The 57,671-nt window shown below is 71.2% G+C and carries 43 protein-coding genes (2 of these 43 running past the window's edge); 29 read left to right on the forward strand and 14 right to left on the reverse strand.

Annotation, left to right across the window (positions count from 1 at the left end):
• Nucleotides 1–243, forward strand: partial view of a rhamnogalacturonan acetylesterase gene (locus tag Q9S36_RS16675; RefSeq protein ID WP_311286088.1) — the end only. Its footprint begins 510 nt before the window's first position; 243 of the gene's 753 nt are visible here — the last part of the coding sequence; its start codon lies off the left edge, out of view; the stop codon is at nt 241–243.
• On the opposite strand, the gene Q9S36_RS16680 is transcribed toward Q9S36_RS16675, so the two are convergent.
• The gene (locus Q9S36_RS16680) at nt 244–1,257 is read right to left on the reverse strand and encodes a LacI family DNA-binding transcriptional regulator (protein ID WP_311286089.1); all 1,014 of its coding nucleotides are present in this window, start codon (nt 1,255–1,257) and stop codon (nt 244–246) included. It abuts the gene before it with no gap.
• 452 nt (nt 1,258–1,709) lie between these two features.
• On the opposite strand from Q9S36_RS16680, the gene Q9S36_RS16685 reads away from it, so the two are divergent.
• The gene (locus tag Q9S36_RS16685; RefSeq protein ID WP_311286090.1) at nt 1,710–7,742 is read left to right on the forward strand and encodes a fibronectin type III domain-containing protein; all 6,033 of its coding nucleotides are present in this window, start codon (nt 1,710–1,712) and stop codon (nt 7,740–7,742) included.
• A gap of 93 nt (nt 7,743–7,835) precedes the next feature.
• Here the strand turns inward: Q9S36_RS16685 and Q9S36_RS16690 are convergent, their stop codons facing one another.
• Nucleotides 7,836–9,803, reverse strand: a complete 1,968-nt coding sequence (locus Q9S36_RS16690) for an MGH1-like glycoside hydrolase domain-containing protein (protein ID WP_311286092.1) — start codon at nt 9,801–9,803, stop codon at nt 7,836–7,838.
• A gap of 144 nt (nt 9,804–9,947) precedes the next feature.
• Between Q9S36_RS16690 and Q9S36_RS16695 the strand changes: the two genes are divergently transcribed.
• The 4 genes from Q9S36_RS16695 to Q9S36_RS16710 all read left to right on the forward strand — a co-directional run bounded on the left by Q9S36_RS16695 (nt 9,948) and on the right by Q9S36_RS16710 (nt 14,284).
• On the forward strand, nt 9,948–11,027 hold the full coding sequence (locus tag Q9S36_RS16695; protein ID WP_311286093.1) for a LacI family DNA-binding transcriptional regulator: 1,080 nt from the start codon (nt 9,948–9,950) through the stop codon (nt 11,025–11,027).
• 122 nt (nt 11,028–11,149) lie between these two features.
• Complete coding sequence (locus Q9S36_RS16700; RefSeq protein ID WP_311286094.1) at nt 11,150–12,262, forward strand: extracellular solute-binding protein; 1,113 nt, start codon at nt 11,150–11,152, stop codon at nt 12,260–12,262.
• 4 nt (nt 12,263–12,266) lie between these two features.
• Nucleotides 12,267–13,388, forward strand: a complete 1,122-nt coding sequence (locus Q9S36_RS16705) for a sugar ABC transporter permease (protein WP_311286095.1) — start codon at nt 12,267–12,269, stop codon at nt 13,386–13,388.
• A complete protein-coding gene (locus tag Q9S36_RS16710; protein WP_251451989.1) occupies nt 13,385–14,284 on the forward strand; it encodes a carbohydrate ABC transporter permease in 900 nt (299 codons plus the stop codon). Before Q9S36_RS16705 ends, Q9S36_RS16710 begins: the two co-directional genes overlap by 4 nt.
• A 7-nt stretch (nt 14,285–14,291) precedes the next feature.
• Here the strand turns inward: Q9S36_RS16710 and Q9S36_RS16715 are convergent, their stop codons facing one another.
• A complete protein-coding gene (locus Q9S36_RS16715; RefSeq protein WP_311286096.1) occupies nt 14,292–15,314 on the reverse strand; it encodes a LacI family DNA-binding transcriptional regulator in 1,023 nt (340 codons plus the stop codon).
• 157 nt (nt 15,315–15,471) lie between these two features.
• Between Q9S36_RS16715 and Q9S36_RS16720 the strand changes: the two genes are divergently transcribed.
• Genes Q9S36_RS16720 through Q9S36_RS16735 form a run of 4 tightly spaced genes read left to right on the forward strand, consistent with a single transcriptional unit; the run spans nt 15,472 to nt 20,753 of the window.
• Nucleotides 15,472–17,529 carry a beta-galactosidase gene (locus Q9S36_RS16720; protein WP_311286178.1) on the forward strand — a complete coding sequence of 686 codons (2,058 nt, stop codon included), beginning with the start codon at nt 15,472–15,474 and terminating at the stop codon, nt 17,527–17,529.
• Nucleotides 17,519–18,445, forward strand: coding sequence for a sugar ABC transporter permease (locus tag Q9S36_RS16725; RefSeq protein WP_311286097.1), 927 nt, complete (start codon nt 17,519–17,521; stop codon nt 18,443–18,445). Before Q9S36_RS16720 ends, Q9S36_RS16725 begins: the two co-directional genes overlap by 11 nt.
• A complete protein-coding gene (locus tag Q9S36_RS16730; protein ID WP_396653790.1) occupies nt 18,439–19,365 on the forward strand; it encodes a carbohydrate ABC transporter permease in 927 nt (308 codons plus the stop codon). Before Q9S36_RS16725 ends, Q9S36_RS16730 begins: the two co-directional genes overlap by 7 nt.
• 47 nt (nt 19,366–19,412) lie before the next feature.
• A complete protein-coding gene (locus tag Q9S36_RS16735; protein WP_311286098.1) occupies nt 19,413–20,753 on the forward strand; it encodes an extracellular solute-binding protein in 1,341 nt (446 codons plus the stop codon).
• A 25-nt stretch (nt 20,754–20,778) separates the two neighbouring features.
• Here the strand turns inward: Q9S36_RS16735 and Q9S36_RS16740 are convergent, their stop codons facing one another.
• The 3 genes from Q9S36_RS16740 to Q9S36_RS16750 are packed head-to-tail and all read right to left on the reverse strand — an operon-like array spanning nt 20,779 to nt 23,556.
• Nucleotides 20,779–21,516 (reverse strand): cupin domain-containing protein, encoded by a 738-nt coding sequence (locus Q9S36_RS16740; RefSeq protein ID WP_311286099.1) that lies wholly within the window; start codon nt 21,514–21,516, stop codon nt 20,779–20,781.
• Nucleotides 21,513–22,442, reverse strand: a complete 930-nt coding sequence (locus Q9S36_RS16745; protein WP_311286100.1) for a PmoA family protein — start codon at nt 22,440–22,442, stop codon at nt 21,513–21,515. The genes Q9S36_RS16740 and Q9S36_RS16745 overlap by 4 nt, the downstream gene beginning before the upstream one ends.
• The gene (locus Q9S36_RS16750; protein ID WP_311286101.1) at nt 22,435–23,556 is read right to left on the reverse strand and encodes a Gfo/Idh/MocA family oxidoreductase; all 1,122 of its coding nucleotides are present in this window, start codon (nt 23,554–23,556) and stop codon (nt 22,435–22,437) included. The genes Q9S36_RS16745 and Q9S36_RS16750 overlap by 8 nt, the downstream gene beginning before the upstream one ends.
• A gap of 99 nt (nt 23,557–23,655) precedes the next feature.
• Here Q9S36_RS16750 and Q9S36_RS16755 point away from each other — a divergent pair, with 99 nt between their 5' ends.
• Nucleotides 23,656–24,756, forward strand: a complete 1,101-nt coding sequence (locus Q9S36_RS16755) for a LacI family DNA-binding transcriptional regulator (RefSeq protein ID WP_311286102.1) — start codon at nt 23,656–23,658, stop codon at nt 24,754–24,756.
• A 47-nt stretch (nt 24,757–24,803) separates the two neighbouring features.
• On the opposite strand, the gene pgm is transcribed toward Q9S36_RS16755, so the two are convergent.
• A complete protein-coding gene (gene pgm, locus Q9S36_RS16760) occupies nt 24,804–26,447 on the reverse strand; it encodes a phosphoglucomutase (alpha-D-glucose-1,6-bisphosphate-dependent) (protein ID WP_311286103.1) in 1,644 nt (547 codons plus the stop codon).
• A gap of 49 nt (nt 26,448–26,496) precedes the next feature.
• Between pgm and pheA the strand changes: the two genes are divergently transcribed.
• A complete protein-coding gene (gene pheA, locus Q9S36_RS16765) occupies nt 26,497–27,489 on the forward strand; it encodes a prephenate dehydratase (RefSeq protein ID WP_396653786.1) in 993 nt (330 codons plus the stop codon).
• Between the two features lie 150 nt (nt 27,490–27,639).
• Here pheA and Q9S36_RS16770 read toward each other — a convergent pair whose 3' ends face one another.
• The 4 genes from Q9S36_RS16770 to Q9S36_RS16785 all read right to left on the reverse strand — a co-directional run bounded on the left by Q9S36_RS16770 (nt 27,640) and on the right by Q9S36_RS16785 (nt 32,476).
• Complete coding sequence (locus tag Q9S36_RS16770; RefSeq protein WP_311286105.1) at nt 27,640–28,698, reverse strand: LLM class flavin-dependent oxidoreductase; 1,059 nt, start codon at nt 28,696–28,698, stop codon at nt 27,640–27,642.
• Nucleotides 28,699–29,002: 304 nt separating this feature from the next.
• The gene (locus Q9S36_RS16775) at nt 29,003–30,364 is read right to left on the reverse strand and encodes a deoxyribodipyrimidine photo-lyase (protein WP_311286106.1); all 1,362 of its coding nucleotides are present in this window, start codon (nt 30,362–30,364) and stop codon (nt 29,003–29,005) included.
• A 106-nt stretch (nt 30,365–30,470) separates the two neighbouring features.
• Nucleotides 30,471–31,475 (reverse strand): LacI family DNA-binding transcriptional regulator, encoded by a 1,005-nt coding sequence (locus Q9S36_RS16780; RefSeq protein ID WP_311286107.1) that lies wholly within the window; start codon nt 31,473–31,475, stop codon nt 30,471–30,473.
• Nucleotides 31,472–32,476, reverse strand: a complete 1,005-nt coding sequence (locus Q9S36_RS16785; protein WP_311286108.1) for an acetylxylan esterase — start codon at nt 32,474–32,476, stop codon at nt 31,472–31,474. Before Q9S36_RS16785 ends, Q9S36_RS16780 begins: the two co-directional genes overlap by 4 nt.
• Before the next feature lie 182 nt (nt 32,477–32,658).
• Here Q9S36_RS16785 and Q9S36_RS16790 point away from each other — a divergent pair, with 182 nt between their 5' ends.
• From Q9S36_RS16790 to Q9S36_RS16810, 5 genes are all read left to right on the forward strand, one after another.
• Entirely contained in the window at nt 32,659–33,669 is a 1,011-nt protein-coding gene (locus tag Q9S36_RS16790) for a sugar ABC transporter permease (protein ID WP_251451950.1), read from the forward strand.
• A 41-nt stretch (nt 33,670–33,710) separates the two neighbouring features.
• The gene (locus Q9S36_RS16795) at nt 33,711–34,622 is read left to right on the forward strand and encodes a carbohydrate ABC transporter permease (RefSeq protein ID WP_311286179.1); all 912 of its coding nucleotides are present in this window, start codon (nt 33,711–33,713) and stop codon (nt 34,620–34,622) included.
• Nucleotides 34,623–34,674: 52 nt separating this feature from the next.
• Nucleotides 34,675–36,360: an extracellular solute-binding protein gene (locus tag Q9S36_RS16800; protein WP_311286109.1), complete on the forward strand. Its 1,686-nt coding sequence runs from the start codon at nt 34,675–34,677 to the stop codon at nt 36,358–36,360.
• Nucleotides 36,361–36,476: 116 nt separating this feature from the next.
• Nucleotides 36,477–38,504, forward strand: coding sequence for a beta-galactosidase (locus tag Q9S36_RS16805; protein ID WP_311286110.1), 2,028 nt, complete (start codon nt 36,477–36,479; stop codon nt 38,502–38,504).
• 85 nt (nt 38,505–38,589) lie between these two features.
• Nucleotides 38,590–39,285 carry a DUF624 domain-containing protein gene (locus Q9S36_RS16810; protein ID WP_311286111.1) on the forward strand — a complete coding sequence of 232 codons (696 nt, stop codon included), beginning with the start codon at nt 38,590–38,592 and terminating at the stop codon, nt 39,283–39,285.
• Here Q9S36_RS16810 and Q9S36_RS16815 read toward each other — a convergent pair.
• Both Q9S36_RS16815 and manD read right to left on the reverse strand, forming a co-directional pair.
• Nucleotides 39,279–41,252 (reverse strand): alpha-glucuronidase, encoded by a 1,974-nt coding sequence (locus Q9S36_RS16815; protein ID WP_311286112.1) that lies wholly within the window; start codon nt 41,250–41,252, stop codon nt 39,279–39,281. The two genes, Q9S36_RS16810 and Q9S36_RS16815, sit on opposite strands and share 7 nt — an antisense overlap.
• Before the next feature lie 14 nt (nt 41,253–41,266).
• Nucleotides 41,267–42,499 (reverse strand): D-mannonate dehydratase ManD, encoded by a 1,233-nt coding sequence (manD, locus tag Q9S36_RS16820; RefSeq protein WP_311286113.1) that lies wholly within the window; start codon nt 42,497–42,499, stop codon nt 41,267–41,269.
• A 104-nt stretch (nt 42,500–42,603) separates the two neighbouring features.
• On the opposite strand from manD, the gene Q9S36_RS16825 reads away from it, so the two are divergent.
• The 8 genes from Q9S36_RS16825 (at nt 42,604) to Q9S36_RS16860 (ending at nt 52,414) form a co-directional block, all read left to right on the forward strand.
• The gene (locus tag Q9S36_RS16825; RefSeq protein ID WP_311286114.1) at nt 42,604–43,608 is read left to right on the forward strand and encodes a LacI family DNA-binding transcriptional regulator; all 1,005 of its coding nucleotides are present in this window, start codon (nt 42,604–42,606) and stop codon (nt 43,606–43,608) included.
• Between the two features lie 142 nt (nt 43,609–43,750).
• Complete coding sequence (locus Q9S36_RS16830) at nt 43,751–46,105, forward strand: glycoside hydrolase family 3 N-terminal domain-containing protein (RefSeq protein WP_311286115.1); 2,355 nt, start codon at nt 43,751–43,753, stop codon at nt 46,103–46,105.
• A 76-nt stretch (nt 46,106–46,181) separates the two neighbouring features.
• Nucleotides 46,182–47,378 carry a xylose isomerase gene (xylA, locus tag Q9S36_RS16835; protein ID WP_311286116.1) on the forward strand — a complete coding sequence of 399 codons (1,197 nt, stop codon included), beginning with the start codon at nt 46,182–46,184 and terminating at the stop codon, nt 47,376–47,378.
• Nucleotides 47,379–47,501: 123 nt separating this feature from the next.
• Nucleotides 47,502–48,806 (forward strand): xylulokinase, encoded by a 1,305-nt coding sequence (gene xylB / locus Q9S36_RS16840; RefSeq protein WP_311286117.1) that lies wholly within the window; start codon nt 47,502–47,504, stop codon nt 48,804–48,806.
• Nucleotides 48,807–49,009: 203 nt separating this feature from the next.
• The gene (locus Q9S36_RS16845; protein ID WP_311286118.1) at nt 49,010–49,891 is read left to right on the forward strand and encodes a transposase; all 882 of its coding nucleotides are present in this window, start codon (nt 49,010–49,012) and stop codon (nt 49,889–49,891) included.
• 45 nt (nt 49,892–49,936) lie between these two features.
• A complete protein-coding gene (locus Q9S36_RS16850) occupies nt 49,937–50,647 on the forward strand; it encodes a GTP pyrophosphokinase family protein (RefSeq protein ID WP_311286119.1) in 711 nt (236 codons plus the stop codon).
• 311 nt (nt 50,648–50,958) lie between these two features.
• Nucleotides 50,959–51,450 (forward strand): glutaminase, encoded by a 492-nt coding sequence (locus Q9S36_RS16855; RefSeq protein ID WP_311286120.1) that lies wholly within the window; start codon nt 50,959–50,961, stop codon nt 51,448–51,450.
• A gap of 118 nt (nt 51,451–51,568) precedes the next feature.
• A complete protein-coding gene (locus Q9S36_RS16860) occupies nt 51,569–52,414 on the forward strand; it encodes a TspO/MBR family protein (RefSeq protein ID WP_311286121.1) in 846 nt (281 codons plus the stop codon).
• On the opposite strand, the gene Q9S36_RS16865 is transcribed toward Q9S36_RS16860, so the two are convergent.
• The gene (locus Q9S36_RS16865) at nt 52,341–53,102 is read right to left on the reverse strand and encodes a GMP synthase (protein ID WP_311286122.1); all 762 of its coding nucleotides are present in this window, start codon (nt 53,100–53,102) and stop codon (nt 52,341–52,343) included. The two genes, Q9S36_RS16860 and Q9S36_RS16865, sit on opposite strands and share 74 nt — an antisense overlap.
• Nucleotides 53,103–53,241: 139 nt before the next feature.
• Between Q9S36_RS16865 and Q9S36_RS16870 the strand changes: the two genes are divergently transcribed.
• The 4 genes in view from Q9S36_RS16870 to Q9S36_RS16885 are tightly spaced (at most 34 nt apart) and all read left to right on the forward strand, a layout consistent with a single transcriptional unit that may run on beyond the window.
• The gene (locus tag Q9S36_RS16870) at nt 53,242–53,859 is read left to right on the forward strand and encodes a sigma-70 family RNA polymerase sigma factor (protein ID WP_311286123.1); all 618 of its coding nucleotides are present in this window, start codon (nt 53,242–53,244) and stop codon (nt 53,857–53,859) included.
• Nucleotides 53,849–54,319: a hypothetical protein gene (locus Q9S36_RS16875; protein WP_311286124.1), complete on the forward strand. Its 471-nt coding sequence runs from the start codon at nt 53,849–53,851 to the stop codon at nt 54,317–54,319. Before Q9S36_RS16870 ends, Q9S36_RS16875 begins: the two co-directional genes overlap by 11 nt.
• Before the next feature lie 34 nt (nt 54,320–54,353).
• Nucleotides 54,354–55,799, forward strand: a complete 1,446-nt coding sequence (locus Q9S36_RS16880; protein WP_311286125.1) for a S8/S53 family peptidase — start codon at nt 54,354–54,356, stop codon at nt 55,797–55,799.
• Nucleotides 55,800–55,820: 21 nt separating this feature from the next.
• On the forward strand, nt 55,821–57,671 hold the 5' portion of the coding sequence (locus Q9S36_RS16885; protein ID WP_311286126.1) for a CHAT domain-containing protein. Its footprint extends 615 nt past the window's final position; 1,851 of the gene's 2,466 nt are visible here — the first part of the coding sequence; it begins with the start codon at nt 55,821–55,823; its stop codon lies beyond the right edge, outside the window.

Here is a 57,671-nt window from a genome sequence, read left to right on the forward strand (position 1 = left end):
CTCATCGATCTCACCGTCTTCACGACGTGGCTGTACGAGGATCTCGGGCCCGCGGCATCCCGGGATCTGCTCACGCACTTCGCGCCGGGCGAGCACCCGGCCTGGCCCGACGGCGTCGCCGACGACACCCACTTCCACGAGCGGGGTGCGCGACGCATCGCCGCGTTCGTCGCCCGCTCGCTGCGGGCCATCGAGCGCCGCGACGGCGACCGCCCGGCGAAGGGCTCGCAGCTGGTCAGCTGATCAGGCGTGCCCGCCGGTCGAGGCGCGCACGATGAGCTCGGGCTGGTAGACGACGCTTTCGAGCTGTTCGTGGTCGTCGCCGTTCACGCGGGCCAGGAGCATCTCCGCCGCGGTGCGGCCCATCTCTCGCGCGGGCTGGCGGACCGAGGTGAGCGGGACGGCGGCGATCGCTGCGAACTCGATGTCGTCGTATCCCACGACCGCGATGTCCTCGGGCACGCGCACGCCGCGGGTGACCAGACCGTGCAGCAGGCCGATCGCGAGATGGTCGTTGGAGGTCACGATGCCGTCGGGTCGGTCGCCGGGGGAGCGGTCGGCGATCTGCTCGCCGAAGGCGCGGCCGAGCTCCGACGTGGTCCGCCGGGTCCAGATCGGCTCGATCGTCGCGCCGGGATGCGCGGCGACCGCCGCGCGGGCGCCGGCGAGCCGCTCCCGCACCTGCCGCACCTCTTCCCGGGCGCCGACGAACGCGAGGCGCCGGCGTCCGGTCGACAGCAGATGCTCGGCGGCGAGCCGGCCGCCGGCGACATCGTCGAACGACACCGACGGCGATTGCCCGGTGTCGTCGACGGCGTCGACGAGGACGACGGGGATGCCGCGACGGCGGAGTCTGTCCAGCCACGGCCGGGTCTGCCCGAACGGGCTGACCAGCGCGCCCTCGACCTGCACGCGCTCGAACAGCTCGAGGTGGTCCCGCTCCTTGCCGGCGTCGTCGCTGCTGTTGCCGACGAGCACCCGCATGCCGGCGGCCGAGGCCGCGTCTTCGGCGCCGGCGACCATCTCGGCGAAGAACGGGTTGGCGATGTTGATGACGGTCATGCCGAGGAGGCCGCTGCGCCCGGCCCGCAGCTGCTGCGCCGCCTGGAGCGGGACGTAGCCGAGCTGGTCCGCAGCCGATCGCACGCGGGTCGCGAGCTGCTCGCTGACGGTTCCGGGGCGGTTGAGCGCGTTCGAGACGGTGCTGATCGAGACCCCCGCGTGCTCGGCGACGTCACGGATGCCGACTCGCTTCATCGCCTCGCCCTCGCTTCGTCGCTCTCTCACCCGGCTGCGGGTGCCTTCATCGTACGGTGGCCGCTCGCGGCGCACCGCGGAACGGCCGGTGCCGGCGGCCCGGGCCGCCGCCCGCGCGGACGCGGGTCGTCCCCTGCCGGCGAGGTCCGTAATCACGCCGGCGTGGACACAGAAACGTTTCGCGGCTGAGGTTAGGCCACGCGTCCACGCCTGCGCAACCCGGCGGCCGCCGCGGGGAAAACGTTTCGGGAAAGCCCTTGCCAATCCCGACCCGTCCATGCGAGACTTCTGAGCGTTCGCTGGGAATGCGTTTTCCGGCGAGTCGCTCCCGCCGGGCCGCCGGCGGGGACGACATCCAGGGCTCGAGTCCGTACGCGCCCGGTTCACCGCGAGAGACGCCGCACCGCAGCGACGTCGTCGCTCCTTTGCCGATGCAGACACAAGGAGGAACCGTGCCCTATCCGTCCGAGCGGCCGAAAGCCGTCAGACACGAGCACGTGGCGTTCGCGCCGCCCCGCCGCACGACCGTCCAGGGTCGGCGGATCGCCGCCACCGCCACCGCCGCCGCTGTCGTCGGCGCCCTGCTGGCCGCCGTGCCCGCGGGTGCGGCGACCGCCCTCGAGCCCGACGAGAACGGGGCGTACCTGTTCGACTTCGGAACAGGGACCAGCCCCGTCGCCGACGGCTGGAACGAGGTCGATCCGACCACCCTCTACACCGACGAGGCCGGCTACGGCATCGTCGAAGAGACAGGCAACGGGCTGTTCTCGCGCGACCGCACCGGCAGCAACCCCGACCCGATGCTCGGCGACTTCCTCGCCTCCACCGCGTGGAAGTTCGCCGTCGACGTGCCCGCCGACGTCTACGACGTCACCGTCACCATCGGCGACGCCCTCCCCGGGACCTCGACCACCAACGCCACGGTCGCCCTCGAAGACGGCGACGGGACGCGCTTCACCAGCCCCGGGGGTGGCAACGCCGAGCGCACCTTCCGGGCAGAGGTCACCGACGGCCGGCTCGACATCACCCTGACGGGCACGGGCCTGGGGACCTACATCAACGGCATCGAAGTGGAGCCCGTCGTCCCCGACGCGCCGACCGGCGCCGCCATCACGACCGTCGCCTGGAACGCCGTCGCCCTGACGTGGGACGACGTGGCCGACGCCGCGACGTACACCGTGCTGCGCGCCGACGTCACCGGCGAGACGGTGGGCGAGTTCGCCCCGATCGCCGAGGGCGTCGCGGACGCCGCGCACACCGACACCACCGTGGCGGTCGGCGGCTCGTACGCCTACGCCGTGGTCGCCGTCACGGCGTACGACCGCGCGTCGGCGCAGAGCTCGAGCGTGCTCAGCGGTGAGATCCCTGAACTGGCCAGGCCCGAGGCCCCTGCCGACCTCGCCGTGGGCGCGGTCACCACCGACACCGTGTCGCTCACATGGTCCGCGGTGGCCAACGCCGAGTCCTACGCCGTCGCGCGCGCCGCCGCCGGCACCGCCGACTTCACGCCGCTGGCGACGCTCGACGTGCCCGGTTACACCGACAGCGGCGTCGACACCGACCAGGCGTGGACCTACCGCGTGACGGCGAGCAACGCCGCCGGGTCCGCCGCGGCGACCGTCGACTCGCCGGTCTACGTCGCGCCCGACCCGCTGCCCGAGGGCGACACGGTCACCTTCGACTTCGGTCCGGGCGCTGTGGCCGACGGCGCGCTGCCCGTGACCGCCGCCACCGGCTACCTCGACGAGTGGGGATACGGATTCACCACCGCCCCCGCCGAGGGAGCCGATGTCGACCGCGGCACCGAGGACCCCCTGCGCGCCGACTTCGTCGCGGTGGCGGGGTCCACGTTCGAGGTCGACCTGGGAGCGGGCGACTACTCGGTCCAGCTCGTCGCGGGCGACGAGCTCAGCCCCACCACGACCACGGTCACGGCGGAGTCGATCGCCAAGGTGCAGGCCAACCCGCAGGCTGCGGGCTCGTACCTCGAGATGTCGTTCCCGATCGCGCTGGTGGACGGCCGTCTCACGCTGCAGTTCGGCGGAGACGCAGCATCCCTCAACGCCCTGACGATCACCCGGATGCCGCAGCGGCTGGCCGGAGCGATCCCGACGGTGTACATCTCGGGCGACTCGACGGTGCAGACCTACGACCCGATCGCGTACGCCCCGCAGGCGGGCTGGGGTCAGATGATCGACCGGTTCTTCGCCGACGACATCGCCTTCGCCAACCACGCGATCGGCGGGCGGTCGTCGAAGAACTTCATCACGCAGGGCCGGCTCGACGAGATCCTGCGCGCGATCCGCCCGGGTGACTACCAGTTCATCCAGTTCGGCCACAACGACGCCACTCAGGGGGTCGACGATCGCTACGCCAGCCCGGAGGACTACAAGGAGTACCTGCGGGTCTACGTCGAGGGCACCCGCCAGCGCGGCGGCACCCCTGTGCTGGTCACCCCGGTCTCACGTCGCAGCTTCGACCCCGAGACGGGTCAGTTCAACGTCAGCTTCCCGGAGTACGTGGCGAAGATGACCGAGCTCGCCGTCGAGGAGGACGTCCTCCTGGTCGACCTGTCGGCCTCGTCCCGTGCGTACCTGAACGAGATCGGTCCCGAGGCGGCCAAGGCGGTCTTCCTGCACGTGGATCCGGGCGTGTTCCCGAACCGTCCCGCGGGCACCGTCGACGACACGCACTTCCAGGAGTACGGCGCCATCCAGATGGCCCGCCTCATCGCGCAGGACGTCGCCGACCTGGCCGACCCGCTCGCCGAGGACGTCGTCGACATCGAACCGCCCGCCGAGGTGCCCCCGGCACCCGAGAACCTCGTCGCCGGCGCGATCAGCAACGGCGGCGCCACCCTGCGGTGGGATGCCGCGCCCACGGCGGACATCTACAAGATCTACCGTCAGGCCGTCGCCGACCCCGACCCCGCCTGGGCGCTCGTGGGCATGGTCACCCAGACGAGCTCCATCGTGCAGGGACTGGCCGAGGGCACCGGCTACCGGTATCAGGTGGTGGCCGTCAACGGCCGGGGCGACTCCGAGCCCAGCAACGTGGTCACCTTCACCACGAAGCAGGCGCTGTACAAGTTCGACCTCCAGCTGACCGGCAACCCGCTGATGCCCGGCTACACCGAGGTCACCGACCAGATGGTGTACTCGGCCGAGCGCGGCTACGGCGTCGACCGCGCCGGATGGGGCGGTCGTGACCGCGGCGATGCCGGGGGAGCGGCGAACGACCTCGTGCGCGACTTCCTGCTGCCGGGCGACAGCGGCACGTTCAGCCTGGATGTGCCCAACGGCACGTACTCGGTGAAGACGTACTCCGGAGACTGGATCGGCAGCAGCCGCACCAGCTTCCGGATCGAGGGCAAGGAGGCGGGCTCCGGCAACGCCGGCCGCGGCAGCGTCAACGAGACCCTCCGCGGACCGTTCCTCGTCACCGACGGGCAGCTCAACGTCGAGGCGTACGGCGCCGCGTCGGGCACGCGCTTCAACGGCCTCGAGGTCACGCCGATCCTCCTCGGCCCGACCGGGCTCGAGGCGGTGTCGGTGGACACCGACCCGGCGGCGCCGAGCGTGTCGCTGGCGTGGGATGCCGAACCCGACCTGTCGTGGAACGTCTACCGCCAGTCGCCGTTCGACGCCGACCCGGTGAAGGTCGCATCGACGACCGAGCCGGAGTACGCCGACACCACGGCACGCGTCGGACTCGACTACACCTACTACGTCACCGCGGTCGACCAGACCGACCTCGAGTCGGTGCCGTCGCCCGAGGTGGAGGTGTCGTTCGTCGACCCCGACGTCGAAGCCCCCACCGCACCGACCAACCTGGGCGTGGAGCGCATCGAGGAGCGCGAGATCGAGATCTCGTGGGCGGAGCCGGTCTCGGCCCTGTCCTACCTGGTGTTCCGCTCCGAGGTGGAAGGCGAGCAGGGCGACCTGGTCGGCATCGCCGAGACCAACCGGTTCGTCGACGCCGCCGGTGTGCTCACCACGATCCCGTACTACTACACGGTGATCGCGGTCAACGCGGGCGGCACAGGACCGGCATCCGATCAGCTGGCCACCGAGGCGGTCACCGTCCTGCAGCGGCAGGCGGAGTACCTCGACCGCGCGGGTCACGCGATGGCCACCGATGAGGGCAACCTCGTCACCTGGCGACTGCTGGGAACCGACCCGGCATCCGTGGCCTTCCACGTCTACCGCGACGGCGACCGGATCACCGACGAGCCCATCACGGACTCGACGAACCTGCGGGACGCCGACGGCGATGCGGACTCGACCTACTTCATCACGAAGGTGCTGAACGACGTCGAGACCACCGAGACCGACGCGTTCGGCGTGCAGTCCTCGGCCTACCTGTCGCTTCCGCTTCAGAAGCCCGCGGACGCGTACACGAAGGACGGCCAGCCCTACTCGTACTCGGCGAACGACGTCAGCGTCGGCGACGTGGACGGCGACGGGACGTACGAGTACATCGTGAAGTGGTACCCGTCCAACGCGAAGGACAACTCGCAGGCGGGCTACACCGGCAACGTGTACCTCGACGCGTACCGCCTCGACGGCACGCGGCTGTGGCGGGTCGATCTGGGCGTGAACATCCGCGCCGGAGCGCACTACACGCACCACATGGTGTACGACTTCGACGGCGACGGGTCCAGCGAGATGATCGTGAAGACCGGCGACGGCACGATCGACGGCGTCGGTCAGCCGATCGGCAACGCCAGCGCCGACCACCGCAACAGCTCGGGATACGTCCTCACCGGCCCGGAGTACCTCACCGTCTTCGACGGCGAGACCGGAGCGGCCCTCGACACGATCGACTACACCCCCGCGCGGGGCGACGTCGGCTCGTGGGGCGACACCTACGGCAACCGGGTTGACCGGTTCCTCGCGGGCGTGGCCTACCTCGACGGCGAGAAGCCGAGCGCGATCTTCAGCCGCGGGTACTACACCCGCGCGGTGGTGGCCGCGTACGACTTCGACGGCCGGCAGCTCAGCGAGCGCTGGGTCGCCGACTCGAACGACGAGGGAATGGAGGGGCTGTACGGCGAGGGGTACCACTCGCTGTCGGTCGCGGATGTCGACGGCGACAGCAAGGACGAGGTGGTCTTCGGATCCGCCACGATCGACGACGACGGCGAACTGCTCTACGCCACCGGCCTCGGCCACGGCGACGCGCAGCACGTCTCGGATCTCGATCCGTCCCGCCCGGGCCTGGAGATCTTCTCCGCGCACGAGAACATGACCGCGTCCGGCAACCGCGGCGCCACCATGCGCGACGCGCGCACCGGTGAGATCCTGTGGGACATCCCCGCCGACCGCGACACGGGCCGCGCCGCCGCAGGCGACATCGACCCGCGTCACGCCGGCGCCGAGGGATGGGCCGTCGGCGGCGACGCCGCCTGGAACACCCGGGAGGGCTACCTGATGTCGGCCTCGGGCGAGCGGATCGGCAGCAGCATCCCTGCCGCCAACTTCCTCGCCTGGTTCGACGGCGACCCGCTCCGCGAGATCGTCGATCACAGCTTCGACGAGGCCGCCTACCAGGGGTATCCCACGATCTCGAAGTGGAACTGGGAGACCGGGACGGAAGAGGTGATCCTGGCCGACGAGGGAGCGCGCTCCAACAACGGCACGAAGGGCACTCCGAACGTCCAGGGCGACCTGTTCGGCGACTGGCGCGAAGAGATCGCGTGGCGCTCGGCGGATTCGTCGGAGCTGCGGATCTACTCCACCACCGCCGAAACCGGCATCCGGATCCCCACGCTCATGCACGACCTGCAGTACCGGGTCGCCGTGGCGTGGCAGAACACCGGCTATAACCAGCCGCCGCACCCGAGCTTCTTCATCGGGGAGGGGATGGATGCGGCCCCGCTGCCGTCCATCGCCGTCACCGGCGCTCCGGCCGGCGGTTCGGACGACACCGCTCCGGTGATCTCGGGGATGCCCGCCGACGGAACCCTGCTCGCCGACAGCGCGTCGCTCACCGTGGCGGCCGTCGCCGAGGACCCGGAGTCCGGCATCCGCAACCTCGACATCGCGTTCGACGGCGAACCCGTCGCGCCCGGTGACGTGATCGACCTGGCCGGACTCGCCGGCACGCACACCTACACGGTGCGGGCGGTCAACCACGACGGCCTCGTCGCCACCCGGACGGTGCAGCTGCTGGTGTACGAGGACGAGGGCGCCGACCAGGCCCCGGCGCGCGGCGTCCTCACCATCCACGACGGCCGCAAGGACGGGTTCTACACCGTCTCGATGGACGTGCACCGCGGCACCAACGCGTCGGTGTTCCGTCTGTACGAGAACGGCGAGCTCATCTCGACGCAGCTGCTCTCGCCGGACTCGCCGAACGCGCAGGTCGCGACCGTCGAGATCGCCGGACGCGACAACGGCACCTACGTCTACACGGGCGAACTGGTCAACGCCGCGGGAACCTCCGCGACGACCACCGCCCAGGTGAAGGTCAAGGTGAAGTGAGCGGCGCCGTGACATAGGACGTCCCGCGAGACCGTGAGGCCCGGCATCCCCATCGGATGCCGGGCCTCACGTACTCCGCGTGGGACTGCGGCGTCAGCGCTCCGTGCGCGGCAGCCCCGTCACCCGGATGCCCTCGAAGCCGGGCATGGGGTCGGTGCGCACGCCGTCGGCCCCGGGCCGAAGCCCGGTGACCGCGGCGAGCACCTCGACGGCGGCCGCCGCCGACCAGGCCTGCGGGCGGCAGGCGGCGGGATAGGGGACGGGTGTCGCGGTGTCGTCCACGCCGTCCCCGGAGTGCAGCTCCGGCATCCGGAAATCGAAGGCTGTCGCCGCCCGCAGCAGGCCCTGCACGAGCGGTGCGGCGGCCGCCGCGCGCCCCTCGCGCACCATGCCGTGGATCACGATCGCCGTGTCGTGGGTCCACACCGATCCGCCGTGGTAGCTCAGCGGCCAGTAGCGCGCCGAGGCGGTCGACATGGTGCGCAGACCGTAGCCGCTGTCCATCGTCGGGTCGGTGAGTCGCGCGACGACCTCGTCCACCTGTGCGTCGTCGAGCAGTCCCGTGCCCAGCAGGTGCCCGATGTTGGACGTGACGGTGTCGACGGGACGCTTGCCGCCGTCGAGGGCGATCGCCGGGTAGGCGCCGTGCTCGTCCTCCACCCAGAAAGACTCGTGGAAGCGTCCGCGCAGAGCCTCCGCCCACGCGCGCCAGGTCTCGGCCTCGGCGGGGTCGTCACCGAACGCGTCGAGCAGCCGCGCGCCGGCCATCGCAGCCTCGTACGCGTAGCCCTGCACCTCGGCGAGGGCGACCGGTCCCTCGGCGAGGGTGCCGTCCTTCCACTGGATGGAGTCGCCGGAATCCTTCCACCCCTGGTTGGCCAGGCCCGTGCCGGCGCGGTCGATGTACTCGAGCAGGCCGTCGCCGTCGGCGTCGCCGTGGTCGCGCATCCACGCCAGGGTGCCGCGGAGGGTCGGCACCAACGCGCGCACGTCGTCGTCGGCCATGCCCCACTCCCACGCGTCGTGCAGCAGCAGGATCCACAGCGGCGTCGCGTCGACGGTCCCGTAGTACAGCGGGGGCAGCTCGGCCCCGTCCTCGTCGAGCGAGACGCCCGCGCGGCGCAGTTCGTGCATGATCTTGCCCGGCTCCTGCGCGGTCAGGTCGTCCATGCGTGTGCCCTGCAGGCCCGCGAGAACCCGCAGCGTGTCGCGCGCGAGATCGGTGCCCAGGGGCAGCAGGAAGCGGGCGGTCCAGAGCGAATCGCGGCCGAAGAGGGTGAAGAACCACGGGGCGCCCGCGGCGATGAACTGGTCGGTGCCGCCGCGCGCCGTCATCCGCAGCGCATCGAGGTCGTCGAGCGCGCGCGAGACCCAGCGGGCGAGCCGGTCGTCGGGACCGTCGACGACCGGGAGCGCCCAGGGGGCGACTCCCGTCGCGGGCCCGACGACGGGAGCGCGATCGACCACGTCGAGCCGCCAGCCCAGCGTGATCGACGCGTCCGCGGGGACGGCGACGTCGGCGCGCAGGACGATGTCACCGCCGTCGAGCGCGATCTCGAGCCCGGTCGCCGACAGCGCGGCGTCGAGGTCGGGGGACAACCACGTCGCTGCGTCGCCGTCCATGCGCGCGGATGCCGCAACCCCGCGCCGGCCGAGCTTGACCACGTCCATGGGCGTCTGCTCGGGGGTCATCCGCACCACCACCGTCGTGGTCAGGGCGACCGGGCGGCGGTTGTCGAGGACGAGGCTCTCGCCCCATCCCGTGCCGTCGACCTCGCGATGCACCACCAGGCGCACGCCGGGGTCGGGGGTGGCGTCGTCGAGATCTCGCAGCAGGTGGTCGAAGCGCGCGCGATCGCTGCGCGGAAGACCGGTGGCGATGTGCTCGGGGGTGCGTCCGCCGACCTCGATGCGGGCCGCGCGGACCAGACGGCAGTCGCCGGCGTAGACGCCGTCGATGGCGCCGTCGCCGAGGGTGCCGGTGCGATCCGACCAGACCTGGACGGGGGCTCGCAGCACGACGACCGCGTCGTGCAGCAGGGGTTGGAGCGGGGTGGTCACGATTCTCGCCTTCCGGATTCCACGGCCGCGGTCTTGACAGCCACGAGGATGTGTGGGCACTATTACCTCAGATTTGATCGATCAAATCAAGATCTTCCTGGATCAGCGAACCCGTCGCCGCAGACGGGCAACGAGGAGTCGACGATGAGCCGGATGCCGACGGTCGAAGACGTGGCGCGTCTCGCCGGCGTCTCGCGTCAGACCGTCTCGAACGTGCTCAACACGCCGGCCATCGTGCGCGAGGCGACGAGGCACCGCGTCGAGGTCGCGATCCGCGACCTGGGCTATCGGCCCCACGCCTCGGCGCGGCGGCTGCGTACGCGCAAGGCGGGCACGATCGGCATGCGCATCGACCCGTGGCGGGACGGCATCTCGGGTGCGGTGCTCGACCGCCTGCTCCACAAGCTCACCGAGCGTGCCGAGAGCCGAGGGATGCGCGTGATGGTCTTCTCCGCCGAAGATCACGCTCACGAGGTCGAGGTGATCCGGCGCCTGCGCGAAGGCTCCGATGTCGACGCCTTCATGCTCACCGCCACCACCCACGACGATCCCCGCATCGGCGCCCTGTCGCAGATGGGCGTTCCGTTCGTCGCGTTCGGACGCCCGTGGGGCGCCCCGGCCGAGCGCACCCCGCACCGGTGGATCGACGTCGACGGCCGCAGGGGCGTCGCCGAAGCGGTGCGGCGCCTGCGCGAGGCCGGCGCAGCCCGGATCGCGTGGATCGGGTGGCCCGCGGGCTCCGGGACGGGCGACGAGCGCGCGGCCGGCTGGCGGTCCGCCAGCGGACTGGACGATCGCGAGGCGCAGCTGCTCTCGCGCTCCGCCGAGGACGGGGTCGCCGCGGGCACGCGCTGCGCCGCCGAGCTGCTCCGCCTGGCGGATCCGCCCGACGCGATCGTGTGCGCCAGCGACTCGCTCGCCCTCGGGGCGCTGATCGCGGTGCAGGGCACGGCCCACCCCGACACCCGCGTGGTCGGTTTCGACGACACGCCCGTCGCCGCCGCAGTGGGCCTGTCGAGCATCGAGCAGCCGCTGGACGGCGTGGTCGCCGCGGCACTGGAACTTCTGTTCGGGCCCGAGGGAGACGACGTTCTTCCGAACCCGGACAGCAACGAGGAGCCGACGCATCGGCTCCTCGTGCCCCAACTCGTCGAACGGACGCCGGGACAGCTGACGTTCGACGCGACACCGGCGGTGGACGCCGGCAATCACATGAAGGGATGAACATCGTGAGGACATCACAATGGATCGCGGTCGTTGCAGCGACCGGTCTCGCGGTCACTCTATCGGCTTGCTCCGGCGGCGGAGGAGACGGCGGCGGCGAGACGTCCGGTCAGGAGCTGACCATGCTCATCGGGTCGTCCGGCGACGCCGAGACGACGGCGGTGCAGACCGCGGTGGACGCGTGGGGCGAAGAGACGGGCAACTCCGTCGAGGTCATCGCCGCCAATGACCTGGTGCAGCAGCTGGGACAGGGATTCTCGGGCAACAACCCGCCCGACATCTTCTACATGCCGTGGGATCAGTTCCAGACCTATGCCGCCCAGGGCTTCATCGAGCCGTACGCCGAGGATCTCGCCAACACCGGCGAGTTCCTCCCCGCGCTGCAGGAGCAGTTCAGCTACGACGGCTCCTTCTACTGCGCGCCGAAGGACTTCTCGACCCTCGGTCTGCAGATCGACACGCAGGCGTGGGAGGCCGCCGGGCTCACCGACGCCGACGTCCCCACCGACTGGGACTCGCTCGCGGCGGCGGCCGAGGCGCTCACCGACGACGACACCGTCGGGCTGTCCTTCGGGCGGGAGTACGCCCGGCTCGGCGTCTTCATGGCGCAGGCCGGCGGCTCGCTCGTGGACGGCGACCAGGCCGTGGCCGATTCGCCCGAGAACGCCGAGGCCCTGGAGTTCGTGCAGGGCATGATCGACGCGGGCACCCTGAAGTTCCCGCAGGATCTCGAAGCCGGCTGGGCGGGCGAGGCCTTCGGCCTCGGCAAGGCGGCGATGGTGATCGAGGGACCGTGGATCAACGGCGCTCTCGAGAACGACTACCCCGACCGCGAGTACATCACGGTCGAGCTGCCGGCGGGCCCCGCGGGCGAGGCGACCTTCGCCTTCAGCAACTGCTGGGGGATGCCGGTGGGATCCGAGACGCGGGACGCCACGATCGACCTGATCGAGTTCCTCACCTCGGACGAGCAGCAGATCGCGTTCGCCGAGGCGTTCGGGGTCATCCCGTCCACCGAATCGGGATCGGCCGCCTACGCCGAGCAGTTCCCCGACAACGCCGCGTTCGTCGCCGGTGTGGAGTACGCGCAGAGCCCGGTGGCCATCGAGGGCGGCGCGCCCGCGATCACCGACTTCAACGCGTCGCTCGAGACCTCGGGACTGTCCGACCCCTCCGCCGTGCTCGGCCCGCTGCAGCAGAACCTGCAGGCCGCGCTCGACGAGGCGGGCGATTGAGCCGATGAGTACGGCACTGTCCAGGCCTCGCCGTGGCGGCATCCGCCGCGGCGAGGCCCGGGCGGGCTGGCTCTTCGTCCTGCCCGCCGTCCTCATCACCAGCGTCTTCCTGGTCGTCCCGATCGGACTGGCGCTGTGGGTGAGCGTGAGCGACTGGAACGGATTCCAGTCGCCTTTGAACCCGCGCGTGAACTTCGTCGGGCTCGACAACTACGCCGCGATCACGACCGAACCGGGGCTCGACCAGAGCTCGTTCGGCACGGCCGTGCGCAACAACCTCTACTACGTGATCTTCGTGGTGCCGCTGCAGACGGCGATCGCGCTGCTGCTGGCCGTGCAGGTCAACCGCGCGGTGCTGCGCGGACGCGGGTTCTTCCGCACGGCGTTCTACTTCCCGTCGGTGACCTCGACGGTGGCGATCGTGATCGTCTTCCAGTTCCTGTTCACCGCGTCGGGCGCGGTCAACGCGGTGCTGGGCTTCTTCGGCATCAACGGGCCCAACTGGTTCAACGATCCGCGCGGCGTCTTCCATATCGCGGCGGGCGCGCTCGGGATCGGCGCCCCGGCGGGGATGACCGATCCGGCGCTCCTCGGCGTCAGCTGGTGGGACTGGCTCGCCGGGCCGTCGGTGGCGATGACCTCGCTGATCACGCTGGCCGTGTTCACCACGTCGGGCACGTTCATGCTGCTCTTCCTCGCCGCCCTGCAGAACATCGGCGCCGAGATCGACGAAGCCGCCCTCATGGACGGGGCGGGTGCGACGCGCAAGTTCTTCTCGATCACCCTGCCGATGCTCCGCCCGACGCTGTTCACCGTCCTGACCCTCGGACTCATCGGATCGTGGCAGGTGTTCGACCAGATCTACGTCCTCGGCGGCTCGAGCGCGGGCGGCACGATCGCGACCCCGGCGTTCCTGGCGTACTCGACGTCGTTCAACGAGCTGCAGTGGGGACAGGGCGCGGCGATCGCCTTCATCCTGTTCGCCTTCATCATCCTGCTGACCCTGCTGCAGCGCTGGGCGCTCAAGGAGCGCGAACCGCGCGCTTTCAAGGCACCCTCCACCAAGGGTGGCGCCGAGAAGCCCGCCGTTACGGCCTCGGCCACGACGAAGGGAGGCGCGTCATGAGCGTCGACGTCCGGGCTCCCCGAGCCGAGGCGCAGGCCGCGATCCCGCGGCGACGCCGCCGCGCGCCGCTGAAGGTCAGGAGCGGGCTGTGGCTGAGCTATCTCATCCTCATCGGCCTCGCCCTGATCTACATCTACCCGTTCATCGTCTCGATCTCGGCATCGTTGAAGACCGACGCCGAAGCGACACGGAACCCCCTCGGGCTCGTCCCCGAGACGGTCACGTTCGCCGCATACGAACGCCTGTTCACCGACGTGCCGTTCACGATGTGGGCGGGCAACACCCTGCTCATCACGGTGTGCGTGACGATCGGCCGCGTGCTGTTCGACTCGATGGCCGGCTACGCGCTGTCCCGCCTCCAGTTCCGCGGGCGCACCGTCGTCTTCGTCGCGTTCATCGGCGTGCTGGCCGTCCCCGGTGTCGTGCTCCTCATCCCGAGGTTCCTCATCCTGCAGCAGCTCGGGATGTACGACTCCTACGCGGGCATGATCGTGCCGCTGCTGTCGACGGCGGCAGGCGTGTTCATCATGAAGCAGTTCTTCGATTCGCTGCCCGGCAGCGTCGAGGAGGCGGCGCGGATCGACGGCGCGGGCACGTTCCGGACCTTCTGGAGCGTCGTGCTCCCGATGGCCCGGCCGGCGCTCGTGACGATCTTCATCCTGAGCTTCCAGGGGTCGTGGAACGAGCTCGGCCACTTCATCGTGTCGCGGCAGAGTCCCGAGCTGAACACGCTGACGACGGGCGTGGCATCGCTCGTGTCGGGCCAGCTGGGCTCGGGCAACCAATTCCCGCTGCAGCTGGCGGCCGCCGTGCTCATGACCATCCCCGTCGCCGTGCTGTTCTTCATCTTCCAGCGGAGGATCATGAACACCACGGCCGGGGCCGAGAAGGGCTGACGGCCGGTCAGGCGGAGTCGCGCCAGACGATCTCGCACGCGAGCTCGACCGTCTCGGGCGCGGCGTCCGCCTGCACCCGGTCGAGGACGAGCTGCGCCGCCCGCGCGCCCAGCCGGCGCGCGGGCTGGCGCACCGTGGACAGCTCCGGCACCGTGCGCCGCGCCCACGCGCTGTCGTCGAACCCCACGACCGACACGTCCTCGGGCACACGGCGCCCGGCCGCACGCAGCGATTCCAGCGCGCCGGCGGCGACGGCATCCGAGGCGGCGAAGAGCCCGTCGAGGTCCGGCGCGCGCTCGAGAAGAAGCCGCGTGGCGTCGCGACCCGCCGAGTAGGAGTACAGCGGGATGGGCTCGATGAGGTCGGGGTCGAACAGGGCGCCGGCCGCGTCGCGGAAACCCGCGAGCCGGTCGGCCCCGGAGTCGCGGTCCAGCGCTGCGGCGATCATGCCGATTCGGCGGCGCCCGACGGCGACGAGCCGCTCGGTGATCGCCTGGGCGGCGCTGCGGTTGTCGATGACGACGAAGGATGCCGAGGCCGGCGCTCCTGCAGGATGCCCGACGTACGCGGCGGGCAGCTCGAGCCGGTCGATGACGCGCGAGATCGGGTCGGCGGCGCGGGCCGACACCACCACGACCCCCTCGACGAACCCGCCGGAGAGATAGCGGGCGACGCGGTCGGTGTCGCGCTCGGAGTCGACGATGAGGACGGCCATCTGGTGATCTGCGGCGGAGAGGGTCTCGTTCGCACCGAGGAGGATCTCGCCGATGTTCGGATCCTCGATGAACAGCGAGCTCGGCTCGTGGACGATGAGGCCGACCGATTGGCTGCGCTGCATGACCAGGTTCCGGGCAGCGGTGTTCGGCACGTAGCCGACCTCGCGGATGGCCTGCTCGATCGCCTCGCGCGCGGAGGAGGACACATAGCGCTCGCCGTTGATGTAGCGGCTCACCGTGCCGCGGGACACCCCTGCGACGCTCGCGACATCGTGGACGGTCGCGCGCTTCTTCCGCTTGGGCGGTGTGTGCACGCACCCACCATATCGGCCGAGTCGTTGACAGATCAGCGCGGACGTGTCACTCTGTGTACGTTCACAGAAAGTTCGAGCCCATCTTGTCGGCTCAAAACTGTGCACGTGCACACAGCGACTGATCACCGTCGATCGAAGGAGAATCGTGAGCCGACCGATGACGCAGGCGTTCGCGGCCCCGGCCGTTGCCCGCGACACCGCCTCCGCACGCTTCGTGCATCGCGGCCTGGCCTTCGGATGCGACTACAACCCCGAGCAGTGGTCGCCCGAGACCTGGCGCGAAGACGTCGCGCTCATGCGCGAGACCGGCGTGGACCTCGTCGCGATCAACATCTTCGGCTGGGCCGATGTGCAGCGTCCCGACGGCGGATTCCGCTTCGACGCGCTCGATGAGGTCATCGGCCTGCTGCACGACGCGGGGATCCGCATCAACCTCGGCACCGGCACGTCCTCGCCCCCGCCGTGGCTCACCACGCGGCACCCCGAGATCCTGCCGGTCGTCGCCGACGGCACGACCCGGTATCCCGGCGGCAGGCAGGCTTGGTGCCCGAGTTCTCCGGTCTTCCGCGAGGCCGCACTCGACCTCGTCGCGGCGGTCGCCGAGCGCTATGGGAATCACCCCGCCGTGGCGCTGTGGCACGTGTCCAACGAGCTGGGCTGCCACAACGCCCACTGCCACTGCGAGGTCTCGACGCAGGCCTTCCGCGTGTGGCTCGCCGAGCGCTACGGCGACATCGATGCGCTCAACGCCGCGTGGGGTACGAGCTTCTGGAGCCAGCGTTACACCGACTGGTCCGAGATCCTCACCCCGCGCGCGACGCTCTCGACCGTCAATCCGGGGCAGACGCTCGACTACCGCCGGTTCTCCTCCGATGCGCTCCTGGACCACTATCGCGCCGAGGCTGCGGTCATCCGACGCCACAGCGCCGTCCCGATCACGACCAACTTCATGGTGACCGCCCACATCCGCGACCTCGACTACTGGTCGTGGGCCCCGGCGATGGACGTCGTCGCCAACGACCACTACCTCGACGCGCGGCTGGCGGATCCCACGGCCGAGCTGTCGTTCGCCGCGGATCTCACCCGCGGACTCGCCGGCGGCTCGCCGTGGCTGCTGATGGAGCATTCCACCGGCGCGGTGAACTGGCAGCCGGTCAATCTCGCGAAGGCCCCCGGCGAGATGCTGCGCAACACCCTCACGCACGTCGCGCGCGGAGCGGACGGGGTGTCGTTCTTCCAATGGCGTGCGTCGCTGCAGGGGGCGGAGAAGTTCCACTCCGCGCTCGTTCCCCACGCCGGCACCGACAGCGGTGCCTGGCGCGAGGTGCAGGAGCTCGGCCGGATCGTCCACGCCCTCGACGGCGTCCAGGGCAGCACCGTGACCGCCGAGGTCGCCGTGCTGTTCAGCTGGGAGGCGTGGTGGGCCTTCGACGCAGAGAACCGCCCGTCCACCGCGGTGGACTATCTCACCCAGGTGCACGCGGCCCACGGTGCGCTCCGCGATGCCGGCATCACCGCGGACGTGGTGCGACCGGGGGCGGATCTGTCGGGCTACCGCCTCGTGGTGGTGCCGGGGCTCCACCTCGTCGACGACACCGCCGCGAGCGCCCTCGACGACGCCGTCCGCACCGGCGCACACACGCTCGTCACCTTCTACAGCGGCATCGTCGACGAGCACGACCGGGTGCGGCCCGGCGGATATCCCGGTGCCTGGCGCGAGCTGCTCGGGATCCGCGTCGAGGAGTTCGCCCCGCTCGCGGCGGACGAGGTCGTCACGCTGCAGTCGGGCACGGGGGCGTCCCTGTGGACCGAGCGGGTGACGGCCCACGACGCCGACGTCCTCGACCGGTTCGCCGGCGGTGTCGTCGGGACCGGCCCCGCGCTCACGCGGCGTCGCGGTGACGACGGATCCGGCGACGCGTGGTACCTGGCCACCCTTCCCGACCGTGCCGGCTACCGCGCGCTCATCGACCGGATCGCCGCCGCCGCCGGGGTGACGCCGGAGCCCGGCGCCGGGCCCCAGGTGGAGATCGTGCGACGTCGCAGCGCCGACGCCCGCACCACCTGGCGTTTCGTCATCAACCACGCGGCCGAGCCGGTCGTCATCCCCGGCGACGGTCGGGAGCTCGTGACGGGAGCGGTGGTCGAGCGATCGCTCACCGTGCCCGCCGGAGCGGTCCGTGTGCTCAGAGAGGAGTCCACCCATGGCAACTGAGGCCATCGTGACCGCGGGACCACGCGGCACCCGCGAGAAGCCGCGGCGCAGACCCACGCCCCACGCCGGGGCGATCGCGGTGTTCGTCGCCCCCTTCGCCGCCCTCTTCGTGGCGTTCTACCTGGTGCCCATCGGCTACGCCATCTGGAAGTCGATGCTCGTCGTCGAGCGCGAGGGCACCTTCGGTGAGGCCCGTGAGGTCTTCGGCGGTCTGACGCAGTACATCCGCGTCTTCGAGAACGACGTCTTCTGGGAGTCCGTCGGCCGCGTGCTGCTGTTCGGCGTCGTGCAGGTCCCGGTGATGCTCGCCCTGGCGCTGTTGTTCGCCCTGCTGCTGGACTCGCCCCTCCTGCGCGGCAAGAAGTTCTTCCGCCTGGCCTTCTTCGTCCCGTACGCCGTCCCGGGCGTGATCGCCGCGATCATGTGGGGGTTCCTCTACAGCCCGCGGCTGTCGCCCTTCACCGCGGTCACCCAGCACGTCGACCTCCTGTCGGCGGACTTCGTGCTGTGGTCGATCGCCAACGTCGTCACGTGGGTTTTCGTCGGCTACAACATGCTCATCATCTACTCCACCCTGCTGGCCATCCCGGGTGAGCTGTACGAGGCGGCCCGGCTGGACGGGGCGGGGCAGTTGCGCATCGCCTGGTCGATCAAGATCCCCCTCGTCCGTCCGTCGCTCGTGCTGACAGCGGTGCTGTCGATCATCGGCACCCTGCAGCTGCTGGCCGAGCCGCAGACCTTCCGCGCCTTCAGCGGCGCGGTCACGAGCACCTACACGCCGAACATGACCATCTACGCCACCAGCTCGATCCCGAACGTGCCGCTGGCGGCGGCGATGTCGGTGGTCCTCGCGCTGGCGACGTTCGTGCTGTCCTTCACATTCCTGCGGATCACCCGACGGAAGGCCCAATCGTGAGCACCCTGACCAGCCCCGACGCCGACACCCGCGCCGTCGTGACGGGCCGCGGCCGTGGCCGTGGCGACCGGGCACGAGGACCCCGCGAGGGCGTCGTGCCCCGCACCGCCGCATTCCTGGTGATGACGGTCTTCACGCTGTACTTCCTCACGCCGATCTGGTGGCTCCTGGTCGCCTCGACGAAGTCGCGCGGCGACCTCTTCTCGACCAACCCGCTCTGGTTCGCAGAGTTCAACCTGTTCGAGAACCTGGCAGGCCTGTTCAGCTATCGCGACGGCGTCTACGTCCGGTGGCTGATCAACAGCGCCGGGTACGCCGGACTCGGCGCGGTCGTCGCCACCGTCCTCGCCGGAATGTGCGGGTACGCCCTGGCGAAGTACCGCTTCCGCGGACGCGAGGCGATCTTCAACGTGGTCCTCGGCGGCGTGCTGGTGCCGGCGACCGCGCTGGCGCTGCCCCTGTTCCTGCTGTTCAGCCAGGTCGAGCTCACCAACACGTTCTGGTCGGTGTTCCTGCCCAGCGTCGTGAGCCCGTTCGGGGTCTACCTCGCGCGCGTGTTCGCCGAAGCATCCGTGCCCGAAGAGCTGCTCGAGGCCAGCCGCCTGGACGGGGCGGGCGAGGTGCGCACCTTCTTCACGGTGTCGATCCGGCTGATGTTCCCCGCCCTCATCACCGTGTTCCTGTTCCAGTTCGTCTCGATCTGGAACAACTTCTTCCTGCCGCTGATCATGCTGCGCAGTGAAGAGCTGTTCCCGGTCACCTACGGGCTGTACGCGTGGAACTCCACCATCAACCAGTTCCCCGAACTGCGCACCTACGTGCTGATCGGGTCGCTGATCTCGATCATCCCGCTGATCATCACGTTCCTGCTCCTGCAGCGGTACTGGCGCACGGGCCTCGGCTCCGGCGCGCTCAAATGACTCCGCCCGCACTCGCGGACGGTCCACCCCCCACCAAGGAAGAGAACATGCGAAAGAACACCAGAGCGGTCACTGCAGCCCTGCTCGCCACCGCAGCCCTCACCGTCGCCGGCTGCGCCGCCGGAGGCAACGGCGGCGACGGCGGCGGAAGCGCCGACGCGGCATCCTGCGAGCCGTCCGGCGAGGACGTCACGCTCACCTTCACCTCGTGGATCCCCGGCATCGAGGACGCCGTGGCCATGTGGAACGAAGAGAACCCCGACATCCAGGTCGAGGTGCAGACGGGTCCGTCGGGCAACGCCGGCACGTACCAGAACTTCTTCAACCAGCTCGAGGCGGGCAACGCCCCCGACCTCGGTCAGATCGAGTACGACGCCCTGCCGAACTTCCGTGTGCAGGACGGGCTGGAGAACCTGGCGGCGTGCGAGGACGTGCTCGCCGCCCAGGACCAGTTCCTCGACTGGACGTGGGGTCAGGTCACCCTCGGCACCGAGGACGAGGTCTACGGGGTTCCCCAGGATCAGGGTCCCATGGGCCTGTTCTACCGTTCCGACCTCTTCGAGGAGAACGGCATCGAGGTGCCGACGACGTGGGAGGAGTACCGCACCGCGGCGGAGGAGATCCGCGAGCTGGGCGGCTACATCACCAACTTCTCGCAGACCGACATCAACCAGTTCGCCGGTTTCGTCTGGCAGGCCGGCGGCCAGTGGTTCGCCAACGACGGGGACCAGTGGACGGTCGACCTCACCTCGGACGCGTCGATGGAGGTCGCCGAGTACTGGCAGGGCCTCATCGAGGACGATCTGGTCGCGACGTACCCCGCATGGACCGACGAGTGGAACAACGCCTACAACTCGGGTGAGGTCTGGACCTGGAACTCCGCCGTGTGGGGTGCGAACTCGATCCTGAGCGGTGCTCCCGACACGTCGGGCAACTGGTCGGTGGCGCTCGCCCCGCAGTGGGAGGCCGGCGGCAACGCGGCCGGCAACTGGGGCGGCTCGTCGATCGCGGTCTTCAAGGGCACCGACCACCTCTACGAGGCGGCGAAGTTCGCCCTGTGGCTCAACACGTCCGAAGAGGCGCTCACGTCGCTGAACACCACCGCCCAGATCTACCCCGCCACCGAGGCGGGCCTGGAGCTGCCGGTGCTGAAGGAGGGCGTCGAGTTCTACGGCGGCCAGGCCATCTACGACGTCTTCGCCGAGGCGGCGACCCAGGTCAGCCCCGACTTCGTGTGGGGTCCGACCATGACGCAGACCTACGCCGACGTCTCGGACGGCTTCAAGGCCGCGGTCTCGGGCAGCAGCACGATCCCCGAGGCTCTCGAGGCGGGCGAGCAGTCCACCATCGAGGCCTTCCAGGCGGCATCCATCCCCGTCGCCGAGTAACCCTCCGGCCGATCGGCCCGAGTCCTCAGTCCGCGTCGGCTGAGGGCTCGGGCCATCGCCATGTGTGCAGGCGCCCGCACATTCCGAATCCGCGCGGCCCCGGAGTGCGCTCGCCGCGGGCGACGGACGCCTCGGCGAGGAGCCCCGGCATCCCCTCGGCCAGCCGGTCCAGCTGATCGCGCGTGCGGTCCGTCTCGGCGCCGACCGTCTCGCGCCACAGGCGCTGCCAGTGCGCCGCCTTGGGCTGCACCAGGCGCGCCGCGCGGGCGTGCAGGTCCGCCAGTGCCGCGTCGCCGCGTGCCTCGAGGTCGGCGAGCAGCTGCAGGTAGCCGCGCATCGCCAGGTCGCGTCGCGCGCGGGCGGCCTCGGCGCGGGTCGCGTCGTCGCCCTCGGGCAGCGCCGCTGCCGTCGCGTACGCGACGGGGTCGTCGAGCACCGCGGCGGGGAAGGTCAGGACGGCGTCGCCCGCCTCGGGCAGGCCGGCGTTCTGCATCACCACGACCAGCTCCAGATCGCCGTGGTTGACCAGGCGATGCACGGTGCCGGGCGAGAACCACACGATCTCGCCGGGGGCGAGGGGATGGATGCCGCGCCCGGCGCTCGAGACGGTGTGGACCTCCCCGCTGCCGCCGGTGACGATGTACCCCTCGCTCGAGGCCGTGTGCAGGTGCGGCGATCCGCCGCACCGCCCGTCGGCGGCCTCCCAGTCGTAGACCTTCAGCCCGCTGACGGCCACGCCGCCGGGGAAGAGGGGAGTGGTCATGGCGTCGCCGCGGGGGCGAGCCCGGCAGCGCGGTCCCGCACCTCGTCCGGCGTCCACACCCGGTCGCCGAACACGTGGCGGTGGGCGAGCGAGACCTCGGCGTCGGGGGCGAGCGCGATCACCTCGTCGAAGGACGGTGAGGGGCTGAGGACCGGGAACGGCTCGCTGCGGACGAACCACTTGATGGCCGGCGCACCGGTCGACGCCCCCGCGAAGGCGAGGATCGTGCCGCCGCCGTCGAACTCGTCGTGCTCCCCCGAGAACGCCACCCACTCCGCCTCGGTGCCCATCAGCGCCTCCGCGCCTTCGCCCTGGGGGGACAGCACGCGACCGCCCGTCCACGCGCGCGGCATCCGGATCACGAAGCCGGTGTACCCGGCCGCGGGGCGTCCCTCGGTCGTGGGGCTGCCGAGTTCGAGGTCGCGACCCGAGATGTTCCGCAGCGTCGCGCTGAAGTCGAGCTGCCAGAAGCCCAGCGAGAGGTCGAGGCCGTGGAAGCGGTGCGTGCGGGTCTCGCGCAGCCACTCCTGGCCCGCCTGCGTGATCCAGGTGAGCTCCTCGGTGAAGCCCACCTCGGTGCCGGACTCGGCCACGCTCGTGAAGCGCTCGTGGCGCATGCGGCCGACGTTGTCGAGCTGCCGGTACCCCTCGTCGCGGCGGAACGTGGGTCCGCCCCAGAAGTTCTGGCCGGACACGTGCGTCCACGTCATCTGCAGGCCCTTGTGCCACCGGTGGTCCCACGGGCGGAAGGCCGTCAGCGGGGCTCCGGCGAGCGTCCGCAGCGGGTGGAGGAAGGGCTTGGGCCCCTCCGAATCCGCCCCGCCCGGGTCGAAGGCGTAGCGGGCGATATCGGTGCCGGCGGCCGTGACGATCGCGTCGGTGTCGCCGATCCGCAGGGTGAAGTCGGGTGCGGTGGACTCAGACAAGGACCGCCCCCTTCCGGAAGGCGCGGGTCGCGGCATCCGGATCGCCCCCGTGCATCGCCTGGGCGAACGGGTCGTCGGCCGTCAGTTCGTCGCGGCGCACCGGTCGGCCGAGGATCGCCGACTTGTACATGCCGGCGATGAGCTCCAGGCTGCGACGGCCGTCGGCCCCGCTCGCGGGCGGACGCTCACCGCGACGGAAGGCGTCCACGAGCACGCGCAGCTGTGCGGCGTGCGAGCTGGCCTCGTCGGTGTCGGGCTGCCAGGCGGCCGCGGCCGCGGGGTCGACGTGATCGGCGGGCGTCCAGCGCCAGTGGGAGTTGTCGTAGCCGTACACGTGCTCGAGTTCGACGGTGGCGTCGTCGAAGTCGAAGCGCAGCAGGCTGGACTCGCGCGGCGAGAGCAGGCTGTTGGTCATGACGCACATCGCGCCCGAGGCCATCCGCACGATGGCGGCCGAGACGTCCTCGGTCTCGGTGCGGCGGGCGAGCGTGCCCATCATGGCGGTCACTTCGGTCCAGTCGCCGAGGATCGACAGGGCCAGGTCCATCTGGTGGATGCCGTGACCCATCGTGGGGCCGCCGCCTTCGGTGGCCCACTTCGCGCGCCACGGCACCTCGAAGTAGGCGTCGTTGCGGTACCACAGCGTGTGGCACTGGGCCACGCGCATGGCGCCGAGGGTGTCTTCCTCGACGTGGCGGCGCAGTCGCCGGGCGGCTGAGCCGAACCGGTGCTGGAAGACGTACGACGCGTACGGGCCGGCGTCGCCCTCGTGGGCGGCCATCTCGTCGTAGTCGGCCAGAGACAGCGCCGGCGGCTTCTCGCACCACACCCACGCGCCGGCATCGAGTGCGGCGATCGTGGCGTCCTTGTGCGCGCCGGGCGGAGTGGCGACGACGACCAGGTCGGGCCGCGATGCCGCGAGCATCGCGTCGACCTCGGTGTAGACGTCGGGCACGCCGAACTCGTCGGCGACCTCACGGGCGCGGGCGGCGTCGATGTCGACCACGGCGACGATGTCGATCTCGTCGGCGAGACCGGCCAGGGCCGGTAGGTGGATGCCGCGGGCGATGCCGCCGGTGCCGACGACGGCGGCGCGGAGGTGGGTGGAAGGCATGGGGGAGGGGCTCCTCGATTTAGTGATCGTTCACTTTCTGTCTGCTACGGTAGTCGTGCGGTTCGGCCCGGGTCAAGCCGCTGCGGAAGGCGGAGGGCCATGGCGAGCGGATCCGACGCGACGGGTGTCGGCGTGACCGCGTCTGGGGCGGTCGGGTCTGGGGTGGTCGGGTCTGGGGCGGCCGGGTCTGGGGCGCGGCCCGCGACACTCCGCGACGTCGCCCGGGTCGCCGGTGTCTCCCACCAGACCGTGTCGCGGTACCTGCGGCACAACGGCGGGCTGAAGCCCGCGACTGTCGCCGCCATCGCCGCCGCCATCGAGCAGCTCGACTACCGGCCGAACCTCATCGCCCGCTCCATGCGCACGCGCCGCTCGGGGCGCCTCGCCATACTGCTGCCGGGTGCGGCGGACTGGAACCCCGGACGCCTCATCGGCGCTGCCGTGCGTGCCGCGCACGAGGCGGGGTTCACCGTCGAGGTGCTGAGCGTCGAGGGTGGCCAGGACGCTCGCGCCGACCGCGCCCGCGAGCTCGCCGCCTCGGGGCAGGTCGAGGGCATCCTGGCCTTCGCCCCGCTTCCGGCCGACCTGCTCGGCGCGTTCGCGGGCACCCAGATCTTCGCCTCGGCCGACTACGACGACCGCATGCGCACGATCGGGGGACTCGCCGACGGCGCTCCGGTGGAGCAGCTGGTGACGCGGCTGGCCGAGCTCGGCCACCGGCGCTTCGCCCATGTCACGGGCCGCCTGTCGTACGCCTCCGCGCGCTCCCGGCGCGAGGTGTTCGTGCAGACCGTCGAGCGGCTCGGTCTCGAGGTCGTGCTCGTCCACGAGGGGGATTGGACCCCGGCATCCGGACGGGAGGCCATCGAGGCCCTGGCGCGGCTGTCGCCCCGCGCGCCGCGGGCTACGGCTGTCGTCGCCGCCAATGACGTCGTCGCGGCGGCGGCGATCCGGGCGGCCTCGGAGCGGGGCTGGCGCGTTCCGGACGACCTCAGCATCACCGGGTGGGACGACCACGTCGTGGGCGCCCTGCTCTCACCCGCGCTGACGACCGTCGACGCCGACTACGAGAGGATCGGCGCGGACGCCGTGGCCCGTCTGATCGCGGCTGTCCGCGGCGACGAACCCCCTGCCGCCGCCGGCGCCCCCGTGCACCGCGTCATCTGGCGCGAGTCCACCGGCCCCGCCCCGGCCCCGTAGCCTCGCCCCTGCTGACCGCCCCGGTCTGGCCGACGCCGCCGACGACGTCAGGCGTCGCCGAGGGCCGCCGAGACGACGGCGCGCGCCTCCTCCTGCACCTGCGCGAGGTGCTCGGGGCCGCGCAGCGACTCGGCGTAGAGCTTGTAGACGTCCTCGGTGCCCGAGGGGCGCGCGGCGAACCACGCGTGCTCGGTGACGACCTTCAGTCCGCCGATAGCCGCGCCGTTGCCGGGAGCGTGCGACAGCTTCGCGACGATGGGCTCGCCGGCGAGCTCGGTCGCCGTCACCGCTTCGGGCGAGAGCTTTCCGAGCGCCGCCTTCTGCGCGGGGGATGCCGGGGCGTCCACGCGCTGGTAGGCCGACGCGCCGTACTCGGCCTCGAGCTCGGCGTACCGCTGCGACGGCGTCTTGCCGGTGACGGCGAGGATCTCGGCTGCCAGGAGGCAGAGCAGGATGCCGTCTTTGTCGGTCGTCCAGACGGTGCCGTCCTTGCGCAGGAACGAGGCTCCCGCGGACTCCTCGCCGCCGAAGGCGACCGAGCCGTCGAGCAGCCCGGGGACGAACCACTTGAAGCCGACCGGCACTTCCAGCAGCGTCCGGCCGAGAGAGGCCACGACCCGGTCGATGATCATCGAGCTCACCAGCGTCTTGCCGACCGCGGCGTCCTGCGGCCATCCCTCGCGATGCGAGTAGAGGTAGTCGATCGCGACGGCGAGGTAGTGGTTCGGGTTCATCAGCCCGGCGTCGGGCGTGACGATCCCGTGCCGGTCGGCGTCGGCGTCGTTGCCGGTGAGGATGTCGTATCCCTCGCGCTGTGCGACGAGCGAGGCCATCGCCGACGGCGACGACGGGTCCATGCGGATCTTCTCGTCCCAGTCCAGCGTCATGAACCGCCACGTCGGATCGACCTCGGGGTTGACCACCGTCAGATCGAGGTCGTACATCTCGCCGATGAGCGCCCAGTAATCCACCGAGGCCCCGCCGAGCGGGTCGGCGCCGATGCGCACGCCCGCGGCGCGGATCGCGTCGATGTCGATGATGTTCCCGAGGTCGCGGACGTACGCCTCGCGGAAGTCGTACTGGCCGAGCGCGTCGGCGTCGATGTCCTTGTAGAGGGTGCGGGCGACGCCCTCGAGTCCCGCGGCGATGAGCGCGTTGGCGCGGTCGGCGATCCAGCCGGTCGCGTCGGTGTCGGCCGGTCCGCCGTGCGGCGGGTTGTACTTGAATCCGCCGTCGCGCGGCGGGTTGTGGCTGGGGGTCACGACGATGCCGTCGGCGCGACCGGCATCATCGGCATCCCGGCCCTTGTTGTAGGCCAGGATCGCGTGGCTGAGCGCGGGGGTGGGCACCCACGAGTCGCGGGCGTCGACGCGGACGTCGACGCCGCCGGCGACCAGCACCTCGATGGCGGTGCGCTCGGCGGGCAGCGACAGGCCATGGGTGTCGCGGCCGAGGAACAGCGGGCCCGTGATGCCCTGCTCGCGCCGGTAGTCGACGATCGCCTGCGTCGTGGCGAGGATGTGCGTCTCGTTGAAGCTCGTCGACAGCGACGAGCCGCGGTGGCCGCTCGTGCCGAAGGCCACCCGCTGCTCGGGAACCGACGGATCGGGTCTGCGGTCGTAATAGGCGGAGATCAGCTCATCGATGTCGATGAGGTCCGAGGCTTCGGCGGGCTGTCCTGCGCGACTCATGGCACCAGTCTGCCCCGGATCGGGCCGATCCGCGCCCACTGTGACGCGGATGGCGGCAACTGCACCGTTTAGGCTGGACCGCGTGACAGACGTGCCCCCCGCGACGACCCGACGCACGTACAGCTATCTGGGTCCGGCGGGCACCTTCACCGAGGCGGCTCTGGCGCAGGTTCCCGAGGCGCGCGGCCAGCAGTGGCGGTCGGTCCGCAACGTCGGCGAGGCGCTCGCCGACGTCGTCGAAGGACGCGCGCACGCCGCCGTCATCGCCATCGAGAACTCCGTCGACGGCGGTGTCTCGACCGCGCAGGACGCCCTGGCCACGATGCCGGGTCTGCGCATCGTGGGCGAGTACCTCGTCCCCGTCGACTTCGTCCTGGTGGGCCGCCCCGGCACCACGCTCGACGGCGTCTCGCTGGTCGCGGGGCACCCGGTCGCCTACGCGCAGTGCCTGCAATGGCTCACGCGCACCCTCCCCGCGCACGCGCACATCCCCGCCGCGAGCAACGTCGCCAGCGCGATGGGGCTCCTCGACGGCACGAGCGATGCGGATGCCGCCATCGCGGCCCCGGGCATCCTCGACCACCACGAGCTCGAACTGCTCGCCTCGGGAATCGGCGACAACCCCAACGCGGTGACCCGGTTCGTGCTGGTGAGCCGGCCCGTCACGCCGCCGCCGCCCACCGGGGCCGACAAGACCTCGCTCATCGTCGAGCTGCCCGATGACCACCCGGGCGCCCTGCTGGAGATGCTCGAGCAGTTCGCCACGCGAGGCATCAACCTGTCGCTGCTGGCGTCCCGCCCGATCGGCGACGAGCTGGGCCGCTACCGGTTCGTCATCGACGCCGACGGGCACATCGAGAACGAGCGCATGGCCGATGCGCTGTTGGGGCTTCGCCGCTTCAGCCCGAAGGTGATCTTCCTGGGGTCGTACCCGCGGGCCGACCGCGCCGTCGTGCACTACCCCGAGCGGTACGCCGACGACGTGTTCGTCGAGGCCCGCGACTGGCTGCGCGGACTCATCAGCGGCGAGCCCGAGGGCTGAGCCTGGCCGAGGTCTCGGTCCGCGACCGTCGGCCGGCGTCCGCGACCTGCGGCCGGGCGGAGTCCGCGACCCACGGCCGGGCGGAGTCCGAGACCCGCGGCCGGCCGGAGTCCGCGACCCGCGGCCGGGCGTCCGAAGCCTGAGCGCGGCTCAGGCGAGTGCCGCCGCGAGGAGCTCGAGCGTGCGGGTGCGGCCGGGGGCGGCATCCATCGGCTCGCCCTCGTAGGCGCCCGCGATCGGCGAGATCATGACCTCGTCGACGCCGTGGCGGGCGGCGAAGGCGGTGAGCTCGGCGGCGACCTCGTCGCCCGTGCCGACGAACCACGTCGCCCGCGCGGCGGCCATGATCTGCGTGCCGAGACCGTCGAATTCCTCCGGGGTGGCGAGCGCGTGCTCCACGGTCTCGGACGGCACGAGCGGCCGGTTCATGCGCAGTCTCGCCATCATGCGCTGATTCGGCAGGGACCGGGCCTCGGCTTCTTCGCGAGTGGGCGCGGCGACGGCGTTCACGGTGAGGAACGTACGCGGCCGGGGGAGGGACTCGCTCGGCTGGAACTGCGTCCGGTACAGCTCGAGCGCGCGCTCGAGGCCCTGACCCGAGAAGTGATTCGCGAACACGTACGGCAACGACAGCGAGGCGGCCAGCTGCGCGGAGTAGTCGCTGGATCCGAGGAGCCACACCTCCGGCATCCCCGATGCGGCCGGCGTCGCGCGGACGTCGTACGTTCCGCCGGAGGTGTAGCGCACGGTCGCGCCTTCGGGCGAGACCAGCGACAGGATGTCGCGGACGTGGTCGGGGAACCGCTCGACGTCGCTCGTCGTTCCGGACTGGCGCAGGAGCTGGGTGATGACCGGGTCGCTGCCGGGAGCGCGGCCGAGACCGAGGTCGACCCGCCCGGGCGCGAGGGCCTCGAGGGCGGCGAACTGCTCTGCCACGACCAGGGGGCTGTGGTTGGGGAGCATGACCCCGCCCGACCCGACGCGGATGCGCGGGGTGCGGGCGGCGGCCGCCGCGACCAGCACCGGCGGCGTGGTCGAGGCCACCGCGGGCATGTTGTGGTGCTCGGCGAACCAGTACCTGCGGAACCCCAGACGGTCGGCGGTGGCGACCAGGTCCAGCGACGACGCGATCGCCTGTGCGCTGGACTGGCCGGTGCGCACCGGCACGAGGTCGAGGACGGACAGGGCCGGGGCAGGTGTCGTGGTCATCCCCGGAGACAACAGGCCGCGGGGCCCGGTCTATTCCGGGGTGGGAGGGGTCGAGGATCATAACTCCTGCACCTTGCCGCGCCCGGGCCTACCCCCGCCGCAGGATTCCGCGGATCCAGGACTGCAGCCCGCGGCTGAGGCCCGCCGGCTGCAGGAGTTGTGATCCTCCCGAGCCGGTGGGACTCCGGAATCCGGATGCGGCGCCGACGGCAGAATCCGGAATCCGGATGCGGCGCCGACGCCGACGGCGGACTCCGGATGCCGCGCCGACGGCAGAATCCGGATGCCGCGCCGGCACCCGGTCCTACCGGGCCCGCTTCACCGCCTCGTAGGCGTCGAGGGCGGCCTGGCGGGACCGCTTGAGGTCGACCAGCTGCTCCACACCCGCGCTGTCCGGGGCCCACTGCCGCACGTACTCGCCGTGCTTGTCGAACTTCTCGGCCTGCAGCTCGGGGTTGAACACGCGGAAGTACGGGGCGGCGTCGGCTCCCGACCCCGCGACCCACTGCCAGTTGAAGGGGTTGGAGGCGGCATCCGCGTCGACCAGGGTGTCCCAGAACCACTCTTCGCCGCGCCGCCAGTCGATCAGCAGGTTCTTCACCAGATACGACGCGGTCACCATGCGCACCCGGTTGTGCATGACGCCGGTGTGCCACAGCTCCCGCATCCCGGCGTCCACGAGCGGCACGCCGGTCCGCCCCTTCTGCCACGCCTCGAGGTGCGAGGGCTTCAACCGGGGCCATTCGAACGCGTCGAATTCTGCGCGCCAGTTGCGGGTCGCGAGGTCGGGGAAGTGGAAGAGGGTGTGCCAGGCGAACTCGCGCCAGCCGAGCTCGGACAGGAACCGCTGCGTCGGCCCGGGATGACGGTCCGCCGCGGCGGAGTGGATCGTCTCGTGCCACACCTGGTACGGGCTCAGCTCGCCCCACCGCAGCCGCGGCGACAGTCCCGACGTCACGCCGGCCGCCGGCTCGTCGCGCGAGCGGTCGTAGTCGGCGAGGTCGTCGTCGAGGAACGCGCGCAGCCGCCGGCGCGCGGCGGGCTCGCCCGGCTCCCACGTCTCGCGCAGCCCGCCCGCCCAGTCCGGCGTCGTCGGCAGCAGGCCCCAGTCCTCGAGGTCGTCGCCGTCGGGTTGCGAGCGCGGTCCGGGGATGTCGCGCGGCTCCGGCAGCGGCGCGCGGGGCGCGGGCAGGTCGCGGCAGGCTTTCCAGAAGGGGGTGAACACCGAATACGGCTTGTCCGCGCCGGTCCGGACCGTCCAGGGTTCGAAGAGCAGGGATGCCGCGAACGACGCGACCTCGACGCCGGCGTCGCGCAGATCGGACTTGATCCCGGCATCGATGTCGCGCTCGGGCAGGCTGTACCGGCGGTTCCAGAACACGGCCCCGGCGTCCGTCTCGGCCACGACGGCCGGCACGACCTCGGCGGCCGGCCCGCGCCGGAGGATGAGGGCCGCGCCTCGCTCGGCGAGCCGCTCGCCGAGCGAGGCGAGACTGTGGTGCAGCCACCAGCGGGCGGCGCCGCCCAGGGGCCGGACCCCGTCGGACTCCTCGTCCAGCACGTACAGGCAGACGACGGGTTCGCCGCGGTCCAGGGCCGCCCGCAGCGCGGGGTGATCCGCCAGTCGCAGGTCGTCGCGGAACCACACGATCGAGGGGCTCGTCATGCCCTCCATCCTGTCGCCCCCGCGGGAGGCGAGGGCGGGCTTGACATCCCGGATGCCGGTGGGCGCGGCATCCGCGGAGCCGACGCCGAGGGGTCGAGTGCCCTGTTCAGGCGGGCGGGGCCGTGCTCTCGCGCACCACGAGGTGGGTGGCCAGGTCCATCCGCAGCGTCTCGACCGGGGCGCCGTCTGCGAGCCGCAGGGCCAGGCGCGTCGCCTCTTCGCCCATGCGCCGCAGCGGCTGGTGCACCGTCGTCAGCTGGGGCGAGAGCCATTGCGAGAGCGGGATGTCGTCGTAGCCGACGATCGACAGGTCGCGCGGCACCTGCAGTCCCGCGGCCGAGGCGGCGGAGATGACGCCGAGCGACTGCAGGTCGCTGCCGGCGAAGATCGCGGTGGGCCGCTCGGGGAGCGCCAGCAGCTCGCGGGCGATCGCCTCGCCGCCGGCGGGGTGGAAGTCGCCGAACCGCACGAGCGCGGGGTCGATCGGGATGCCCGCGGCGTTCATCGCCGAACGGTAGCCGTCCAGTCTCGCCAGCGAGCACATCATGTCCTCCGGGCCCGAGATCGCGGCGATGCGCCGGTGCCCGAGCTCGATGAGGTGGCGCGTGGCCATGAGCCCGCCCGACCAGTTGGCCGAGCCGACCGACGGCACGTCGGGTGCCGGATCGCCGGCGGGGTCGACGATGACGAAGGGGATGCCGCGCGAGCGGAGCTTCTCGCGGCGGTGCGGGGCGATGTCCGAGAACACCAGCACGACGCCGAGCGGACGCCGGCGCAGCACGCCGTCGATCCAGTCCGCCGACGGAGCGTGCCGGTCGCCGCTCACGGTGAGGACCACCGACAGTCCGGCGGCGTGCGCGACCTCCTCCACGCCTTCGATGACCTCCATCGACCAGCTGGACTCCAGCTCGTGGAACACCAGCTCGATGTAGTCGCTGCGCTGCGCGCCCGCACGCCGCGTGTAGCCGTGGCGCGCGAGATGCTCCTCGAGGCGGGTTCGGGTGGCCGGAGCGACATCCGACCGGCCGTTGAGTACTTTCGACATCGTGGCCAGAGACACGCCCGCTTCGGCGGCGATCTCGGCGAGCGTCACGCGCTGCGTGTCGGTCATGCGTTGATCCTAGAGTCCGCCGCGGCCGGGGCGGCCGACAGGGTGTGCCGCAGCCAGGCCGCCTGCGCGACCCAGTGCGCGCCCTCGCCGCCCTCGTGGCCGTTCCACGGATAGGCCACCACCTCGGCGCCTCCTCGCCACCAGTTCGCCGCCGCGTAGACGGTCGACGGCGGCGAGATCGTGTCCATGTGTCCCGAGCCGAACAGGGCGGGGGAGCCGGCCCGACGCGCGAAGTTGACGCCGTCGAAGTACGACAGCGTCTGCATGACCTGTGCGGTGCGCGTGCGATGGACCGAGAGGTATCGCGTGATCTCGGCGTGGGGATCGGCATCCGTGAGGCCGACCGCGCGCGGCAGATCGCACAGGATCGGCGCGGTCGGCAGAGCCCCAACCAGACCGTCGCCGAGTCCCGCCGCGGCGATGGCGATGGCGCCGCCCTGGCTGTTGCCGGTGACCGCCACGCGGGCGGGGTCGACGTCGTCGAATCCCCGCACGGCGTCGACGGCCCGCACGGCGTCGACGAAGACGCGTCGGTAGTAGTACGTCTCGGGGTCGAGGATGCCGCGGGTGAGGAAGCCGGCCGCTGCCGGTCCCGAACCGTGCGGATCGGGGGTTTCGCCTCCCGCCCCCCACGTGCTGCCCTGGCCGCGGGTGTCGACGATGAGCTGCGCGAAGCCCGCCGCCGGCCAGTGCAGGCGCTCGTGGGGGAGCCCTCGGCCACGGCCGTAGCCGACGAACTCGACGACCGCGGGCAGCGGATCAGGGCGGTGGCGGGGCATCACCAGCCACGCGCGGACCGGGTCGCCCGCGAAGCCCGGGAAGGTGACGTCCGCGACATCGACGAGCGCGAGGCCCGCGTCGAAAGGATGCCGCTCCGCAGGTCGATCGACCGCGCGAGCCTCGCTGATCGACGAGGTCCAGAAGGCCTCGAAATCGTCGGGCCGGGGAACCTCCGGCCGATACTTGCGGAGATCGGGCTCCGCTATGTCGAAGCGCGCCATCGCACCATCCACCCCTCTGAGAAGCGATTTCACGGCAGCTTCGCACGGTGGCTTCCCTGTCGATAACAATACAATGAAAACGTTGACATTCGTCGTGGTGCGGGTTAAGTTCGACTCGTATCGCAGGTGATGCCGAAACTTTCGACCCGGGTCGGAGAGCTCGGACAAGCGCAAGGAAGCGGATGTCGATCAACAACAGCGTCGTCGAGGCCGAAGCCGTCGAGCTTCGATCCGAGAAGGACGACACGAAGGCCGAGGGCCGCCGGCAGAAGCCGCCGCGCTCCCGGAACACCACCACGTGGCGCAAGGCGCTGACCCGCGACTGGCGGCTCTATACGCTGCTCATCCTGCCGCTCGTCTTCCTCCTCATCTTCCGCTACGTGCCGATGGCCGGGAACATCATCGCGTTCCGACGCTTCCGTCCCGGCGGCAGCATGTTCGGCGACGAGTGGGTCGGGTTCCGCTACATCGAGCTCTTCATCAACGACCCCACATTCTGGCGCGCGTTCTGGAACACCGCGATGCTCGGCGGGCTGACCCTGCTCATCGTCTTCCCGCTCCCGATCATCCTGGCGCTGATGTTCAACGAGCTGCGCTCGCGGCGGTTCAAGCGGATCGCGCAGTCCATCTCGTACCTGCCGCACTTCATGTCGATCGTGATCGTGGCCGGCATGGTCCTCCAGCTGACGGCGCTTCGCGGTTCCATCAACCAGGGGATCGAGTTCTTCGGCGGCGAGGCGATCCCGTTCATGCAGCTGCCGGAGTGGTTCCGGACGATCTATGTCAGCTCCGAGATCTGGCAGACCGTCGGGTGGGGAACGATCCTCTACCTGGCCGCGCTGACCACGATCGACCCGCAGCTGTACGAGGCGGCCCGCATCGACGGCGCCAGCCGATGGCGGCAGATCTGGCACGTCACGCTGCCGGGCATCCGGCCCACGATGGTCGTCCTCCTGATCCTGAACATCGGGACCTTCATGGCCGTCGGCTTCGAGAAGGTGCTGCTGCTGTACAACCCGCTGCTGTTCCCGACGGCGGACGTCATCTCGACCTACCTGTACCGGGTCGGCATCATCTCGAGCAACTTCTCGTACGCCACCGCCATCGGCCTGTTCGAAGCGCTGATCGGCCTGACCTTGATCCTGTCCGCGAATGCCATTTCGCGCCGAACCGTGGGGACGAGCCTGTGGTGACCACCGATGCGACCTCGAGCCTGCGCACCGTTCCGCGCCGGATGTCCGAGCGCCTGTTCCGCCCCCAGACCCAGGGCGGTATCAAGGACTCGCGCAGCTACACCGTCTTCCGCTACATCAACGCCGCCCTGATCGTGGCGATCTGCTTCGTCACGCTGTACCCGTTCCTCAACGTGGTCGCACAGGCGTTCAGCTCCGAGGCGTACATCAACTCCGGCCAGGTGAACCTGATCCCGAAGGGGTTCAACGTCACGACGTTCGGGTACGTCATGGGCGATGCGATGTTCTGGCGCAATTATGGCAACACGGTGGTCTACACCGTCGTGGCCACCGCCATCGCGATGGTCCTGACGACGACCTTCGCGTACGCCCTGTCGAAGAAGCACCTGAAGGGGCGGGCGTTCTTCATCGGCGTCGCCGTCTTCACGATGTTCTTCAACGGCGGTCTGATCCCGAACTACATCCTGATCAACACCCTCGGCTTCAAGAACACCATCTGGGCCATCGTCATCCCCAACGCCATCAGCGTGTTCAACTTCCTCGTCATGAAGGCGTTCTTCGAGAACTTCCCCGAAGACCTCGAGGAGGCCGCCGCGATCGACGGGCTGAACACCTACGGCATCCTCTGGCGGATCGTGCTGCCGCTGAGCAAGGCGGTGATCGCGACCATGGTGCTCTTCTACGCGGTCTCGTTCTGGAACTCCTGGTTCACGGCGTTCCTCTACCTCGACGATGCCGACATGTACCCGGTGACCGTGTACCTGCGGAATCTGCTGGCGGCCACCATGGGTACCGAGGCACTCGGGGCGGGCGGATCCGGCGAGGCCTCTCAGGTGGCGTCGAACGTGAAGGCCGTCACCATGCTGCTCACGGTGCTGCCCATCGTCTGCCTCTACCCGTTCATCCAGAAGTACTTCGTCTCGGGCGTCATGCTCGGCTCGGTCAAGCAGTGAGCGCTGCGAACCGGTGAGCGACGACGTCGTCAACCCCACGAAAGGAAACACCATGTCACAGCAAGGACACTCGCCCGCGCGACGGCGCGCTCGGCGGGGCGCGATCATGGCCACCACGGCGGTCGCCCTCGGCGCGCTCATCCTGTCGGGATGCAGCGCATCCGGCGGAGACGACGTCGCAGAGGGCGGCGAGTTCGACTTCACCGGCAAGGATGTCGCGGCGATGTCGGACTACGGCGTCGGCGACACCTTCGAGGCCACCGAGCCGGTCGAGTTCGGCCTCTTCTACCGCGATCACCCCAACTACCCGCTCGACGAGGACTGGCTCATCCTCGAGCAGCTCGCCGAGAACCAGAACGTCTCGTTCGACTTCGTCAGCGCCCCGCTGGCCGAATGGGACCAGCGCAAATCGCTCGTGATCGGCGCCGGCGACGCGCCCGACATCATCTCGGTGACCTACCCCGGTCAGGAGGTCTCGTTCGTCGCCGGTGGCGCCGTGCTCCCCGCGAGCGACTTCGTCCAGTACATGCCCAACTACATGGACAAGGTCGAGAAGTGGGACCTGGAGGACGATCTCGACCAGCTCCGCCAGGAGGACGGGAAGTACTACATGTTCCCCGGCTTCCGCGAGCAGCCCCGGCCGGAGTACTCGTTCGCCGTGCGCAGCGACATCTGGGAGGAGCTCGGACTCTCGCTCGAGCCGGCCACGTTCGACGAGCTGCGGGACCAGCTCCGCACCGTGAAAGAGGCCTATCCCGACGCGTACCCCATGACCGACCGCTGGTCGGCCAACGGTCCGATCGAGGGGACGCTCGCCTTCGTCTCTCCCAACTTCGGCACCTCCGCCGGCTGGAGCTTCGGTCAGGGTCTCACGTGGAACGGCAGTGAGTTCGTCTACACCGGGGCCACGGACGAGTACCGCGATCTGGTCGAGTTCTACGCGTCGCTCGTCGAGGAGGGCCTGCTCGACCCCGAGGCGCTGACGCAGGACGACGATCAGGCCGTGCAGAAGTTCGCATCGGGCTCGGCGATGTCGATCGGCACCAACGACCAGGAGATCGTCCGCTACCGCACCACGGTGGAAGAGCTCGGCACCGACGCCGAGATGGCGATGATCCGGGTTCCGGCGGGTCCGGCCGGGGACAACTTCCAGTCCGGCCAGCGCCTCATCAGCGGCTTCATGCTGTCGTCCGAGGTGACCGAGTCCGAGAACTTCCTCGCACTGCTGCAGTTCCTCGACTGGCTGTACTACTCCGACGAGGGACTGGAGTTCGCCAAGTGGGGTGTCGAGGGCGAGACCTACACCAAGGACGGCGACTCCTACACGCTGAACGAGAACATCACCGCGATGGGACTGAACCCCGACGCGCCTGAGAACCTGCAGGCCGACTACGGCTTCTCCAACGGAGTGTGGACGCTCGCCCACGGTTCCTCGGTCGTGCTGGACCGTTCGATGCTCCGCGAGGAGACGCTCGAGTTCCTCGACGCGATGGAGAGCAAGACCATCCTGGACCCGCCGCCGCCGGCTCCGCTGAGCGAGATCGACCGCGAGCAGGTCTCGCTCTACCAGTCGGCGCTGAAGGACCACGTGTACCAGAACACCGCGGCCTTCATCCTCGGCCAGCGCTCGATGGACGAGTGGGACGCGTACGTGGCCGAGCTCGAGGGCATGAACCTCCCCCAGTACCTCGACATCGTCAACCAGGCGCAGGAGCGGTACGCAGAAGAGAACGGCTGATCCGCGATGCGGTCCGCTCCCTCGGGGGCGGACCGCATCCGGCTGTCCGCCGACAGGATGCCGGAGCGGCCGCTGCGGCATCCTGAAGACCCGCACGAGATCGGAGCACCGCCCCCATGACCCTCCCCGCGACCGACCGCATCCCCTACGGCGGCGACTACAACCCCGAGCAGTGGGACGAGGCGGTGTGGGACGAGGACTACCGCGCCTTCGACCTGGCGCACATCGACATGCTCACCGTGGGGGTGTTCACCTGGTCGCTCACGCAGCCCGATGAGGACACGTACGACTTCACGGTGCTCGACGGCATCCTCGATCGAGCCGAGCGCGAGGGCCGGAAGGTGTGTCTGGCCACGGGAACGGCGGCGGTCCCCCCGTGGCTCGCCCACCGGCATCCGGATGTCTGCCGCACGGACTTCGAAGGGCGCCGCCACCTGTTCGGCGTGCGGCACAACGCGTGCGCGAGCTCGCCCGCCTACCGGCGGCTCGCGACCGAGATGGCCCGGCGCATCGCCGAGCGGTACGGCGACCACCCGTCGGTGATCGCGTGGCACATCAACAACGAGTACGGCGGGGTCTGCTACTGCGACCTGTGCGCGGAGGAATTCCGCGCCTGGCTTCAGGAGCGCTACGGCTCCCTCGATCGCCTCAACGAGGCGTGGAACACGACATTCTGGTCGCACCGCTTCACCGACTGGGCGCAGATCGTGCCGCCCAACATGCTCTCGGAGCACTGGCGCGGTCCCAACCACACCGCGTTCCAGGGCATCACCCTGGATTACTCCCGGTTCAACACCGACAACATCCTGCGCACGTTCCGCGAGGAGAAGGACGCCATCCGGGAGTCGTCCGACCTGCCGGTGACGACGAACATGATGGCGATCTACCGCCACCTCGACTACCACCGCTGGGCCGAGCACCTCGACTTCGCGTCGTGGGACAACTATCCGACCGACGGCTCGCCGGTCTCGCGCATGGCGCTCAGCCACGCCCTCATGCGCGGTCTCAAGGGCGGTCAGCCGTTCTGGCTCATGGAGCAGACCCCCACGATGACCGCCACCCGCGACTACAACCCGGTGAAGCGTCCCGGCATCATGCGCCTGTGGTCGTGGCAGGCGATCGCGCACGGATCGGATTCGGTGCTGTTCTTCCAGATGCGGCACAGCAAGGGCGCGTCGGAGAAGTACCACGGCGCGATCCTCAACCATGCGGGCCGCACCGACACGCGCGCGTTCGCCGAGATCGCCGAGCTCGGCGCCGAACTGGAACGGGTCGGCGCCGTGCTCCTGGGTGCGCGCACGCCCGCGCGCGTGGCGGTGCTGTTCGACTGGGACAGCTGGTGGGCGCTCGAGATCACCGACGGGCACAGCCGCGCGGTGGGCTACGAGAAGCAGGTGGTGGCCTACCACGAGGCGCTCTGGCAGGCCGGTGCCGTGCTCGACGTGGTTCCGGTGACCGCCGATCTCACCGATTACGACGTCGTGGTCGCGCCGTTCCTGCACATGCTCAAGGGCGACATCGCCACCCGGCTCGAGGATGTCGCCCGCCGCGGCGGCACGGTCGTCACCACGGTCATGTCCGGCCGCGTCGACGAGGACGACAACGCCTTCCTCATGGACGTCCCCGGACCCCTGGGGGCGCTGACCGGCGTCCGCGTCGACGAGACGGATTCGCTTCCGCCCGAGACCGTCAACACCGTGGTGCTGACCCGCGACGGCTCCGACGAGGTGCGTTCGGCGGCGCGCCATGTCTTCGACGTGGTGCAGCCGCAGGGCGCCGAGGCGGTCGGGGTCTACACCGAGGACTTCTACGCCGGCACCCCCGCCGTCACGCGCCACGGTTTCGGCGAGGGCAGCGCGTGGTACGTGGCGACGTGCCTCGACCAGGACGGCGTGGACTGGGTGATCCGGCAGGCGCTGGCCGAGCATGGCCTCGTGGGTCCGTTCGCCGGCGTCCGCGACCTCGAGCACACCACCCGCGCGATCGACGGGCGCCGCTACGAGTTCCTCCTCAACCACGCCGCCGAGACCGTGACGGTCGCCGCGCCGTGGGAGGGGACCGACATCCTCTCCGGACGGGACGTCTCGGAGGGGGAGCAGGTCGAGATCGCGCCCGCCGGCGTCCTGGTGATCGCGACGCGATGAGCGGGGCCGGTGGACCGGGCTCCGACGCGGCGGGTGACGGAGCACCGGACAGAGCGAGGCCGGCGGACCGGGCAGGATGGAGGGCATGAGCGGTCCCCCCGGCGCAGCCGACCCCCGACGCGGACCGCTCGGGCGGGTCACGACCGCGTTCTACTGGTTCCTCGTCGTCGAGGTCGCCTTCCTGGTGGCCGCGTCGCCGGGCCTGATCGGCATCCTGCTCCTCGACCGCTCGCCGGGGAACATCCCGCTGTACGCGCTGTGCCTGGTCCCGCTGGGCCCCGCCTACTCCGCCGCCTTGTCGACCGTCGAGGTCCGCCGTCGCGCCGACGACCTGTCGCCGTGGCCGCGGTTCTGGCGCGCGTGGGTGCGCAACCTCGTCGATGTGCTGCAGGTGTGGGTCCCGGCTCTCGCGGGGGCCACGATCCTCGGTCTGACCCTGGCGTTCGGGCCGGCCGCCGGCGTCGACGGATTCTTCCGCGGAGCCGCGGTGGTGTTCCTCGTCGTCGGTGCCCTGTGGAGCTGGAACGCGCTGATCATCGCGTCGCTGTTCCGCTTCCGCGCCCGCGACACCGCGCGGCTGGCGCTCTACTATCTCGCCGCGAAGCCCCTCGTCACGCTCGCTGCGCTGTCGTTCCTCGTGCTCGCGACCGCGCTCGTGGCGTTCACCTCCGATGTGGTCCTCGCCGCACTCGCGGTGCTCTTCGCCGCCTTCGCCCTCGTGAGCGCGCGGCCGCTGATCGCCGACGTCACCGCGCGCTTCGTCGCGGCATCCGATCAGTAGATCTCGCGCCCGCGCTCGTCGGGGACCCCCGACTTGCGGAAGAAGTACGTGTTGATCTGGTCGCGCCACTCGCGCGCCGACCGTCGCTGTTCGACGAAGCGCTCCCGGACGCGGTCGTGGACGTCGTCGGGAACGTGTCCCCGCAGGTCGTCCCACGTCGCGGCCATCTCGTCCACGCGCTCCACGCCCGCGAAATGGGTGTCGTAGATGTGCTGGATGACGGTCGCGCCGCTGTGCAGCCGATGCCCGTACGGCACGTGGTGGAAGAACAGCACGTGCTCGTCCGGAACCGTCTCGAGCGACTCGTACGTGCGCGCCCACGGCTCGGGGTACTGGCCGGCGTACCCGGTCCCCGTCGCCACGGTGCGGTCGACGCCCACCCCGTCGCGGTCGGCGAAGTGGTAGGTGCCCCACGGTGAGTACTCGTAGCCGTCGACGTCGGGACCGTAGTGCCCGCGCAGCGGGCTGACCATGAATCCGACCCCGAGCGGTGCGGTGTAGGACTCGTACGTCCGCCACGAATCATCGAGGATCGAGCGGATGCCGCGGCGCGCGGCCTCGTCATCGCCGAACGTCAGCGCGATCCACTCGTCGAGGATCGCCCCGGGATCGAGCGCGGGATCCCACGTCAACCGCCCGTACGCGTACAGGTTGGCCTGCGCGAGCGGATGCCCCGTCCAGAACGCGTCGTCGCCGACGTTCGACACGGCCGCCATGCCGCCCTGCACGATGTCGGAGAGGGGAGGACCGTCCGGACCGAACGGGGCGAAGTCGAGGACCTCGCGCCACTGCGGCGCCAGGTACACCGCGTGGCGCTGCTGGCCGGTGTACTCCTGGGTCACCTGCAGCTCGAGCGCGACCTTGGTGTGCGCCATCGCGGGGATCACGGGGGAGACGGGCTCGCGGGTCTGGAAGTCCACCGGCCCGAACTTCACCTGCAGCACGACGTTGTCGTCGAACCGGCCGTCGAGCGGGGCGAAGGTGTCGAACGCGGCGCGCGCGCGGTCGGTGGAACGGTCGCGCCAGTCCTGGCGGTGGTTGTAGACGAAAGCGCGCCAGTGGACCAGACCGCCGTGCGGGGCCAGGGCGCGCGCGAGCATGTTCGCTCCGTCGGCGTGGTCGCGGCCGTAGGCGTAGGGGCCTGGCTGCCCTTCGGAGTCCGCCTTGACGAGGAAGCCCCCGAAGTCGGGGATCCGGGCGTAGACCGCGGTCGCGGCATCCGCCCACCACGACGCCACGTCCTCGTCGAGGGGATCGGCGGTGTCGAGGCCCCCGATCGTGAGCGGTGCGGCGAAGCTCACCGCGAGGTGCGTGCGGATGCCCCACGGCCGGAACAGGTCGGCGATGCGGACGACCTCGCCCAGATCCTCGGTGAGCAGCAGCGCCTCGCGACGCCCGACGTTGACGTTGTTGATCGCCACGCGGTTGATCCCGACCGAGGCGAGCAGCCGCGCGTAGCGCGCCACGCGCGACAGGTCGGCGCGGACGCGCCCGTCTTCGTAGAAGATCGACCCGCCGGCGTAGCCGCGCTCGACCTGGCCCATCACGGGATGGATCGAGACGTTGTCCCAATGGTCGAGCATGCGAAGCGGATGCCGCGGCTCGGAGCGTTCGGTGCCGTCGCCGGACTCGTGCAGCGAACGGCGAAGGTGGTCGAACCATCCGTACAGCGCCCCGGAGGCTCCGCCGTAGACGACGAGCGCGCGGCCGCCGCGCTGAGCGTGGACGAAGCCCTCGGGTCCGAGACCGTCGAGGTCGAGAGGCTCCTCCCACGCCGTCCCGGCCTGCGCGGCGGGGACGATCGTCAGGTCCGCCCGGTCGTCGGGCCGCGCGGTCGTCATACCCGCCCGTTCCGCCTCGGCCCGCACCGTGTCCAGCAGCATCCCGTCGCCGATGACGGCGATGCTCCTTCCCCGTACGGCCCGAGAGACCTCGTCGGGCAGCCACATCGCGTGCTCATTCGTCATGTCATGTTTTCCGATCACCAATCGTGCACCGTCCCGTCGATCAAGCGCGCCGCCGGGAGGTAGGCGGGCTCGTAGGGGAATCGCGCGGCAGCGTCGTCGTCGTAGTCGACGCCGAGTCCCGGCTCGTCGCCGGGGTGCATCATTCCGTCCTGGTACGTCCACGACGTCCGGAACACCTCATGCGCGAGGGGCTGGTGCGCCATGTACTCCTGGATGCCGAAGTTGTGGATCGCCAGATCCAGGTGGAGGGCCGCCGACATGCCCACGGGCGAGATGTCGGTCGGTCCGTGGCTGCCGGAGCGGATCTGATGGAGCGCCGCGAGGTCGAACACGCGCCGCAGGTGGGTGATGCCCCCGGTGTGGGTCACGCTGGCCCGGACGAAATCGATCAGCTGCTCTTGGATGAGGGGCGCGAAGTCCCAGATCGAGTTCATGACCTCGCCGATCGCGAGCGGTGTCACCGAGTGCTGTCGCACGAGGCGCAGCGCCTCGGGGTTCTCGGCCGGCGTGCAGTCCTCGAGCCAGAACAGGTCGAACGGCTCGAGATCGCGTGCCAAGCGCGCGGCCTGCATGGGGGTGAGGCGGTGATGAGCGTCGTGCAGCAGTGCGACGTCGGGGCCGAACTCCGCGCGCGCCCACTCGAACATGCGGGGCATGTAGCGCAGATACCGCGCGGAGTCCCACCCCTCCTCGACGGCGAGTCCGGCCCGCTTCGCGGGCTCGTACGCGTACCGACCGCCGGTGCTGCGGCCCGACGAGATGCCGTAGCCCGAGCCCATGCCGGGTACCGCCACCTGGAGCCGGATCGCACGGTATCCCTCCGCCAGCCGCGCCCGGACGGAGTCGCCGAGATCCTCGAGGTCCGCGCCCGAGGCGTGCGCGTAGACGAGGGCGCCGGTGCGCGAGGCGCCGCCGAGCAGCTGGTAGACGGGCAGTCCGGTCAGGCGGCCCTTGATGTCCCACAGCGCCATGTCGACGGCGGCGATCGCCGTCATCGTCACCGGACCGCGCCGCCAGTACGCCGAGCGGTAGAGGAGCTGCCAGGTGTCCTCGATGCGGTGCGCGTCCCGCCCGATGAGCAGAGGCGCCACATGGTCTCGCAGGTAGGAGGCCACGGCGAGCTCACGGCCGTTCAGGGTGGCGTCTCCCAGCCCGACCACGCCGTCCTCGGTGGTCAGGCGCAGGGTCACGAAGTTCCGCGACGGGCTCGAGATGAGCACCTCGGCGCTGCGGATGGTGGCGGTCATCGCGGTCTCCTCCCGAGGGGGACGTTAGGATCGGAGGGTCCTGACGGCGTCGTCCCGCTTCGCGCGGTGGACGGGCCGATTCCGCTCGAGCGAGGTGGTCGCGCATGGTGACCGTCCACGACGTCGCCCGGCTGTCGGGCGTGTCGATCGCCACGGTCTCGCGGACGCTGCGGGAACCGCAGGTGGTGTCGGCCGAGACACGCGAGCGGGTGCAGGCGGCCATCGACGCCCTCGGCTACCGCCCCAATCGCGCCGCGCGGAGTCTGCGTCGCGGGCGGACGGGTGTCGTCGCCCTCGTGGTCCCCGACATCGAGAACCCCTACTTCGCGGCGCTCACGAAGGGCGCGCAGGCCGCCGCGCGCGCCCAGGGGTACGGACTGGTGGTGGTCGACACCGCCGAACAGGCGGACGTCGAGGCCGAGGAGCTCACCGCCCTCCGTTCGCAGGTCGACGGTGTGATCCTGGCATCGTCGCGCCTCGAGGACGACGCGCTGCTGGCCGTCGTGCAGGCCGTGCCCTCCGTGCTGATCAACCGGGACCTGGGCGAGCGGGCCCCGCTCACCCCTTCGGTCACCATCGACGAGCGAGCCGGCGTGCGCGCGGCCGTGGACCATCTTCGCGGGCTCGGGCACCGCCGCCTGCTGTACGTCGGCGGACCCGAACGGTCGTGGTCGCAGGGACGCCGCCTCGCGGGCATCCGGGAGGCCGTCGCCGAGGCGGAGGACACGGTGCTCGTTGAGCTCAACGGCACCGAGCCGACGTCGGCGGGCGGTCGCCGCGCCGCCGCGGCGGTGCGCGAGGACGGCGCGACCGGCGTCATCGCCTACAACGACGTCGTCGCTCTCGGGCTGTTGGCCGGGTGGGCGGAACTCAGGGTCGGGGTGCCGGGCGACATCAGCGTGATCGGCTTCGACAACACCTACGTCGCCGAGCTCTCGACCCCCGGTCTGACGAGCGTGGGCGTCGACCTGCGCGACATGGGCGGCTCGGCGGTGGACCTTCTCCTGGCCCGCGTCGACCGTGCGGACGCTCACGCCGACGTGCGCCGCCTCATCGTGCCGACGCTCGTTCACCGCGGCTCGACGGGCGCGCGCACCACCGCGATCTGACGTCGTCGTCACCGGCATCCGCACCCTTGCTTTCGAAACTGTCGCCTGTAATGTAAACGTTAACGTAGGCGTTTTCCGGTAGTGAATCAATCGTTTGCCGTGGATCAACGCCCTTGGACCGTCGAACCATCAAAGGTGATCAATGAAAGTTTCGACCGCGCAATGGAGCGCAGACCCCGCCCTCTCCGACGGCGATGACCCGGTCGAGCGACTGGTGTCGGTGCTCACCCTCGAGGAGAAGCTGGCGCAGCTCTACGGGGTGTGGGTCGGCGCGTCGGACGAGGGCGGCGACGTCGCCCCGCACCAGCACGACGTCGAAGAGGTCGTCGACCTCGATCAGCTGCTGCCGCTCGGACTGGGTCAGCTGACCCGCCCCTTCGGGACCCGGCCGGTGGACGCCGCGCTGGGGGCGGTGTCGCTCATGCGCACCCAGGAGCGCATCCGCGCCACCTCGCGCTGGGGGATACCCGCACTCGCGCACGAGGAGTGTCTCGCCGGCTTCGCCGCGTGGGGGGCGACGGCCTACCCGGTGCCGCTGTCGTGGGGCGCCACGTTCGACCCCGGGCTCGTGGAGCGGATGGCTCGCCGCATCGGCGACGACATGCGCTCGGTGGGCGTGCACCAGGGGCTCGCCCCCGTCCTGGACGTCGTGCGCGACGCGCGCTGGGGACGCGTCGAGGAGACGATCGGCGAGGATCCGCACCTCGTGGCGACCATCGCCACGGCGTACGTGCGCGGGGTGGAGTCGGCCGGCGTCGTGGCCACCCTCAAGCACTTCGTCGGCTACTCGGCGTCCAAGGGCGGCCGCAACCTCGCTCCCGTGTCGGTGGGGCGGCGTGAGCTGCAGGACGTGCTGCTGCCGCCGTTCGAGATGGCCGTCCGAGAGGGCGGCGTCCGCAGCGTCATGAACTCGTACAGCGATGTCGACGGCGTGCCGGTCGCCGCCGACCGCTCCCTGCTGACCGGGCTCCTGCGCGACCAGTGGGGGTTCGAGGGCACCGTCGTCGCCGATTACTTCTCGGTCGCCTTCCTGAAGCTGCTGCACGGGGTGGCCGGGACCTGGGCCGAAGCCGCCGGCGCCGCGCTGCGAGCGGGCATCGACGTGGAGCTGCCCACGGTGAAGACCTTCGGCGAGCCCCTGCGGCGCGCGGTCGAGGAGGGGATCCTCCCGCTCGACCTCATCGACACGGCGCTGCGCCGCGTGCTGCGGCAGAAGGCCGAGCTCGGTCTGCTCGATCCGGACTGGACGCCGGTGCCGCCGGCGCTCGCGGGCGCCGACCTCGCCGATCCCGAGGCGCTGCGCGCCACGATCGACCTCGACCCCCCGGGCAACCGCGCCCTCGCGGCCGAGCTCGCCGAGGCCGCCGTCGTGCTCCTTCGCAACGACGGCACGCTGCCGCTCGACCGGCCGGCGTCGATCGCCGTGATCGGCCCGAACGCCGACGACCCCTACGCGATGCTCGGCTGCTACTCGTTCCCCACGCACGTGGTCACGCAGCATCCGGGGGTCGAGATGGGCATCCGGATCCCGACGCTCCTCGAGGCCGTCCGCGCGGAGTTCCCGGACGCGCGCATCGCGCACACCGCCGGGACGACCGTCGACGGCGGAGAGACCTCGGGGATCGCGGAGGCCGTCCGCCTCGCAGCGGCCGCAGACGTGGTGATCCTGGCGCTGGGCGACCGCGCGGGACTGTTCGGACGCGGCACCAGCGGCGAGGGCTGCGACATCGAGACCCTGGCGCTGCCCGGAGCCCAGCAGCAGCTGGTCGACGCGGTGCTCGATGCCGGAACGCCGGCCGTCGCGGTGATGCTGGCCGGACGCCCGTACGCTCTCGGCCGCGCGAGCGACGAGGCCGCGGGGATCGTCGAGGCGTTCTTCGCCGGCGAAGAGGGCGCGGGTGCGATCGCCGGCGTCCTCAGCGGACGCGTCAACCCGAGCGGGCGACTGCCGGTGAGCGTCCCGGCGACGCCGGGCACCCAGCCCTCGACCTACCTCGCGGCCCGTCTCGCGCAGCGGTCGGACGTCTCGAGCATCGACCCCACTCCGGCGTTCCCGTTCGGCCACGGGCTGAGCTACACGAGCTTCACGTGGTCGGACCTGCTCGTCGACCGCGACGAGATCGACACCGACGGGATCGTGCGCGTTCGGCTGCGGGTGGCCAACTCCGGGTCTCGCGCCGGCGTCGAGGTCGTGCAGCTCTATCTGCACGACCCCGTCGCGTCGGTCGCGCGCCCGGTGCAGAAGCTCATCGCGTACGCCCGTGTGCCGCTGGCGGCGGGTGCGTCGGCGGACGTCGAGTTCGCGGTCCACGCCGACCTCGCCGTCTACACCGCAGCCTCCGGCGACCGTGTGGTCGAGGCGGGCGAGCTGGTGCTGTCGGCAGGCCGCTCCAGCGGCGACCTCGTCTCGGCGCAGACGGTCCGCCTCGTCGGTCCCACTCGCATCGTGGACCACCGCCGCCACCTCACCGCCGAGGTCGACGCGACTCCGGTCTGAATCGACGGATGCCGGTGGACGCGGCATCCGGAATGCTATAGGTTGTTTCCAGCAACAAAACCCGCGAAGGAGCGCCATGCCCACCCCGACCCCCACTCCCGCCGACAAGTTCACGTTCGGCCTCTGGACCATCGGCTACAACGGAACCGACCCGTTCGGCGGCCCGACGCGCCACCCGCTCGACGTCGTGCACGCGGTCGAGAAGCTCGCGGAGCTCGGCGCTTACGGCCTGACCTTCCACGACGACGACCTGTTCGCGTTCGGCTCGACCGACGCCGAGCGGCAGACCCAGATCGACCGCCTGAAGGGCGCGCTCGAGTCGACCGGCCTCAAGGCGCCGATGGTCACGACGAACCTGTTCTCGGCCCCCGTGTTCAAGGACGGCGGGTTCACCTCGAACGACCGCGACGTGCGACGCTTCGCGCTGCGCAAGGTTCTGCGCAACATCGACCTGGCCGCTGAGCTCGGCGCGACGACCTTCGTCATGTGGGGCGGGCGCGAGGGCGCGGAGTACGACGCCGCCAAGGACGTCCGCCAGGCACTCGAGCGCTACCGCGAGGCGGTCAACCTGCTGGGCGACTACGTGACCGACAAGGGCTACGACATGCGCTTCGCGATCGAGCCGAAGCCGAACGAGCCGCGCGGCGACATCCTGCTGCCCACGGTCGGTCACGCCCTCGCCTTCATCGACTCGCTCGAGCGCCCCGAACTGGTGGGCCTGAACCCCGAGGTCGGCCACGAGCAGATGGCGGGACTGAACTTCGCCGCGGGCATCGCGCAGGCGCTGTACCACGGCAAGCTCTTCCACATCGACCTCAACGGCCAGCGCGGCATCAAGTACGACCAGGACCTCGTGTTCGGTCACGGCGACCTGCACAACGCCTTCGCCCTGGTCGACCTGCTCGAGAACGGCGGCCCGAACGGCGGCCCGGCCTATGACGGTCCCCGTCACTTCGACTACAAGCCCTCGCGCACCGAGGACGAGACGGGCGTGTGGGACTCCGCCGCGGCCAACATGCGCACCTACCTGCTGCTGAAGGAGCGCGCGGCGGCCTTCCGTGCCGACCCCGGGGTGCAGGAGGCGCTCGAGGCGGCGAAGGTGTTCGAGCTGTCGCAGCCGACGCTCGGCGAAGGGGAGTCCTACGACGACCTGCTCGCCGACCGCAGCGCTTACGAGGACTTCGACCCGTCGGTTTACCTCGGCGGCAAGGGCTTCGGCTTCGTGCGCCTGCAGCAGCTCGCCACCGAGCACCTCATGGGCGCCCGCGGCTGACCGACCGGGACCGCGAGAGTACATCTGGCGGACGAGAGGACGGGGCGCCCCCGCCCTCTCGTCGCGCAGATGTACTCTCGCGGCCAGGAACCGACGGCAGGAACCGACGACACAGGAGTGGCGATGACGCTGGTGATGGGAGTCGACTCGTCGACGCAGTCGTGCAAGGTCGTCGTCGTGGACACGGCGACGGGGGCCATCGTGCGGCAGGGGCGCGCGACGCACCCCGCGGGCACCGAGGTCGATCCGGCGGCGTGGTGGACGGCGCTCGAAGCCGCGATCCAGGATGCCGGTGGCCTCGACGACGTGCGAGCGTGGGCGATCGGGGGCCAGCAGCACGGCATGGTCGTCCTCGACGCCGACGGCCGGGTCATCCGTCCCGCGCTGCTGTGGAACGACACGCGGTCGGCGGGTGCGGCATCCGATCTGATCTCGGAGTTCGGCGCCGACGCGCTCGCCGATCGCACGGGGCTGGTGCCGGTGGCGTCCTTCACGATCACCAAGCTCCGCTGGCTGCGCGACCACGAGCCCGACAGCGCCGCGCGGGTCGCGGCCGTCGCGCTGCCCCACGACTGGCTCACATGGCGGCTGCGGGGCTTCGGTCCGGCGGGCGAATCCCCGCGCGGTCCGGTGCTCGATGAGCTCATCACCGATCGATCGGATGCTTCGGGCACCGGCTACTGGAATCCCGAGTCCGGTGGCTATGACCGCGAGCTCCTCGCCGCGGCCCTCGGGCACGACGCGGTGCTGCCGCGCGTGCTGGGCCCCGCGGAGTCGGTGACCGACGCCGACGGACGCCGCGTGGGCGGCGGCGCGGGCGACAACGCCGGAGCCGCCCTGGGCCTCGGCGCCGGACCCGGCGACGTCGTGGTGTCGATCGGAACGAGCGGCACCGTCTTCGCCGTCAGCGAGCAGCGCACGATCGACCCGACCGGGACCGTCGCGGGGTTCGCCGACTGCACCGGCCGCTTCCTCCCGCTGGTGGCCACGCTCAACGCCGCCCGCGTGCTGGACGCCGTGGCGCGCCTGCTGGGCGTCGACCACGCCGAGCTCAGCCGGCTGGCCCTGGCCGCCGAGCCGGGCGCCGGCGGGCTCGCGCTCGTGCCCTATTTCGAGGGCGAGCGCACCCCGAACCTGCCGGATGCCACGGCCTCGCTCACCGGGATGACCCTGGCCTCGACCACGCGCGAGAACCTCGCCCGCGCCGCGGTCGAGGGGATGCTGTCGGGTCTCGGCGCGGGGCTGGCCGCCCTCCGCGGTCTGGGCGTCCCGCTCGAGCGGGCTCTGCTCATCGGCGGCGGAGCGCAGTCCGAGGCGGTGCGCGCGATCGCGCCGCAGGTGCTGGGACTGGAGGTCGAGGTGCCGGAGCCGGGCGAATACGTGGCACTCGGCGCCGCCCGCCAGGCCGCGGCCTTCGCGGACGACTGACCGCCCCCGCCGTTCTGGGGCAGGCGGCGCGTGCGGTCTATCGCTCGCATGAGTGGCAGCGCGCGCGACGCGTTCGATCGCGCCGCGGTGTCGGCCCCGTTGAACGGACACGACGTCCGCGACCTCATGTCCCGCAGTGGCGACGAGGGGCGCCGGCGGTGCGGGTCTGCCACCCGGCCGGGTCGGGGCGGCAGAATGGGCGGATGCCGCAACCGACCGACGGTGATGGAGCTGCCGCCGCCGAAGCCGACCCCGACGGCGCCGACCTCGACGCCGTCGCCGACGACCTCTACGGGCTGCCGCCCGCGGAGTTCACCGGGGCACGGAATGCGCGCGCCGCGGCATCCCGCGCGCCTCTGTCGAAGCGGATCGCCGCACTCCGCAAACCCGTGGCGGCGGCATTCGCGGTGAACCTGCTCGCCCGCGACGGTCAGCTCGGCGAGGCGTTGGAGCTGTCGGCCGCGCTCCGTGAAGCGCAGGACGACCTCGATGCCGCCGAACTGTCGCGTCTCGGCGGCCAACGGCGCGCTCTGGTAGGCGCGCTCGCCGCGCGCGCAGCCGACCTCGCCGCGTCGCAGGGGGTCGCCGTGAGCGCCGCGACGAAGGATGCGATCGCCAAGACCATCAATGCCGCGGTCATGGATGCCGGCGCGGCGGCCGCGGTGATGACCGGGCGGTTGGTGGCCCCGCTCGAGGCGGGGGCGTTCGAGCCCGCCGACCTCGACGCGGCCGTGGGCGGCTCGGTTCCGGGGATCGTCGCACCGCCGCCGCGGGACGACCTCGCGCAGCGTCGCGCGCGCCGGGCGGCGGAGAAAGCCGCGCGCGAGGCCGACCGTGCGGCGAGCGAGGCCGAGCGCGAAGCCGCCCGTGCCGGCGCCGCCCGCGCGAGCGCCCAGGAGCGCGTCGATCACCTCGACGAACGCGCGGCCGAGCTGCGGCGCGACCTGGACCGCGTCGAGGCGGAAGCGGAGTCCGCCAGGCAGAAGCTGGCCGATCTCGAGCGGCGGGCGTCGGCCGCGGCATCCCGTGCAGGAGAGGCCCGTCGTCAGGCCGACGCGGCACAGCGCGACGTCCCCGCGGAGTGACCGGTTCTCAGGGCTCTCGTAGCCGCGTTCCGTAACGTGCCGGGCATGGCGACCTCCGCGCCCCTGGCGCACGCGGCGAGCAGCGACGATCCGATCACCCTCTCGGCCTCGCAGCTGCGGACGATGCGGGACGACATGCAGCGGTTCCTGCTCGAGTACCGCTTCGGCATGCAGGAGATCGAGACGAAGATCGCGATCCTGCGCGACGAGTTCCTCCTCACCCACGACTACAACCCGATCGAGCACGTCACGAGCAGGCTGAAGTCCACCGACAGCCTCCTCGACAAGGTGCAGCGCAAAGGGGTCGAGCCCGACTTCGCGTCGATCCGCCGGCACATCACCGACATCGCCGGGGTGCGCCTCACCTGCAGCTTCACCACGGACGTGTACCGCCTCTTCGACCTCCTCACCGAGCAGGACGACGTCCGCGTGCTCGAGGTGAAGGACTACATCGCCGAGCCCAAGGCCAATGGGTACAAGAGCCTGCACGCCATCCTCGAGGTCCCGGTGTTCCTGTCGACCGGCCGGATCGCCGTGCCCGTCGAGGTGCAGTTCCGGACGATCGCGATGGACTTCTGGGCGAGCCTCGAGCACAAGATCTACTACAAGTTCGACACGAGGGTTCCGCCCGAGCTGCTGGCCAGCCTGAAAGACGCCGCCGACACCGCGGCCGAACTCGACGAGCGGATGCTGCGGCTGCACCGCGCGATCCGCGGCCCCGCTCCGCGTGGGAACGGCCGGGTCGTCGAACTCTGACGGCGCGCGCGGCGGGGCCCGGGCTCGTGGGCTCGCGGTTTCGTGAGCCGTCAGTTCTGTCGGGTTCGGGGCGCGGCATCCGACACACGTGACGGCTCGCGCTCGACTTCTCGCCCGCCCGGCCCTGCGGGCGGTGGGGCGATTCGTGAGCCGTCAGTTCTGTCGGGTTCGGGGCGCGGCATCCGACACACGTGACGGCTCGCGCTCGGGCTCCCCGCGACCTCCCGTCGCGGAGACCGGCGCTAGCCTGAGCGGGTGAACCCGACCGCACCCGCACCCGCACCCGCGCCCGCGCCCGCGGTGGAGGGCGTGTGACGACGGCCGCGGCCCTCTTCGACGCCGCACGCGCAGAGCTGGCCGGCGCCCCGCGCGAGGCCCTCGGCCGCGTCGTCACGCCGCGGCGCATCCTCGGCGTCGCCCGGGCGTCCCGCATCGTCCCGTCCGGGACCGCCTGGCATCTCGGTGTGCTGCTTCTCACCGACGACGCGGTGCTCGCCACCGGCGAGATCGTGCGTGCCCGGCGCGAGGCGCGGCGCGGATACACCGCGCAGTCCCAGCGCGACCGGGCGGAACGGGCCGCGGCGGCGCACCGGGGCGGGTTCGACGAGGGCGCCGTGGTGCACGTCGGGTGGCGGATGCTGGATCCCGAGGTCCTCGCCGAGGGTGGCGCGTCGGGGCCGCTCGCCTCGGTGGACGGTGTGCCGTCGGTCCGCTGGAGTGCCGCGGGAGGCTATCGTCCCCTCGACGGGTACCTCGCCGAGCGCATCGAGCTGCTGCGGAACCCGCCGCCCGGCGCGTCCTGAACCCGCCGCCCGGCGCGTCCTGAATCCGCCGCCCGGCGCGTCCTGGATCCGTTTGCCAGCTCGATGACGCCGTGTCAAGCGGGTGCAGGTGCACCGCGACGGTCGTAGGTTCGTCATCATGAACGGTGAACCGCGTGACGTCGTCCGCCAGATCGGTGTCATCGCGGCGGCGTGCTTCATGCTCATCGCCGCGATGGTCGGAACTGGCCTGTTCGGGGGCACTCCCGTGCAGGATCTGCAGGACGGAGCCCTCGATGCCGACGGGTCGTACCTCGCTCCGGCGACGCAGGCGTTCTCGATCTGGTCGGTCATCTACCTCGGACTGATCGCCTACACCGTCTGGCAGGCGCTGCCCGGGCAGCGCACCGATGAGCGTCAGCGGGCGCTCGGCCCGTGGATCGCGGCGACCATGGTGCTCAACGGCCTGTGGCTGGTGACGGCGCAGTTCCTGACGCTGCCGCTGACCGTGCTGATGATCGTCGTGCTGCTGATCGCGCTCGCCCTGACCTTCCGGCGCGCGGTCGTGGTGGCGCCCCCGCGCGGCTGGGTGGGACGCATCCTCATCGACGGCGTGACCGGTCTGCACCTCGGCTGGGTGACGCTGGCCACGGTGGCGAACGCCACAGCGTGGCTCACACAGATCGGCGATCCGTCGTGGGCGGACGCCGCCGACCTGTGGGGCGTCGCGGTGCTCGCCGTCGTCGCGGTGATCGGAGTCTCCATCGCTGCGCTGTCGGGACGGCTGGCGCCCACCTTGGCGCTGACGTGGGGCCTGTCGTGGCTGGCCGTCGGCCGATTGGCCGACGAGCCGCCGAGCGCCGTGATCGGAGCCACCGCCATCGTGGTGGCCCTGGTGATCCTCGTCGCCGGCGTGGCCTTCTGGCTGCGGTCTACGCGGGAAGGTCGCTCGGGGAAGGGCCGAATCGGCGCGCGAACCGCCGCAGGAGCTCCTGCGGCTCGTTGACGGATGCCGCGCGCACGCGGTCCGCGACCTCGTCGAACGCCGAGGCGTCGAAGTAGCCGTCGTTGCGGTACACCGTCATGCGCGCAACGAACGCCTCGGGCGTCGGCTCGGGGTGGAACTGCGTGGTGTACAGGCGGTCGCCGATCCGGTACGCCTGAACCGGGCACCCGCTGCCGGAGGCTAGCTGCACCGCACCCGGAGGCAGGACTCCCGTCCCCTCCTTGTGCGCGGTGAGCGCCTCGAAGCGCGGCGCGAGCTCGCCGAAGAGGGGGTCGCGGGTTCCCGCGGACGTGAGGGCCACGGTCACCGGACCGGTGTCCTCGGGAAAGGCGCGGCTGACTTCGCCCCCCAGCATCCGGGTCACCACGCCGATTCCGAAGCACGTGAACATCGCCGCGGGTCCGTCCCCCGAGGCGATGCCGGCGGCGATCCGCTCGAGCCCCGCTTCGACTCCGCGCTGAGCGTCGGTCTTGGTCGATTCCGGATCCGTGACATTGAAGGGGCTCCCGCCCACGACGATGCCGCTGTGGCGATCGAGAACGTCCCCGGGGAGCGGCTCGCGCACCAGATCGAGGCGGTCCAGCTGCGACGTCGCCAGCCCCATCGCGTGACGGAAGGACTCGTACTCGGCGTGCGCGGCGTCCTGCTGCGGCCGCGCGCAGACGTAGAGCAGCGGAGCGGTCGTCATGCCGAAGATTCTAGGCCGCGCCCGGCGACGTGCCGGCGGCGCCCGACGTCGTTCGTCATCGGATGCCGCGAACGGCGCCCGCGCGATGTATCACGGGCCCCCTATCGCACTCTGTATCGGTGTGGACACAATGGGCGTCATGACGCATGCGCAACCCGACGCGCCCGTCGAAGGAGCCGAGCCGCCGCGCTGGGAGCGAGCGGCCGCGCTGTTCGTGCGCTGGCGCGAGGGCGACGCGCGCGCCATGGACGACCTGGTGCGACTGATGACTCCGCCGCTGTGGCACGTCGTGCGCTCCTACGGCCTCGACCACGCCCTCGCCCAGGACGTCGTGCAGACGACGTGGCTGACGCTCGTGCGTCGCCACGCGTCGATCGTGGACGCCCAGGCGGTGTCGGGGTGGCTGACCATGTGCGCGAGGCGCGAGGCATGGCGCGTCGGCAAGCTGCAGCGCCGCGCCGACCCCGCCGAGACGGCGACCCTCGAACCGCACCTCCCCGTCCACGAATCCGCCGAGCAGACCGCTGCCCACGACGACGAGACCCGTCGGCTGTGGGATGCGGTGGGGACGCTCGACGAACGCTGCCGGCGGCTGCTGCGCATCGTCGCGTTCGAGGAGCGCCCCGACTACGCCCGCATCGCCGCGGACCTGTCGATGCCGGTGGGCTCCATCGGCCCGACGAGGCAGCGCTGTCTGGGAAAGCTCCGCACCGCTCTGGCCGGTGCCGGGTGGAAGGAGGACGACCATGGTGAATGAGGACTTCGCCGCCGACGCGGCCCTGTTCGCACGGCTGCGCGCGGTGTGGGAGCGGGTCGATCCGGTACCGGCCGACCTGGTCGACCGGATGGTCGCTGCTGTCGCCGTGGAGGATCTGTCGCGCGAGTACGCGCTGCTCACCCTCGTCGAAGGGTCGGCGCTCGCCGCCGTCCGCGGTGAGACCGATACGGCCACGCTGCAGTTCAGCGACGGGCAGACCACCGTGCTGCTGCACGTGACGGCGACCGAGGGCGGCGGACGCCGCATCGACGGCTGGTCCGACGCCGAGGCCCTCGCCGTGCGGGTCGTGCAGGGAGAACGCGAATGGTCGGCCGATCCGAGTGAGCACGGCCGGTTCGCCTTCGAGGATGTTCCGCCTGGCGTCTCGCGGCTGCGGATCGTCGTCCGCGACGCCGGCGGCGAGCTGAAGGACTTCCAGACGCCGCAGTTCGAGGTGTGACCGGCGAGACGGATCGCCAGAAGAGGGGAATCGCATGGGCTGGCAGGACAGCGAGACACTGCGGATCGCGGAGCTCGATCCGGCGGGGGAGCCGAAGGGGACGGTCTTCCCCACCCTTTACGTCGCCGACGAGCTTCTCGTCGACACCGAGCGACGCACCGTGAACGACCTCGGCGACATCGAAGAGCTCGCGAGGGCGGCCGGCTGGCAGCTGGAGTTCCCGGGGCTCTCGGACCCTCTGCCGGAGTGGAGCGAGCGGACGACGGGGGCGGCGCAGTCGGTGCGGGTGAGGATCACCACCGCCCCCGACCGCACGCGGCCGGCCACGACGCCGGACGCGTGGCAGATCCTGCGCCAGGCGCGGCTCAACGGCGCGGCCGACGGTGTGAGCCTGAACCACGTGATCAGCACGGACTCGATGGGCCTCAACCCGTTCAAGGCGAATCCGTTCAAAGCGAACCCGTTCAAGGCGAATCCGTTCAAGGCGAACCCGTTCAAGGCGAACGCCGCCGGAGTGGGCATCGACAGCTATGCCGCCCTCGGGTTCGGCGGGAGGCAGCCGGTGACCTACGTGGGACCCGAGCCCCGCAGGTCGTCGGCGAAGGATCGTCCGGTGGTGGCTATCCTCGACACCGGGTGCGGCACCCATCCGTGGTTCCGCGGCGACGTCCTGGTGCCTCCGTACCTCGACGGGGGCGAGCCGATCGGGCTGGATGACCCCGCCACCGACCCCGAGCGGCATCCCACGCTCGGTCAGCCGCTGGACGGACTCCTCGACGATGCGGCCGGCCACGGCACGTTCATCGCCGGTCTCATCCGGCAGGAGTGCCCCGACGCGCGCATCCTCCCGATCCGCATCGCAGACGGCGAGGGCATCATCCTCGAAAGCGAAGTGATCGCCGCCCTCGGGCGCCTCCTGCAGTTCATGGCGAAGACTCCGGTCGCGGTGCTCAACCTGTCGTTCGGCTTCTTCCACGAGACCCCCGGCGAGGCGCAGACGCTGTCGGAGATCGGGCGGCTGCTCGAGAGGATCCGGGGAACGGAGTGCGTCGTCGTGTGCTCGGCGGGCAACGAGGCCACCGATCGTCCGGCGGCGCCGGCTTCGCTGGCTCCCGATGATCCGGGACACCTGGCGGTGGGGGCGCTCAATCCCTCGGGCACATCGGTGGCGATGTTCTCGAACGTCGGCGACTGGGTGGATGTCTACGCGCCGGGCGTCTCGCTGGTCTCGACCGTGCCGGTGTCGTTCGAGGGGAGCGTGCAGGCCGGGATGCGGGACGACCGGTTCCACCGTCGTCGCGAGACTCTGGACGCCGACGATTTCGGCGGGGGCTTCGCGGTGTGGAGCGGCACGTCGTTCGCGGCGCCGGTGGTCGCGGGGAGGATCGCGCGGATGCGCGGCGAGGGCCTCGTGTGGGACGAGGCGGTGTCGCGCGTGCGGGAATCCCTCGCGCAGGCGGACCACTCGCGTCAGGAGTGAGCGGCGGGCCATGCTGAGGGGATGACGCTTTCGGCGACGGAGCTGTACAAGCGCGGACGGGGCCATTTGAACGCCGGCCGGAACGCGGCCGCGCGCCGGCTCCTGCAGCTCGCGGCCGACCGGTCGTCCGACCCGGACCTGAGCGCGCGCATCACCGGATCGCTCGCCGCGCTCGTGATCCGGCAGGGGGATCCCGCGACAGCGGAGCAGATGTGTCTGCAGGCCCTCCGGCAGCGGGGGCTGTCGCCGACCACCTCGGCGATGCTCGAAGGACAGCTCGGGCTGCTCGCCCTCGAGCGCGGCGACCTCGCCGCCGCCGTCGCCCGGTTCGACCGGGGGATCGCGCGCATCGGCGACGACCGCGAGCACCGCACGCCCATGCTCATCAACCGCAGCGTCGCGCACATGCAGGCCGGCCACTTCGCCGCCGCCCGCGCCGATCTCGAGCGCGCAGCCGCCGATTACGCCGCTGCAGGCGACGAGGTCGAGCGGGCGATGGCGGTCCACAACGCCGGCTACGTGTCGCTGCTCGAGGGCGACCTCGTGCGTGCTCTCGAGGCGATGGCCGAGGCGCGCGGCGTCATGGAGCACGCCTCGGCCGTCAACGTCGCGATCTGCGATCTCGACCGCGCCGAGGTGCTGCGCGATGCCGGGCTCACCACCGAGGCCGAGCGCGCTCTGGAGCGCGTGGCGCGCGTCTTCGGCGCCCACCGCATGCAGCAGGCGCGCGGCGAGGCCGAGCTGCACCTGGCCCGCTCCCTCCTCGCCCACGATCCGGCGGCCGCGGCGCGGACCGCGGCCGCCGCCGCACGCCGGTTCCGCACGGTCGACAGCGAGGCGTGGGCCGCGCGCGCGGACGGCGTCCGGGTGCGCGCGCAGCTCGCCGACGGCGTCGTCGACCGCGACGGACTCCCGGCGCCCACGGCACGGCGACTGCCGCCCGCCGACGAGATCGTCCAGGTGGCGGCGTCCCTGCGCGCGCGCGGCTTCGCCGCCGACGCGATCGCCGTCGAGCTCGCAGGGCGCCTGCGCGGTGTGCTGCCCGCCCGCGCGCCCCGGCTTCCCCGCGACGCGCCGATCGACGTACGGCTCCTCGCCCATCGCGTGCGGGTGCGGGATGCCCTCGCGACCGGACGCGAGGCCCCGGCGCGACGCCGCGCAGCCGAGGGGCTCGACGAGCTGGCCCGGTGGCAGGTCAGCGCAGCCAGCCTCGACCTGCAGAGCGCCGTGGTCATGCACGGGCGGCCGCTCATGATGGCGGGGCTGTCGTCGGCGCTGCGCGCCGGGCGCCCCGAGGTGCTCTTCGAATGGTCTGAGCGGGCCCGTCACTTCAGTCAGCGGGTGGTGCCCGTGCGTCCCTCGCCGGACTCGGCCGCCGCGGCCGACCTCGCCGAGCTGCGTGCCCTGCGCGCCGACGCCGGCGACGCGGACTGGCTCGCGAGCCCCCGAGCGGTCGAGCTGCACGACCGCCTGCGACGCCGGCAGTGGAGCGACACCGGGGGAGGAGGCGTCGAGGAGCATGCCTCGATGGATGCCGTCGCGGCCGCCCTCGACGACGACACCGCGGTGCTCAGCTACGTCTGGAGCGCCGAGCGCGTCGCATGCGTCGTCGTCACCGCGCGGGGCGCGCAGGTGCACGACATCCCCCACTGGCCGCTCGTGCGCTCGGCCTCGGCAGGGCTGCGGGCGGACCTGGACGTCAGCGCAGCCGTGCGCACCGGTCCCCTCGCCCGTGTCGTGCAGGACTCCCTCGACGCCCGGCTGCAGACCCTCTCCCGCGCGCTCGTCGAGCCGGCGCTCGCGGGAACCCACGCGCGCCGACTCGTCATCACCGCTCCCGGGGTGCTCAACGGCATGCCGTGGGGGATGCTG

This window comes from Microbacterium sp. ARD31, from assembly GCF_031844425.1.

Bases quoted from the DNA above. Each gene is read 5' to 3' on its own strand.
- Q9S36_RS16790 (WP_251451950.1), top strand. From the start codon at position 32,659: ATGTCGATCAACAACAGCGTCGTCGAGGCCGAAGCCGTCGAGCTTCGA.
- Q9S36_RS16755 (WP_311286102.1), top strand. From the start codon at position 23,656: ATGGCGAGCGGATCCGACGCGACGGGTGTCGGCGTGACCGCGTCTGGG.
- Q9S36_RS16865 (WP_311286122.1), bottom strand. From the start codon at position 53,102: ATGACGACCGCTCCGCTGCTCTACGTCTGCGCGCGGCCGCAGCAGGAC.
- Q9S36_RS16695 (WP_311286093.1), top strand. From the start codon at position 9,948: ATGAGCCGGATGCCGACGGTCGAAGACGTGGCGCGTCTCGCCGGCGTC.
- manD (WP_311286113.1), bottom strand. From the start codon at position 42,499: ATGACCGCCACCATCCGCAGCGCCGAGGTGCTCATCTCGAGCCCGTCG.
- Q9S36_RS16880 (WP_311286125.1), top strand. From the start codon at position 54,354: ATGGGCTGGCAGGACAGCGAGACACTGCGGATCGCGGAGCTCGATCCG.
- Q9S36_RS16875 (WP_311286124.1), top strand. From the start codon at position 53,849: ATGGTGAATGAGGACTTCGCCGCCGACGCGGCCCTGTTCGCACGGCTG.
- Q9S36_RS16750 (WP_311286101.1), bottom strand. From the start codon at position 23,556: ATGCCTTCCACCCACCTCCGCGCCGCCGTCGTCGGCACCGGCGGCATC.
- Q9S36_RS16800 (WP_311286109.1), top strand. From the start codon at position 34,675: ATGTCACAGCAAGGACACTCGCCCGCGCGACGGCGCGCTCGGCGGGGC.
- Q9S36_RS16850 (WP_311286119.1), top strand. From the start codon at position 49,937: ATGGCGACCTCCGCGCCCCTGGCGCACGCGGCGAGCAGCGACGATCCG.
- pheA (WP_396653786.1), top strand. From the start codon at position 26,497: ATGGCGGCAACTGCACCGTTTAGGCTGGACCGCGTGACAGACGTGCCC.
- Q9S36_RS16720 (WP_311286178.1), top strand. From the start codon at position 15,472: ATGACGCAGGCGTTCGCGGCCCCGGCCGTTGCCCGCGACACCGCCTCC.
- Q9S36_RS16710 (WP_251451989.1), top strand. From the start codon at position 13,385: ATGAGCGTCGACGTCCGGGCTCCCCGAGCCGAGGCGCAGGCCGCGATC.
- Q9S36_RS16735 (WP_311286098.1), top strand. From the start codon at position 19,413: ATGCGAAAGAACACCAGAGCGGTCACTGCAGCCCTGCTCGCCACCGCA.
- Q9S36_RS16860 (WP_311286121.1), top strand. From the start codon at position 51,569: ATGAACGGTGAACCGCGTGACGTCGTCCGCCAGATCGGTGTCATCGCG.
- Q9S36_RS16785 (WP_311286108.1), bottom strand. From the start codon at position 32,476: ATGGCGCGCTTCGACATAGCGGAGCCCGATCTCCGCAAGTATCGGCCG.
- Q9S36_RS16810 (WP_311286111.1), top strand. From the start codon at position 38,590: ATGAGCGGTCCCCCCGGCGCAGCCGACCCCCGACGCGGACCGCTCGGG.
- Q9S36_RS16805 (WP_311286110.1), top strand. From the start codon at position 36,477: ATGACCCTCCCCGCGACCGACCGCATCCCCTACGGCGGCGACTACAAC.
- xylB (WP_311286117.1), top strand. From the start codon at position 47,502: ATGACGCTGGTGATGGGAGTCGACTCGTCGACGCAGTCGTGCAAGGTC.
- Q9S36_RS16680 (WP_311286089.1), bottom strand. From the start codon at position 1,257: ATGAAGCGAGTCGGCATCCGTGACGTCGCCGAGCACGCGGGGGTCTCG.
- Q9S36_RS16825 (WP_311286114.1), top strand. From the start codon at position 42,604: ATGGTGACCGTCCACGACGTCGCCCGGCTGTCGGGCGTGTCGATCGCC.
- Q9S36_RS16870 (WP_311286123.1), top strand. From the start codon at position 53,242: ATGACGCATGCGCAACCCGACGCGCCCGTCGAAGGAGCCGAGCCGCCG.
- Q9S36_RS16795 (WP_311286179.1), top strand. From the start codon at position 33,711: ATGTCCGAGCGCCTGTTCCGCCCCCAGACCCAGGGCGGTATCAAGGAC.
- Q9S36_RS16700 (WP_311286094.1), top strand. From the start codon at position 11,150: ATGCTCATCGGGTCGTCCGGCGACGCCGAGACGACGGCGGTGCAGACC.
- Q9S36_RS16830 (WP_311286115.1), top strand. From the start codon at position 43,751: ATGAAAGTTTCGACCGCGCAATGGAGCGCAGACCCCGCCCTCTCCGAC.
- Q9S36_RS16740 (WP_311286099.1), bottom strand. From the start codon at position 21,516: ATGACCACTCCCCTCTTCCCCGGCGGCGTGGCCGTCAGCGGGCTGAAG.
- Q9S36_RS16770 (WP_311286105.1), bottom strand. From the start codon at position 28,698: ATGACCACGACACCTGCCCCGGCCCTGTCCGTCCTCGACCTCGTGCCG.
- Q9S36_RS16725 (WP_311286097.1), top strand. From the start codon at position 17,519: ATGGCAACTGAGGCCATCGTGACCGCGGGACCACGCGGCACCCGCGAG.
- xylA (WP_311286116.1), top strand. From the start codon at position 46,182: ATGCCCACCCCGACCCCCACTCCCGCCGACAAGTTCACGTTCGGCCTC.
- Q9S36_RS16705 (WP_311286095.1), top strand. From the start codon at position 12,267: ATGAGTACGGCACTGTCCAGGCCTCGCCGTGGCGGCATCCGCCGCGGC.
- Q9S36_RS16845 (WP_311286118.1), top strand. From the start codon at position 49,010: ATGCCGCAACCGACCGACGGTGATGGAGCTGCCGCCGCCGAAGCCGAC.
- Q9S36_RS16815 (WP_311286112.1), bottom strand. From the start codon at position 41,252: ATGACGAATGAGCACGCGATGTGGCTGCCCGACGAGGTCTCTCGGGCC.
- Q9S36_RS16780 (WP_311286107.1), bottom strand. From the start codon at position 31,475: ATGACCGACACGCAGCGCGTGACGCTCGCCGAGATCGCCGCCGAAGCG.
- pgm (WP_311286103.1), bottom strand. From the start codon at position 26,447: ATGAGTCGCGCAGGACAGCCCGCCGAAGCCTCGGACCTCATCGACATC.
- Q9S36_RS16775 (WP_311286106.1), bottom strand. From the start codon at position 30,364: ATGACGAGCCCCTCGATCGTGTGGTTCCGCGACGACCTGCGACTGGCG.